The sequence below is a fragment of the Streptomyces sp. NPDC042259 genome (assembly GCF_055582085.1).
Genome location: NZ_JBVJDW010000003.1, coordinates 387,261 through 444,931 on the forward strand (window position 1 = coordinate 387,261; position 57,671 = coordinate 444,931).

Below are 57,671 nucleotides of genomic sequence, written 5' to 3' on the forward strand. Positions count from 1 at the left end.
CCGTCAAGGAACAGCTCCACGCGCTCCCCGACAACGGCGCCGGCTACGGCCTCCTGCGCTACCTCAACCCCGACACGGCAGGTGTCCTCGCCGCTCTCCCCACCCCGCAGATCGCCTTCAACTACCTCGGCCGGTTCGAACGCGGTGACGGCACCGCACGGTCCTCCGACTGGGGACTGGTCCCCGACGCGGACACCGGAAGCGGCCTCGACCCCAAGGGCCTCCTCGGTCACGCCCTGGAGTTGAACGCCCTGACCCTGGACGGCCCGCACGGGGCTTCCCTCGTGGCCAACTGGTCCTGGGCGCAGGGCCTGTTGAGCGAGGAGGACGTCCGGGACCTGGCGGAGACCTGGTTCCGCGCCCTGGAAGCGATCGTCGGTCACGTCGCGACGCCCGGCGCCGGCGGGCACACCCCCTCCGACTTCACGCTCGTGGAACTGTCGCAGGTGGAGGTGGACGAGCTTCAGGCACAGCAGCCGCGGTTGGCGGACGTGCTGCCGCTGGCCCCCCTCCAGCAGGGTCTGCTCTTCCACGCGCTGTACGACGAGGAGGGCTCGGACGTCTACAACGTCCAGATGTCGTTCGACTTCGAGGGCGACTTCGACACGGACGCGATGAAGCGCGCCGCGGCCACACTCCTGGAACGGCACGCCAATCTGCGGGCCGGGTTCCACTCCCGCGAGAACGGTGAGCCGGTACAGGTGATCCCCCGCGAGGTGGAACTGCCCTGGATCGACGCGGATCTGAGCGGTCTGCCCGAGACCGACCGGGAGGAGGCCCTCGCCCTGATGGTCGCCGAGGACCGCGTCCACCGCTTCGACCTCGCCGCGCCCCCGCTCGTCCGCTTCACCCTCGTCACCCTCGGCGAGAACCACCACCGCCTCCTGGTCACCAACCACCACATCCTGCTCGACGGCTGGTCGACACCGGTCCTCCTCGGCGAACTGTTCGCGCTCTACAGCACGAAGGGCGACGACTCGGGCCTGCCCCGGGTGACGCCCTACCGCGACTACCTCGCCTGGCTCACCGGGCAGGACCGCACGGAGGCCGAGGCCGCCTGGCTGCGCGAACTCGACGGTCTGGAGGAGCCGACGCTGCTGGCCGGCCCCACCGAGGGCCAGGACTCCGCCCTGCCGGAACGACTGGTCGTCGAACTGTCCCCGGACGAGACGACGAGACTGCTCGCGCAGACCCGCCGGCTCGGTGTCACCACGAACACCCTCGTGCAGAGCGCCTGGGCACTGCTGCTCGGGCATCTGACCGGCCGCGACGACGTGGTGTTCGGCGCCACCGTCTCGGGCCGCCCCGCCGACATCCCGGGCATCGAGTCCATGGTGGGCCTGTTCATCAACACCCTGCCCGTACGGGTCCGGCTCGACTCCGCCGAGACACTGGGCGGACTGGTGAACCGCATCCAGGAGCGCCAGACCGACCTGCTCCCGCACCACCACATCGGTTTGAACGACGTACAGCGGCTGACCGGCCACAGCGAACTCTTCGACACTCTCGTGGTGTTCGAGAACTACCCGATCGACGACAAGGCACTGGAGCAGGAGAGCCAAGGCCTGAACATCGTGTCCGGCAGCAGCCGGGACGCCACGCACTACCCGCTCAGCCTCATCGCGGCCCAGGTGGACATCGGCTTCGAACTGCGCCTGGACTACCGGCCCGACCTCTTCGATCGCGAGCAGGTGGCGGTCATCGGCGAGCGGCTCCGTCGACTCCTCGGCGCACTCGCCGAGAAGAGCGAACTTCCGGTGGGCCGCGCGGAGATCCTCTCCGGGGCCGATCGTGGGTTGGTGCTGGAGGAGTGGAACGCGACCGGCCGTGAGGTCGTCGCGGGCACCCTGCCGGAGGTGTTCGAGGCGCAGGTGGCCCGGACGCCGGACGCGACGGCGGTGGTGTTCGAGGACGCTTCGCTGACGTACGCGGAGCTGGACGTGCGGGCCAACCGGCTGGCGCATGAGCTGATCGCCCGTGGGGTTCGGGGCGGTGACTTTGTCGCGGTGGCCGCGCCCAGGTCGCTGGAGCTGATGGTCGCCCTGTACGCGGTGGTCAAGGCGGGTGCGGCGTATGTGCCGGTGGACCCGGACTACCCGGCCGAACGCATCGGATGGATCCTCCAGGACGCCCAGCCGGCGCTGCTGCTGACCACGACGGATGTGGTGGACCGGCTGCCGGACAGCGGTGTACCGGCCCTCCTGCTGGACACACCAGCGGGCGCGGCGACGGACCACCCCGACACCGCCCCCGGGCGTGTCCTGCCGGTCAACGCGGCGGCGTATGTCATCTTCACCTCCGGCTCCACCGGCCGCCCGAAGGGTGTCGTGGTCGGGCATGAGGGCATCCACAACCGCCTGGAGTGGATGCAGGACACCTACGGTCTGGATGCTTCGGACCGGGTGCTGCAGAAGACCCCGTCCGGGTTCGATGTGTCGGTGTGGGAGTTCTTCTGGGCCCACCGCACCGGCGCCACGCTGGTGCTGGCGCGTCCGGAGGGGCACAAGGACCCCGCCTACATGGCCCGCCTGATCCAGGACGAGAACATCACCACCGTCCACTTCGTGCCGTCCATGCTGCAAGCCTTCCTCACCGACCCCGGCGCCCGTGACTGCACCGGACTGCGCCGGGTGATCTGCTCCGGTGAAGCCCTGCCCGCCGACGCCGTCCAGCGCTTCCACCAGCTTCTGCCAGATGTGGAGCTGCACAACCTCTACGGCCCCACCGAGGCCTCCGTCGACGTCACCGCACACCCCTGCACACCCGATACGACCAGTACCTCGGTGCCGATCGGGCGGCCGGTGTGGAACACCCGCACCTACATCCTCGACGCAGCCCTGCGCCCCGCACCCATCGGCGTCCCCGGCGAGCTGTATCTCGCGGGTATTCAGCTCGCCCACGGCTACACCGGCCGCCCCGGCCTGACCGCCGAGCGTTTCACCGCCGACCCCTACAGCACCACCGGCGAGCGCATGTACCGCACCGGAGACATCGCCCGCTGGACCCCCGACGGCACCCTCGAATACCAAGGCCGCGCCGACGACCAGGTCAAACTCCGCGGCTTCCGCATCGAACTCGGTGAAATCGAGAAGGCACTGTCCTCACATCCGACGGTCGCCCAGGCCACCGTCATCGTCCGTGAGGACCAGCCCGGCAACAAGCGGATCGTCGCCTACAGCGTCCCCGCCGATGACACCGGCGTCGACACCGACGCCCTGCGCGCCCACGTCACCGATGTGCTCCCGGAGTACATGGTCCCGGCAGCGTTCGTCACCCTCACCGAACTGCCCCTGACCGCCAACGGCAAGCTGGACCGCAAGGCCCTGCCCGCCCCCGACTTCACTGCCCACACCACCCACCGCACCCCCCGCAACGCACGCGAAGAGGCCCTCTGCACCCTCTTCGCCGACGTCCTCGGCCTCGACACCGTCGGCATCGACGACAGCTTCTTCGAACTGGGCGGCGACAGCATCGTCTCCATCCAGCTCGTCAGCCGTGCCCGCGCCGCCGGGCTCGTCCTCACCCCCCGCGATGTCTTCCAGCACCGCACGGTCGAGGCACTCGCCCTCGTCGCACAGGCCACCGAGGACCACACGACCACCGTCGCCCACGACCCCGAGGCGGGCATCGGAGACCTGCCCGCGACGCCGATCATCCACTGGCTGGCCGAGACCGGCGGAAGCGTCGACGGCTTCAACCAGGCCATGGTCGTCCAGGCCCCGGCGACCGCCTCCCTGGACACCCTCACCACCGCACTCCAGACGCTCCTGGACCACCACGACGTCCTCCGGCTGCGCACCACCCGTGGCGAAGGCACCGACTGGGCCCTCACCATCCGGCCCAAGGGCACCGTCAAGGCAGCCGACATCCTGCGCCGCGTCGACACCGACGGCATCCACGGCGACGACCTGCGCACCCTGATGGCCCGCGAGACCCGGCCGGCGCAGCGGGCACTCGATCCCGACGAGGGTTCGGTGCTCCAGGCGGTCTGGTTCGACGCGGGCGAGGGCACCACGGGACGCCTGCTGCTGATGGCCCATCACCTGGTCATCGACGGTGTCTCCTGGCGCATCCTCATGCCGGACCTGGCGACGGCGTTCGAAGCCGCCAGGGCGGGCCGGGAGGCCGACTTCGGGCAGGCGGGGACGTCCTTCCGCGCCTGGGCGCAGGGGCTGGTGGAGGCTGCGTCCTCCGAGGCCCGCACCGCCGAGCTGGACGTCTGGACCTCGATGCTGGGGGCCGAGGACCCGCTGCTGGGCAACCGGCCCCTCGACCCCGAACGGGACACCGCCGACACGTCACACGGTCTGTCGCTCGAACTGCCCGCCCACCTCACCAACCCGCTCCTGACCACCGTTCCGGCCGCGTTCCACGCGGGTGTCAACGACATCCTGCTGACCGGCTTCGCCCTCGCCGTCGCCGACTGGCGCCGGCGCCGGCGGGCGGGTGGGTCCGGTGTGCTGGTCGACCTCGAAGGTCACGGGCGCGAGGAGCTGGTGCCGGGTGCCGACGTCTCCCGGACCCTCGGCTGGTTCACCAGCCTGTACCCCGTCAACCTCGACCCCGGTGTGGCCGACGACCAGTGGCCCGAGGTGTGGGCGGGCGGGCCCGTCATCGGTGACGCCATCAAGGCCGTCAAGGAACAACTGCGCGCCCTTCCCGACAACGGCGCCGGCTACGGCCTGCTGCGCTACCTCAACCCGGACACGGCGGCCACCCTGGCTGCCCTGCCCGCCCCGCAGATCTCCTTCAACTACCTCGGCCGGTTCGAGCGCGGTGAGCGGGAGAACCCCGGTACGGCCGCCGAGTGGGCGCCCGCGCCGGAGGCGGACAGCGGGGTGAGCGGCGGCAGTGACGACGGGATGCGGCTGCGGTACGCGTTCGTCCTCAGCGCCGCGGCCGTCGACGGTCCGGACGGCCCGAGCCTGGTGGCCGGCTGGACGTGGCCGCGGGAGCTGTTCGCAGAGGACGAGGTGCGGGATTTGGCGGACACCTGGTTCCGCGCCCTCGAAGCCGTCGTCGCCCATGCCGAGGGCCCGGGCGCCGGTGGCCACACCCCCTCCGACCTGTTCCTCGGAGGACTGTCGCAGGACGAGATCGACGAGTTCGAAGACGAACTCGGGCTCTGAGCGGAGATCACGAGATGAAGAAGGAAAACGCGATGAAGAAGCCAGGGCTCGAAGACGTCCTCCCCCTGTCGCCGATGCAGCAGGGAATGCTGTTCCACGCGATGTACGACGAGGACGGCGGTTCCGACGTCTACACCATTCAGCTCTCCTTCCGGATCGAGGGCGAGCTGGATGCCGAGGCGCTGCGGGGTGCCGCCGCGGGTGTGCTCCGCCGGCACTCGAACCTGCGGGCCGGGTTCCGTTCCCGTAAGAACGGCGAGCCGGTGCAGATCATCCCCCGCGAGGTGGCGCTGCCCTGGACCGATGTGGACCTGAGCGGTCTGCCCGAGGCCGAGCGGGAGGCGGAGCTGACCCGGCTGGTCGCCGAGGACCGTGTGCGGCGCTTCGACCTCGCCGCGCCCCCGCTCGTCCGCTTCACCCTCGTCGACCTCGGCGAGGGCGGCCACCAGTTCGTGGTGTCCAACCACCACATCCTGCTGGACGGCTGGTCCATGGCGCGGGTGCTGGGTGAGCTGTTCGAGCTGTACGGCACGAAGGGCGACGACTCGGGGCTGCCCCGGGTGACGCCCTACCGCGAGTACCTCGGCTGGCTGGGCCGGCAGGACCGGGCCGCCGCCGAGGCCGCGTGGCGGCAGTCGCTGGCGGGGCTGGAGGAGCCGACGCTCGTCTCCCCCGCCGACCGGCCCGCGTCCACCGAGCGCGGGGAACTCAAGGTGCGGCTGTCCGCCGCGCAGACGGCGGCGCTCGGCCGGTGGGCGCGGCGGGCGGGCGTGACCGTCAACACCGTCGTCCAGGCCGCTTGGGCCATGGTGCTGGGCCGGCTGACGGGCCGCGACGACGTGGTGTTCGGAGCCACGGTGTCGGGCCGCCCGGCGGAGATCCCGGGCATCGAGTCCATGGTGGGTCTGTTCATCAACACGCTGCCCGTGCGGGTCCGGCTCGATCCCGCCGAGACCCTGGGCGGGCTGGTGAACCGCGTCCAGGGCGAGCAGGCCGAGCTGATGTCGCATCAGCACATGGGGCTCAGTGATGTGCAGCGGCTGGCGGGGCACGGTGAACTCTTCGACACCATCGTGGTGTTCGAGAACTACCCGATCGACTCGCAGAGCCTCCAGCGGTCGGCGGGCAGCATCGGCATCGTGGCCAGCGACAACCACGACGACACGCACTACCCGCTCACGATCGCCGTCCTCGTCGGCGAGACGATGGAGCTCCAGTTGGCCTACCAGCCGGAGGTCCTCGCCCCCGCGCTGGTCGAGTCGCTGGCCGACGCCCTGGTGCTGCTGCTGACCACGGCCGAGCAGGACGCGGACCGGCCCGTCGGCGTGCGGCGGATGCTGCCCGCCGAGCAGGAGCGGGTGCTGCTGGCCCAGGGCACGGGGGCGGACCTCCCGCTGCCCGATGAGCAGTTGCTGCACGAGCTGCTGGAACTCCAGGCGGCCCGCATCCCGGACGAGGTCGCGTTGGTGTGCGGTGCGGAGCGGCTGACGTTCGCGCAGCTCAACGGCCGGGCCAACAGGCTGGCCCGGCTGCTGGTGGCGCAGGGCGCCGGGCCGGAGTCGATGGTCGCGCTGGATCTGCCGCGCTCCGCGGACCTGATCGTGGCTGCGTACGCGGTCCTGAAGTCGGGCGCCGCGTATCTGCCGCTGGATCCGGAGTACCCCGCCGAGCGGGTCGGCTACCTCTTCGAGGACGCCTCCCCGGTGAGTGTGATCACGCTGGAGGGCATAGCGGAGGGCTTGCCCGAGTCGGTCGCCGGCGTCCCCCGGGTCGTCCTCGACGCCCCCGGCACGGCCGATGCCCTGGCCGCCCTGCCCGACGGGAACCTGACGCGGGCCGACCGCCGGGGCCCGCTCACGCCGGACCACCTGGCCTACGTGATCTACACCTCGGGTTCGACGGGCAGGCCGAAGGGTGTCGCGGTCGCCCACCGCAGTGTGGTGGGGCTCTTCCACAGCGAGCAGGCGGACCTCTTCGCGCCCGGTGCGCGGGCGGTCGGCGGACGGCGCCTGAAGACGGCGCTGACCAGTGCGTTCACCTTCGATGCCGCGGTCGATTCGATGCTGTGGATGCTCGACGGCCATGAGCTGCACCTCATCGGTGACGAGGTGCGGCGCGACCCCGGGCAGGTGGTCGCCTACGTCCGCGAGCAGCGTCTGGACTCCTTCTTCTCCACCCCGGCCTTCATGGAACAGTTGCTGGCCGCCGGTCTGATGGATCCGTCCGCGCACCACCCGCACATGCTGCAGGTCGGCGCCGACACCACCAGCGACGCACTGTGGCAGAGCCTGCGCGCCCTGCCCGGTGTCATCGCGCACAACTACTACGGGCCCACCGAGTGCACGGTGGTGACGCTGCGCTGCCCGGTCGAGGACAGCCCCCGGCCGCTGATCGGAGGGCCGCTGCGGAACGCCAGGACGTACGTCCTGGACGGGCAGCTGCGGTTGCTGCCGCCGGGGGTGGCGGGCGAGCTGTACATCGCGGGCCCGGCGGTGACGCGCGGCTACCTGGGGCGCCCGGGGCTGTCGTCCGAGCGGTTCGTGGCCGACCCGTTCGGCGGCCCGGGCGAGCGGATGTACCGGTCGGGTGACGTGGTGCGCCGGACCGGTGACGGCCTCCTGGAGTACCTGGGGCGCGCGGACGACCAGGTGAAGATCCGTGGCTTCCGGATCGAGCTGGGCGAGATCGACGCGGTGCTGGCCGGTCACGGGTCGGTGGCGCAGAGCGCGGTCGTGGTCCGGGAGGACCGGCCGGGCACCAAGCGGCTGGTGGCCTACGTGGTACCGGCCGACGGCGGCACGGACGTGGCGGCGCTGCGGGAGCACGTCGCGGGTCTGGTGCCGGAGTACATGGTGCCGTCGGCGTTCGTCACCCTCGACGCGCTGCCGCTGACGGTGAACGGCAAGCTGGACCGCAAGGCCCTGCCCGCCCCGGACGTCGCGGGCCGCACGGGCGGTCGCGGCCCGCGCGACGCCCGCGAGGAGCTGCTGTGCGGCCTCTTCGCCGAGGTGCTCGGTCTCGACACCGTCGGCATCGACGACGGTTTCTTCGAGCTGGGCGGCGACAGCATCATCTCCATCCAGTTGGTCAGCCGGGCCCGCCGGGCCGGGCTGGTGCTCACCCCCCGTGATGTGTTCCAGCTGCGTACCGTCGAGGCACTGGCCGCCGCCGCCCAGGACGTCGAGGAGACCGGGCGCACGGCCCGGGCGGGTGCGGACGGCGCGCTCGGTGCCGTGCCGCTCACCCCGATCATCCACCGGCTGCGGGAGTCCGGTGGCCCGATGGACGGCTTCAACCAGGCCATGGTGATGCGGGTGCCCGGGGACTACGACCTCGGGACGCTGACCAAGGCGCTGCAGGCGGTGCTGGACCACCACGACGCGCTGCGGCTGCGGCTGTCCCGGCCGGCCGACGGCGGCTGGGCGCTGGAGGTCACCCCCCGGGGATCCGTCCGCGCGCGGGACATCGTGCACCGGGTCGACGCGGCCGCGGTCGCGCTGCCCGAGGCGGCGCGGGCGGCACAGGAGCGGCTGTCCCCGGACGACGGGGTGATGCTCCAGGCCGTGTGGCACGACGCGGGCCCGGACGCGCACGGGCGGCTGGTGCTCATGGCGCACCACCTCGTCGTGGACGGGGTGTCCTGGCGGATCCTGCTGCCCGATCTGGCGGCGGCCTACGAGGCCGTCGCGGCCGGCCGTGACGTGGACCTGGAGCCGGTGGGGACGTCGTTCCGGGGCTGGGCCGAGGGCCTGGTCGAGGCGGCGGCGTCCGAGGCCCGGACCGCCGAGCTGGACATCTGGACGTCGATGCTCCAGGGTACGGACCCGCAACTGGGGGCGCGCCCGGTGGATCCCGCCCGCGATGTGATGGCGACGTCCGGGGCCCTGTCCCTGTCGCTGCCCGCCGAGGTGACCGGGCCGCTGCTGGCCCGGGTGCCCGCGGTGTTCCACGCGGGTGTCAACGACGTCCTGCTGACCGGTTTCGCGCTGGCGGTGTCGGACTGGCGCCGGCGGCGCGGTCAGGACGCGCCCGGGGTGCTGGTCGATCTGGAGGGCCACGGTCGTGAGGAGCTGGTGCCCGGCGCGGACGTCTCCCGGACCGTCGGCTGGTTCACCAGCCTGTTCCCCATCAACCTCGACCCCCGGGTGGGGGCGGGGAAGTGGGAGGAGATCTGGGCGGGCGGACCCGCCGTCGGTGACGCCGTCAAGGCCGTCAAGGAGCAGCTGCGGGCCCTGCCCGACAACGGTGCCGGCTACGGGCTGCTGCGTTATCTGAACCCGGAGACGGCGGCCGTCCTCGCGGGCCTGCCCACCCCTCAGCTCGGTTTCAACTACCTCGGCCGGCTGGGCGGCTCCGCCACGGACGAGGGCGACGACTCCGACGCCGGTCTCGGCGGCGGTGCCGACGCCGACATGCCGGTGCACCACGCGCTCGAGGTCAACTCGATCGCCCGGGAGACCGCCGACGGCCCGGCGCTGACGGCGAACTGGTCGTGGCCGCGTGAGCTGTTCGGCGAGGACGAGGTGCGGGACCTGGCGGAGACCTGGTTCCGTGCCCTGCGGGCCATCGCCACGCACGCCGAACGGCCGGACGCGGGCGGTCACACGCCGTCCGACCTCGCCCTGGTGCGGCTCGCGCAGCGCGACATCGACGAACTGGAGGAGGGGCAGCGGCCGTTCGCGGACGTGCTGCCCCTGGCGCCGCTCCAGCGGGGCCTGCTCTTCCACGCGCTGTACGACCAGCAGGGCCACGACGTCTACACGGTCCAGTTCGCGATGAACATCGAGGGGGCGCTGAACGGCGCGGCCCTGCGGGCGGCCGCGGAGACGCTGCTGCGGCGGCACACCAACCTGCGGTCGGCGTTCCGTGTCATGGGCAACGGCGAGGCCGTGCAGGTGGTGCCGTCCGAGATCACCCTGCCGTGGACCGAGCTGGACCTGCGCGGGCTGCCCGAGGCGCGCCGGGAGGCGGAACTCGCCCGGTACCTGGACGAGGACCGCGGCCGCCGGTTCGATCTGACCGCTCCGCCGCTGATCCGGTTCGGCCTGGTCGCCCTGGAGCCGGACCGGCACCTGTTCGTGATCACCAACCATCACATCCTGCTGGACGGCTGGTCGATCCCGGTCCTGCTGGGCGAGCTGTTCGAGCTGTACAACCGCGAGGGCGACGACTCCGGTCTGCCGCGGGTGACGCCGTACCGGGACTATCTGGTGTGGCTGGCCGGGCAGGACCGTACGGCGGCCGAGGCCGCCTGGGCCGAGGCGCTCGACGGTCTCGAGGAGCCGACCCTGCTGGCGCCGCTGGACCCGGGGCGGAAGCCGGTGGTGCCGCGGCGGATCTCCAAGGAGCTGCCGGCCGCGCTGGCGACGGCCCTGCGGGAGCGGGCCCGTGAGCACAACGTCACGCTGAACACCCTGCTGGGGCTGGCCTGGTCGCTGACGCTCGGGCAGCTGACCGGGCGGGACGACGTGGTGTTCGGCACCACGGTCTCGGGCCGCCCGGCGGAGATCGAGGGCATCGAGTCGATGGTGGGGCTGTTCATCAACACCCTGCCCGTACGGGTCCGGCTGGATCCCGCCGAGACCATGGGCGGGCTGCTGACCCGGCTCCAGGACCGGCAGTCCGAGCTGATGCCGCACCAGCACCTGGGGCTCACGGACATCCGTGAGATCACCGGGCTGGGCGAGCTGTTCGACACCCTCGTGGTGTTCGAGAACTACCCGGTCGACACCGGGGCGCTGGAGCAGTCGGTCGGCGCGCTCGCCGTGACGAGCGGCGAGGGCCAGGACGCCACCCACTACCCGATCGGCATCACGGTGATCCCGTCGGGTGACCGGCTGCTGGTACGGGCCGACTACCGGCAGGACGTGTTCTCCGCGGAGAGCGCCGAGCTGATCGTCGAGAGCCTGCTGCGGGCCCTGGAGGCGACCACCGATCCCGAGCCGGTGCTCGGCTCGGTGGACGTCCTCGTGCCGGGCGCGCGGGAGCGGATCCCCGCCGGGTGGAACCCCGAGGGGTACGAGCCGTCCGCCCGGACCCTGCCGGAGTTGTTCGAGGCGCAGGCGGCCCGTACCCCCGACGCGGTCGCGGTGGTCCAGGACGACGAGGTGGTCCCGTACGCGCGGCTGAACGCCCGGGCGAACCGGCTGGCCCGGCACCTCCTCGCGCACGGGGCGGGCCCCGAGCGGTTGGTGGGACTGGCCCTGCCGCGTTCCGCGGACATGGTCACAGCCCTCCTCGCCGTGGTGAAGGCCGGAGCGGGCTACGTACCGGTCGACCCGGACTACCCGGCCGAACGCCTCACCCACATCCTCCACGACGCCCGCCCCGGCCTCCTGATCACCGACACCGCCAACGCCACCGCACTACGCCCCCTGCTGCCGCAGACCGCCCGACTGCTCGTCCTCGACGACCCCGCACTCGACACCCGGCTCACCGGCCTGTCCGACGCTGACGTGACCGATGACGAGCGCGGCGGTGTGGTGACACCCGACACCAGCGCGTACGTGATGTACACCTCCGGTTCCACGGGCAAGCCGAAGGGTGTCGCGGTCACGCACGGCGGTGTGGTGGCGCTGGCGGGCGACAGCGCGTTCGCCGAGGGACACGAACGGGTCCTGGTGCACTCCCCGCAGGCCTTCGACGCCTCCACCTACGAACTGTGGGCGCCGCTGCTGTCCGGCGGCCGCGCGGTGCTCGCCCCGGCAGGCGATCTGGACGCGGCACGGCTGCGGGAACTCGTCGGCCGGCACCGGATCACCGCGGTGTGGCTGACCGCCGCCCTCTTCCACCTCTTCGCGGAGGACGACCCGGGCTGCCTGAACGGGCTGCGCGAGGTGTGGACCGGTGGCGACGTCGTCCCGGCCGAGGCGGTGCGCCGGGTACGCGAGGCGTGCCCGGGGCTGACCGTCGTGGACGGCTACGGGCCGACGGAGACGACCACGTTCGCCACGTCGTACCGCGTCGAGCCCGGTGCGCCCGCCCCGAGGACCGTGCCGATCGGCCGGGCGCTGGACTCCCAGCGGGTGTGGCTGCTGGACGGCGCCCTGCGGCTGGTGCCGCCGGGTGTACCGGGTGAGCTGTACATCGCGGGCACCGGTCTGGCCCGAGGCTATCTGGGGCACCCCGGCGCGACCGCCGAGCGGTTCGTCGCCGACCCGTTCGGCGCCCCCGGAAGCCGGCTGTACCGCACCGGCGACCTGGCCCGCTGGACCACCGACGGGCAGATCGAGTTCATCGGCCGGGCCGACAGCCAGGTCAAGCTGCGCGGTTTCCGCATCGAGCCCGGCGAGATCGAAGCCGCGCTGGAAGGACACCCGGCTCTCGCCCGGGCCACCGTCACCGTCCGCGAGGACCAGCCGGGCGACAAGCGCCTGGTGGCCTATGTGGTCCCGGTGGACGGGGACGTGGACACCGGTGCGCTGCGCGAGCACCTGGCCGGGCTGCTGCCGGAGTACATGGTGCCCGCCGCGTTCGTCACCCTCGACACCCTGCCGCTGACGGCCAACGGCAAGCTGGACCGCAAGGCCCTGCCCGCCCCCGACTTCACGGGCCGGACCGGTGGCCGCGGCCCGCGCGACGCCCGCGAGGAGCTGCTCTGCGAACTGTTCGCGGACGTCCTGGGGCTGGAGCGGGTCGGTATCGACGACGGGTTCTTCGAACTCGGCGGGCACTCGCTGCTGGCGACCCGGCTGGTGAGCCGGGTCCGTTCCCGGCTCGGTGTGGAACTCGCCGTCCGTACCGTCTTCGAGGAGCCCACGGTCGCGGGGCTGGCGGGCCGGCTGGACTCCGCCGCCGGTTCGCGCCGGGCGCTGGGCGTGCGGGAGCGCCCCGCGCAGATCCCGCTCTCCCCCGCGCAGCGGCGCCTGTGGTTCCTCAACCGCTTCGAGGGGCCGAACGCGACGTACAACATCCCGTTGGCCGTGCGGCTGCTGGGCGAGGTCGACACGGCCGCGCTCGGGGCGGCGCTCGGTGACGTGGTGGCCCGGCACGAGAGTCTGCGCACGGTGTTCCCGGACACCGATGCCCGGCCCCGGCAGCTGGTGTTGCCCGCCGAGCGTGCGGTCGTGGAACTGGCGGTCACCGACGTGCCGGCCGACGGTCTGGACCGGGCGGTGAGCGAGGCGGCCCGGCAGGGCTTCGACCTGGCCCGGGACATCCCCGTACGGGCCCACCTGTTCCGGGTGTCCGCCGACGACCACGTGCTGCTGATCGTGGTGCACCACATCGCGGGCGACGGCTGGTCGCTGGCCCCGCTGTCCCGGGACCTGTCGGAGGCCTACCGGGCCCGCCGGAGCGGGACGGCCCCGGTGTGGGAGCCGCTGCCGGTGCAGTACGCCGACTACACGCTGTGGCAGCGTGAGGTGCTGGGCGACGAGAGCGACCCGGGCAGCGCCATGGCCGGGCAGTTGGAGTACTGGCGCACGGCACTCGCGGGGATCCCCGAGGAGCTGCCCCTGCCCAGGGACCGGCCGCGCCCGGCGGTGGCCGACTTCCGTGGCCGCACCGTGCCGCTGCGCATCGCGCCGCACGTCCACCGGCGGGTGGCGGACCTGGCCCGTGAGCGCGGCGCGAGTGTGTTCATGGTGATGCGGGCGGCGATCGCGGCACTGCTGGGCAAGCTCGGGGCCGGGGAGGACATCCCGATCGGCAGCGTCATCGCCGGACGCACCGACGAAGCACTCGACGACCTCGTCGGCTTCTTCGTCAACACCCTCGTCCTGCGCACCGACCTGACCGGCAACCCCACCTTCGCCGAACTCGTCGAACGCGTGAAGGAGACCGACCTCGCCGCCTACGCCAACCAGGACGTCCCCTTCGAACGGCTGGTGGAGGAACTCAACCCGGCCCGGTCCATGGCCCGGCATCCCCTCTTCCAGGTGATGCTGGCGTTCCAGAACAACGCGACCGGCCACACGGACCTGCCCGGTGCCCGGATGCTGCCGCACCCGGTGGGCCTGAACGTGGCGAAGTTCGACCTGTCCTTCGAGCTGGGTGAGCGGTTCGGCCCCGACGGTGCGCCGGCGGGCATCGAGGGCGGGGTGGAGTACGCCACCGAGCTGTTCGACGCCGCCACCGCCGAGGCCCTCGCGGCCCGGCTGGAGCGGCTGCTGGAGGCGGTGACGGTCGCCCCCGACCGTGCCGTCCGGGACGTCGACATCCTCGACGGGGAGGAGCGCGGCCGGATCCTGACGGAGTGGAACGACACCGGGCACGCGGCCCGGCCGGTCACCTTCACCCGGCTCTTCGAGGACCGGGTCGCGGCGAGCCCCGATGCCACCGCCGTGGAGTCCCCCGGACTGCGCCTGACCTACGGGCAGTTGAACGCGCGGGCCAACCGGCTGGCGCACGCCCTGATCGAACGCGGTGTGGGGCCGGAGGGCATCGTCGCCCTGGCCCTGCCCCGGTCGGTGGACATCGCGGTCGCCCAGCTGGCCGTCATGAAGGCGGGCGCCGCCTACCTGCCGGTCGACCCGGACTACCCGGCCGACCGCATCGGCTACATCCTCACCGACGCGGCCCCGGCCCTGGTCGTCACCGACACGGAGCACGCGGGCCGGCTGCCCGAGGACGGCCCGCCGCGGCTGCTGCTGGATCTGACGGACCTCACCCGTCAGTCCCCGCACGACCCGGGGATCAGCACGTCGACGGCGCGGCCCGCGTACGTCATCTACACCTCCGGCTCCACGGGCCGCCCCAAGGGCGTCGTCGTCACCCACCACGGTCTGGCGAGCTTCGCCGCCGCGGAGCTGGAGCGTTTCGAGGTGACGGCGGACAGCCGGGTGCTGCAGTACGCGTCGCCCAGCTTCGACGCGTCGGTGCTGGAGATCTGCATGACGTACGCGGCGGGCGCCACGCTGGTGGTGCCGCCGCCCGGGCCGCTGGCCGGTGACGTGCTGGCCACGGTGCTGCTCGAGAGCGAGGTGACCCACGCGCTGATCCCGCCCGCGGCGCTGGCGTCCGTTCCCGCCGGCGACTTCCCGGCCTTCACGTCCCTGGTGGTCGGCGGTGACGCGACCTCGGCCGAACTGGTCGACCGGTGGGCCCCGGGCCGGCGGATGGTCAACGCCTACGGTCCGACCGAGGCGACCGTGGCGGCGACGACCAGCGCCCCACTGGCGGCCGGAGGCGGCACGCCCCCGATCGGCCGCCCGCTGCCGGGCAGCCGGGTGTACGTGCTGGACGCGGGGCTGCGCCCGGTGCCCGCCGGGGTGGCCGGTGAGCTGTACATCGCCGGTGACGGCTTGGCCCGCGGTTATCTGCGCCGGCCGGGGCTGACGGCCGAGCGTTTCGTCGCCGGCCCGTTCGGCGGGCCGGGTGAGCGGATGTACCGCACCGGTGACCTCGCCCGCTGGACGTCCGACGGTCAGCTCGAATATCTGGGGCGCGCGGACAACCAGGTGAAGGTCCGTGGTTTCCGGATCGAACTCGGCGAGATCGAGAGTGCCCTCGCGGCCCACCCCGCCGTCGACCGGGTCGCGGTGGTGGTGCGGGAGGACCGGCCCGGCGAGCCCGCGCTCGTCGCGTACGTGGTGGCGGCACCGGGCGGGGAGGCGGGGCAGGCGGAGCTGCGCCGGCACGCGGCGGAGTCACTGCCGTCCTATATGGTGCCGGCCGCCTTCGTGCGGCTCGCCGAACTGCCCGTGACGACCCACGGCAAGCTGGACCGGGACGCGCTGCCCGCCCCGGACTTCGAGGAGTTGCTGGGCTCGCGCGGCCCGCGCACCCCGCAGGAGGAACTGCTGTGCGGCCTGTTCGCCGAGGTGCTCGGCCTGGAACGGGTCGGTATCGACGGCAACTTCTTCGAGCTGGGCGGCGACAGCATCGTCTCCCTCCAGCTGATCAGCCGGATCCGTTCGGTGCTGGGCGTCAAGGTCGGCAACCGCGCGGTCTTCGAATCGCCCACGGTCGCGGAGCTGGTCGAACGGCTCGGTACGGATTCCACCCGGGACGGCTTCGAGGTGCTGCTGCCGCTGCGGGCCGGCGGGGAGCGGCCGCCGTTGTTCATGGTGCACGCCACCGGCGGTCTGGCCTGGGGGTACAACGAGTTCCTCAAGCAGATCCGCGCCGAGTACCCCGTCTACGGGTTGCAGGCCCGGGGGTTCAAGCTCGGCGACAAGGTCGCGACGAGCGTGCCGGAGATGGCCGCCGACTACATCGAGCAGATGCGCACGGTGCGACCGCACGGCCCCTACCACCTCCTCGGCTGGTCGCTGGGGGCGCTGATCGTCCACGAGATCGCCACCCAGCTGCAGGACCAGGGGGAGGAGGTCGGCCTGGTGGTCAACCTCGACCAGGGGCCGTACGAGGAGTACTGGGACGACGACCGTCAGGAGTACACCGAGCAGCTCGTCTTCCGGACCCTGCTGCACGTGGCGGGGCTCGACGCCGCGGCCATCGGTGACGACGTCGTCCTGGAGCACGCGGAGGTCATGTCGATGATCGCCGGCCAGGACAGTGCGCTGGCGAACCTCGAACCGCACCACATCACGGCGTTCGCCGAGGTGATGGACAACAACTACCGGATCGTGCGCGACTACCGGCCCGGGGTCTTCGAGGGCGATCTGATGCTCGTCGTCTCGACCGCCCAGCGGGGGGACGAAGCCGTGCCGCACCTGGTCGATCTGTGGCGGCCGCGGGTGACGGGCGAGATCGTCACCCATCCGGTGACGGCGTCGCACAGCGAGCTGCTGTCGCCCGGCCCGGCGGCCGAGATCGGCCGGCTGGTCCACGAGCGGCTCAAGACACGGGGCTGACCTCGTCGAAGGCAGGTCCGCCCGGCTCCGGGCGGGCCTGCCTTCCGCCGTGACAGCTTGCTGCCTTCTCTCTTGTGGGCGTCTGCCCGCCCGCCGTGGAATGAGGCAGGAGTTCGCGGCCGGGCGCGACCGGGAGGGCAGCGGTCCGGCGGTCGGCGCGCGGAGCCGCCCCGCGCCCCGGGACGAGCCCGGACGGGCGGTTCCACGGACGCCCGAAACACCCGAACCAGTCACCCACTTGGGGAGTGAGTAAGCATGGAAACAGCGATCTCTGCGGAGGGGCTCCGCAAGAGGTACGCCGAGCACGAGGTACTGACCGGCGTCGATCTGTCGGTGTCGGCGGGCGAGGTGCTGGGCCTGCTCGGCCCGAACGGCGCGGGGAAGACCACCATCGTGCGCATCCTCGCCACGCTGCTGCCCTTCGACGGCGGGAAGGTCACGGTGGCGGGCTTCGACCTCTCCAAGGACCAGCGGGAGATCCGCCGCCGGATCGGCCTGACGGGCCAGTACGCGGCCGTCGACGCCGTCCTCACCGGCCGGGAGAACCTCCGGCTGATCGGGGTGCTCCTCGGGCTGGGCAAGCGCAAGGCCCACGCCCGCGCCGACGAGCTGCTGGAGCAGTTCGACCTCACCGACGCCGCGGACCGCGCCTCCAAGTCGTACTCGGGCGGCATGCGGCGCCGGCTCGACCTGGCCGCGAGCCTCGTCGCGACTCCCTCGGTCCTCTTCCTCGACGAGCCGACCACCGGCCTCGATGTGACGAGCCGCCAGTTGCTGTGGCGGATGGTCCGCCAGCAGGTCGACAGCGGCGTCAGCGTGCTGCTGACCACCCAGTACCTGGAGGAGGCCGACCAGCTCGCCGACCGCATCGTGGTGATCGACAAGGGCTCGCTGATCGCCGAGGGCACCCCCGAGGAACTCAAGCGCAAGGTCGGCGGCGAGCGGCTGGAGGTGTCCGTGGCGGCGGCATCCGATCTGCCGGCGCTGGTCGCCGCGGTCGGCGCCGCGTCGGCCGAGTCCCCGCAGGTGGACGAGAAGACCCGGCACGTGTCCATTCCGCTGGTCGGCGGCCTGGACACGATCTCCGAGGTCACCGCCGCCCTGCGGGCCGCGGGGGTGGAACCGGTGGACTTCGCCATCCGGCGCTCCTCCATGGACGACGTCTTCCTCGCCCTCACCGGCCAGAGCACCGAATCCGACACGGCCGGACCGGCCGATGCGAAGACCAGCGAGCGGCAGACGCCGCGAGGACAGGAAGCGGCATGACCGACCTCATCGTTCACTCCCGCGCGCTGATCGGCCGTCATGTACGGCATCTGACGCGCACACCCCAGCAGTTGATGAGCATCACCCTGATGCCGGTGGTCTTCGTCCTGGTCTTCGGCTATCTCTTCGGCAGCGCGATCGACGTGCCGGGTGGCCAGAAGTACCAGGAATACATCATGGCCGGCATCTTCATCCAGGTGGTGATGAGCAACCTGGGGCTGACCGCCATCGCCGTGGTGGGCGACCTGGACAACGGGCTGATGGACCGCTTCCGTTCACTGCCGATCTCCCGCTCGGCCGTGCTGATCGGCCGCACCACCAACGACCTCATCGTGATGTCGTGGAGCTTCGCGCTGATGTCCGGCATCGGCTACCTGATCGGCTGGCGGGTGCACAACGGCTTCTGGGAGATGCTGGGCGGCTTCGGTCTGCTGCTGCTGCTCGGGCTCGCCACCTCGTGGCTCGGCGCCCTGCTGGGCCTGGTGCTGCGCAGCGCCGAAGCGGTGAACGCCATCGGCGCGATCATCGTGATGCCGATGTCGTTCCTGTCCAACGCGTTCATCCCGCTGAACGGGCTGCCCGGCTGGATGCAGTCCATCGCCGAGTGGAACCCGGTGAGCGCCGTCGTCCTCGCCTGCCGGAAGCTCTTCGGCAACGTCCCGTCGGGGGCCACCACGGGCGATGCCTTCCCCATGCAGCACCCGGTTCCCATGGCCGTGATCCTCTCGCTGACGATGCTGGTCATCGTTGTCCCGCTGACGATCCGCGCCTTCGAAAAGGCCTCGTCCCGCAAGTGATCGCACGGGCACCAAAATTCCGGCCCCCTCCGTACCGACGAGGGGGCCGGACTTTCGGCTTTTCCCCGCACCACAGACCCACCCGAGGAGTTTCCCCATGCCTGAGCCGACCGAATTCCCCCCGCCCACCCGTCGGGCCGCCGCGGCCGGATACATCGCCTGCGCCTCCGCGACGCTGGGATTCATTCCCCTGCACATGATCTGGGCGTTCGGCTCGTCGCTCTGGACGAACGAGGAGAGGTTCCGGGAGTGGTACGCGGAGGGCGGCGCGGCCTATCTGCACACCCTCAACGGCATGGCCCTGCTGTCGGGGATCTTCGCACTCAGCCTGGTCCGCCCGTGGGGCACGGTCTTCCCGCGCTGGGTGCCGCTCCTGGCCGGGCGGCGCGTCCCGCGCTGGCCGGTGGTGGTGACCGCCGGAATCCTGTCGGTGTTCCTGTTCCTGTACACGCTCTGGGCGATCTACGCGACGTTCCACTCCGACACCTCAAAGGCCATCTTCAGCCCGTGGATCGTCGCCTACGGCATTCCGCAGTTCCTGCTCTGGAGCGTCGGCCTGATGGTGGCCGGCTGGTCCTACTACCGGCGTACCGCGCCGGCCCGGAACCGGTAATTGGCACCTTCCTGTCAACATACCGCTGACCACCATTCCGCTTGGATATCTCTGAGGATTGACCCGTCGGACCAAGCGGATTGCGTGGTTGACCCAATGCACAAGACTTTGCATACCGGTTCCGGAAACCGGCTGCCCTCCCTCACCGGCATCAGATTCCCGGCGCTCTTCATGGTGTTCCTGGCCCACCTCTCGATCGCCGTCCCCTTCGCCGATCCGGACGTGGACGAGAGGTACGCCCATTACTTAGGGGGAATCGGGAAGGTCGGGCTGTCCTTCTTCTTCGTCCTCAGCGGCTTCATCCTCGCCTGGTCGCCGCGCGCCGGCGCCTCGCCCGTGCTCTTCTGGCGCCGGCGGCTCGCCAAGCTGGTGCCCCTGCACTGGGTGACGTACGGGGTGGCCATGGTGGTGTTCGCCCACGAGGCGGTCACCGGCAAGGCGGCGGTCATGAACTTCCTCATGGTGCACGCCTGGTCGCCGGATCCCGATGTCTTCGGCAGCGTCAACGCCCCGAGCTGGTCACTGACCTGCCTGGTCTTCTTCTACCTGCTGTTCCCCGCGCTCTACCGGGGAGCGGCCCGCATCGCACCGCGGCACCTGTGGTGGAGCGCCGCCGCGGTCGTGGCACTGATCGTCGCCGTACCGGCCGTGGTGCGGGCGCAGGTTCCCGCCGACATCGCCATGGCCCCGCAGTCCCCCGCCTCGTCCGTGCGCGCGTTCTGGCTCGTCGACCTGTTTCCGGTGACCCGGCTGCTGGACTTCGTGCTGGGCATCCTGATGGCGCGCATCGTGCGGACCGGCCGGTGGATCGGGGTCGGCCCGCTGCCGCTCGCGGGACTGCTGGTGGCCGCCTACGCGGCGTCCATGGCGGTGCCCGCGGAGTACCGGCTCGTCGCCATGACGATCGTCCCGCTGGCGCTGTTCGTCTCCTCGCTGGCCGCCGCCGACGCCCGGGGACGGAAGACCGTTCTCGCGACCCGGCCCGTGCAGTGGCTGGGTGATCTCTCCTATGCCTTCATCCTCATCCACTGGCCGGTGATGATGTTCTTCTTCGACGCCTTCGGCAGGGAACGTCTCTACTCGGTTCCCTTCGCCCTCGGTGTGATCGCGCTCGACCTGGTGGTCAGTGTCGTCCTCGCCTGGCTGCTGACCATCGGCGTGGAGAAGCCGTTCGTGCGGTTGCTGGCCAGGCCGCGCACGGCCGCCGCCCCGGCCGCCGACGCCGGGAGCCGGCCCGTCCCCGCCGCCACCCCCGCCCCGGTGGAGGCGGGCCGGTAGAGCGCGGGCTTCCCGCGTAGGACGAAAGGGGGGCGGTGGCTGATCGCCACCGCCCCCCTTTCATGTCTTGATCAGAATCCCCACTCCTCCGACAGCAGGTCCAGGTCCTTCTGGCTGAGGTTCACCAACGGCAGGTCGGAGGGGGTGAACCCGCCGGCGTCGGGTGCCTCCGCGTGGGTGACGAGGGCGCCGAGGGCCCGGAACCAGTTCTCGGCGAGTTCCCGGACGTCGTCGTCGGTGAACAGTTCCCCGGGCCAGGACCACGTGGCCATGAGCCGCGGACCGTCGGCCTGGTCCCGGGTGACGGCGTTCAGCTCCAGCGCGTGACCGCACGGCATGTCCGCGTCGTGCCCGTCCCCGAGGTCCACGTCGGAGCGCACGGCCCAGTCCGCCACTTCACCGCCCTGGGCGCCGTCCGTCATGTCGATGCGGCCCAGGTAGTTGAAGCTCAGCTGCGGTGCCGGAAGGGCGGACAGCGCCTCTCCGGCGTCCTCGTGGAGGTATCGCAGCAGCCCGTAGCCGATGCCGTGGTCGGGTATCGCGCGCAGTTGCTCCTTGACTTCCTTCAGGGCCCGGCCGAGCGCGGGGCCGCCCGACCAGATCTCGGGCCAGTCGGCGTCGGCGATCCCCGGGTCCAGCCGGACCGGGTACATGCTGGTGAACCAGCCGACCGTGCGGGAGACGTCGAGGCCCTCCGCGATCTCCTCCCGGCCGTGTCCCTCCAGGTCGAGCAGGACGCAGTCACCGGCCGGCCGGCCCCGGCGCCAGTCGGCGACCGCGAGGGCGAAGCCCGTCAGCAGCACGTCGTTGATGCCGGCGTGGTAGATGGCGGGCAGCCGGGTCAGCAGGGGCTCGGTGAGTTCGACGGGCAGGGTGAGGGTGAGCCGGTGCGTCCGGGCGGCGGTGTCCCGCGCCGGGTCCAGCGCCCGTGCCCCCAGCGGGGGTTCCGGCGTCTGGAGCATGCTCGTCCACAGCGGGAGTTCCGCGAGCCGCCGGGGCTGTCGGGCCTCCTCGGTGAGGTGCTCCGCCCAGCGCCGGAAGGAGGTGCCCACGGTCCCCAGGTCCGCCGGGCGCCCCTCGGCCGCGGAGCGGTAGAACTCGGGGAGTTCCGGGACGAGGATGCGCCAGGAGATCCCGTCGACGACGAGGTGGTGCACCATCAGCAGCAGATGCCCCGCGGCGTCGGTGCCCCCGTCGAACCACACGGCCTGCACCATGACGCCGGCCTCGGGGTCCAGCCGCCGCCGGGCGGCGTCCGCCTCGGCGGTGATGTCGGTCTCCGCCGCGTCGACACGCCGGAAGACACGGTCCGCCCGGACGCTGCCGCGCGGCCCGACCGTGAGGTTCCACGCCTCGGTGTCGGTGCGGCCCAGCCGGGCGCGCAGCATGTCGTGCCGGTCCAGCAGGGAAGCGAGCGCCGCGGACAGGGCGTCCGCGCGGCAGCCGGCGGGGGTCCGCAGCAGCATGGACTGGTGGAAACCGTCGACCGGGCCGCCGAGTTCGCCCAGCCAGCGGGTGATGGGCGTGAGCGGCACGGGGCCGATGCCGGCGTCCGGGTCCTCCTCGGCGGTTCCGGCGACTTCCTCGGCCACCGCCGCGAGGGCGGCGGGGGTCTGGTGCTGGAAGACGTCGCGGGTCTTGAGCAGCAGGCCCGCCCGGTGGGCGCGGCTGACCAGCTGGATGGAGATGATGCTGTCGCCGCCGAGTTCGAAGAAGTTGTCGTCGATGCCGACCCGCTCCAGGCCCAGCAGCTCCGCGACGATCGCGCAGATCGTCTCCTCCCGGGCGTCGCGCGGGCCCCGGTCACCGGCCCGGCTCGCGAAGTCGGGGGCGGGCAGGGCCTTGCGGTCCAGCTTCCCGTTGGCCGTCAGCGGCAGGGCGTCGAGGGTGACGAACGCGGCGGGCACCATGTACTCCGGCAGCGTCACGCCGATGTGCTCGCGCAGCGCCTCCGGCTCGGCCGCCTCTCCGGCGGGGACGACGTACGCGACCAGACGCTTGGTGCCGCGTGCGTCCTCCCGGTCGACGACCGCGACCTGGGCGACCGACGCGTGGGCGCCGAGAACGTCCTCGATCTCCGGCAGCTCGATGCGGAAGCCACGGATCTTCACCTGCGAGTCGACGCGTCCGAGGAACTGGACCTGCCCGTCGGTGGTCCAGCGGGCCAGGTCGCCGGTGCGGTACAGCCGGCTTCCGGGGGCGCCGAACGGGTCGGCGACGAACCGCTCGGCGGTCGCGCCGGGCCGGCCGAGATAGCCGCGGGCGAGGCCCGTGCCCGCGATGTACAACTCGCCGGGCACCCCCGGCGGTACCGGGCCCAGGGAGGGGTCGAGGAGGTGGATCCGCATGGAGTCCAGCGCCCGGCCGATCGGCACGGACCTCGGGACGTCGGCTTCGGGGGTCATGGGGAAGCGGGTGGCGAACGTGGTGGTCTCCGTCGGCCCGTAGGCATCGACCACCGTCAGCCCGGGGCACGCCTCGCGCACCCGGCGCACCGCGTCCGCCGGGACGACGTCACCGCCGACCCACACCTCGCGCAGCCCGTTCAGACAGCCCGGGTCGTCCTCCGCGAAGAGCCGGAACAGCGCGGACGTGATGAACAGCGCGGTGACCCCGTGCCGGGGGATGACGTCCCTCAGCACGGCGGCGCTCAGATCACCTACGGGGGCGAGCACCGCCCGGCCGCCGGACAGCAGCGGCGCCCACAGTTCGTAGGTGGAGGCGTCGAAGGCCTGCGGGGAGTGCACCAGGACCCGTTCGTGTCCCTCGGCGAACGCGCTGTCGCCCGCCAGCGCCACCACACCGCCGTGCGTGACCGCGACACCCTTCGGCTTGCCCGTCGAGCCGGAGGTGTACATCACGTACGCGCTGGTGTCGGGTGTCACCACACCGCCGCGTTCGTCATCGGTCACGTCAGCGTCGGACAGGCCGGTGAGCCGGGTGTCGAGTGCGGGGTCGTCGAGGACGAGCAGTCGGGCGGCCTCCGGCAGCAGGGGGCGCAGTGCGGTGGCGTTGGCGGTGTCGGTGATCAGGAGGCCGGGACGGGCGTCGTGGAGGATGTGGGTGAGGCGTTCGGCCGGGTAGTCCGGGTCGACCGGTACGTAGCCCGCTCCGGCCTTCACCACGGCGAGGAGGGCTGTGACCATGTCCGTCGAACGCGGCAGGGCCAGTCCCACCAACCGCTCGGGGCCCGCCCCGTGCGCGAGGAGATGCCGGGCCAGCCGGTTCGCCCGGGCGTTCAGCCGCGCGTACGGGACCACCTCGTCGTCCTGGACCACCGCGACCGCGTCGGGGGTACGGGCCGCCTGCGCCTCGAACAACTCCGGCAGGGTCCGGGCGGACGGGGTGTAGTCCGTCGGATTCCACTCGGTCAGGACGCGCTCCCGCTCGCCCGGCGCCAGGAGGTCGAGCCGAGCCGGCACCAGATCCGGTTCGGCGGCCACCGACGTCAGTAGCCGCTCCAGCCGCCCGGCCAGCTGCTCGACCGTGGCACGGTCGAAGAGATCGGTGGCGAATTCGAGGCCGCCCTCGATGCCCGCGGGTGAACCGTCGGCGGAGAAGACCTCACCGAGCTGGAAGGACAGGTCGAACTTCGCCGTGTCGATGTCCACCGGCAGCGGAGCCGCCGACACATCACCCAACCGCATCGTGGGAGCCGGGGTGTTCTGCATCGACAGCATGATCTGGAAGAGGGGGTGCCGGGCCAGCGAGCGGACGGGGTTGAGGTCGTCGACCAACCGCTCGAACGGCACGTCCTGGTGGGCGTACGCGGCCAGGTCCGTGTCCCGCACGCGCTCGAGAAGTTCACGGAACGTGGGGCTGCCGGAGAGGTCGGTGCGCAGGACGAGGGTGTTGACGAAGAAGCCGACGAGGTCGTCGAGTGCTTCGTCGGTACGTCCCGCGATGGCACTGCCGATCGGCACGTCCTCCACACCGCTGAGCTTGCCCAGCAGTGCCGCGATCGCGGCCCGCATCACCATGAAGACGGTGGCACCCGACTCGCGGGCCACATCCGTCAGGCTCCGATGCAGCTCGGGGCCGAAACGGAGTGGCACGGTCCCACCGTGGTAGCTCATCCGGGCGGGCCGCGGACGGTCGACCGGGAGCGGCAGCTCCTCCGGCAGGTCGGCGAGGGCCGCACGCCAGAAGGCGAGCTGGGCGGCGATGGGGCTGTCCGGGTCGTTCTCGTCACCGAGTACGTCGCGCTGCCAGAGGGTGTAGTCGGCGTACTGGACCGGCAGCGGCTGCCAGTCCGGGGCCGAACCGGTGGTGCGCGCGGCGTACGCGGTGGACAGGTCCCGGGACAGCGGTGCGTTGGACCAGCCGTCGCCGGCGATGTGATGGACGACGAGCAGCAGGACGGAGTCGGTGGGGCTCATCACGAACAACTGGGCGCGCAGCGGCGGTTCGACCGACAGGTCGTAGTCGACCGAAGCGGCGCGCGAGAGCGCCGTGCCGAGGTCACTCGCGTCGACAGCGACGACGGCCAGCTCGGGGACCGCCTCCTCGGGGCGGAGGATCAGCTGCCGCGGCTGGCCGTCGGTGTCGGGGAAGACGGTCCGCAGGCTCTCGTGCCGGGCCACGACATCGGCCAGGGCCGCACGCAGCGCTTCCTTGTCCACCACACCGGACAGCCGGAGCGAGAGACCGGTGTTGTAGTTGCCACCGGAATCCTCCATGCGGTTGATGAACCACAGCCGCTGCTGCGCGGGCGACAGCGGGATATGCTCCGGCCGCTCCCTGGCGGTCAGCGCCGGGCGGGCGCCGGACGCACCGGTGAGCCGCGAGGCCAGCGCCGAGACGGTGGGGGCCTCGAAGACGGTACGGACATCGACCTCGACACCGAGTTCGGTGCGGATGCGGCTGATGAGGCGGGTGGCGAGGAGGGAGTGTCCGCCGAGGTCGAAGAAGCTGTCGTCGATGCCGAGGGTGTCGATGCCGAGGACGTCGGCGAAGAGGGTGCAGAGGGTTTCCTCGCGTGCGTCGCGGGGGGCGCGGCTGCCTGTCTGTGCGGTGAAGTCGGGGGCGGGCAGGGCCTTGCGGTCGAGCTTGCCGTTGGCGGTCAGGGGCAGTTCGGTGAGGGTGACGAACGCTGCCGGGACCATGTACTCGGGCAGGACGCCCGCGACATGGGCGCGCAGGGCATCGGTGTCGGGGCTGTCACCGGCCGGGACCACATAGGCGATCAGGCGTTCGTCGCGGACGATGACGGTGGCCTGGGCGACCGTCGGGTGTGCGGACAGCGTGGCCTGGATTTCGCCGAGTTCGATGCGGAAGCCGCGGAGTTTGATCTGGTCGTCGGCGCGGCCTTGGTATTCGAGGGTGCCGTCGGGGGTCCAGCGGGCGATGTCGCCGGTGCGGTACATGCGTGCGCCGGTGGTGCTGTAGGGGTCGGCGGTGAAGCGCTCGGCGGTCAGGCCGGGGCGGCCGGTGTAGCCGTGGGCGAGCTGAATACCCGCGAGGTACAGCTCTCCTGGGACGCCGATGGGTGCGGGGCGCAGGGCTGCGTCGAGGATGTAGGTGCGGGTGTTCCACACCGGCCGCCCGATCGGCACCGAAGCACTGGTCGTATCGGGTGTGCAGGGGTGTGCGGTGACGTCGACGGAGGCTTCGGTGGGGCCGTAGAGGTTGTGCAGCTCCACATCTGGCAGAAGCTGATGGAAGCGCTGGACGGCGTCGGCGGGCAGGGCTTCACCGGAGCAGATCACCCGGCGCAGTCCGGTGCAGTCACGGGCGCCGGGGTCGGTGAGGAAGGCTTGCAGCATGGACGGCACGAAGTGGACGGTGGTGATGTTCTCGTCCTGGATCAGGCGTGCCATGTAGGCGGGGTCCTTGTGCCCCTCGGGGCGGGCGAGGACGAGGGTGGCGCCGGTGCGGTGGGCCCAGAAGAACTCCCACACCGACACATCGAACCCGGACGGGGTCTTCTGCAGCACCCGGTCCGAAGCATCCAGACCGTAGGTGTCCTGCATCCACTCCAGACGGTTGTGGATGCCCTCATGCCCCACCACGACGCCCTTGGGGCGGCCGGTGGAGCCGGAGGTGAAGATGACATACGCCGCCGCGTTGACCGGCAGGACACGCCCGGGGGCGGTGTCGGGGTGGTCCGTCGCCGCGCCCGCTGGTGTGTCCAGCAGGAGGGCCGGTACACCGCTGTCCGGCAGCCGGTCCACCACATCCGTCGTGGTCAGCAGCAGCGCCGGCTGGGCATCCTCAAGGATCCATCCGATGCGCTCGGCCGGGTAGTCCGGGTCCACCGGCACATACGCCGCACCCGCCTTGACCACCGCGTACAGGGCGACCATCAGCTCCAGCGACCTGGGCGCGGCCACCGCGACAAAGTCACCGCCCCGAACCCCACGGGCGATCAGCTCGTGCGCCAGCCGGTTGGCGCGCACGTCCAGCTCCGCGTATGTCAGCGAAGCGTCCTCGAAGACCACCGCTGTCGCGTCCGGCGTCCGGGCCACCTGCGCCTGGAACACCTCCGGCAGGGTGCCCGCGACGACCTCACGGCCGGTCGCGTTCCACTCCTCCAGCACCAACCCACGGTCAACGGCGGACTGCACCTGCACCGCACCGATCCGCACACCGGGATCAGCCGCGACCGCCTCCAGCAACCACACCAACCCCTCGGCCAGCCGCCACGCCGAACCCTCATCGAACAGATCCCGCGCGAACTCCAACCGACCCCCGATACCGGCGGCCGAACCGTCCGGGGTGTTCTCCTCGACCAGCCGGAAGAACAGGTCGAACCTGGCGCTCCCGGTGTCCATCAGCTCGGAGTCCGTGTCCAGCCCGGCCAGTTCCAGCCGTGGCGCGTCGCCGTTCTGCACGTCGAGAGCCGTCTGGAACAGGGGGTGGCGGGCCAGCGAACGCGTCGGGTTGAGGGCCTCCACGAGGCGCTCGAAGGCCAGGTCCTGGTGCGCGTAGGCCGCGAGGTCGGTCTCCCGGACCCGGCCCAGCAGCTCCCGGAACGTCGGATCGCCCGAGGTGTCCGTACGCAGCACCAGCGTATTGACGAAGAACCCGACCAGATCGTCCAGCGCCGCGTCCGTACGCCCCGCGATCAGTGAACCGATCGGGACGTCCGTACCCGCCCCGAAGCGGGTGAGCAGCGCCGCCACGCCCGCTTGCACGAGCATGAACATGCTGGTGCCGTTCTCGGCGGCCAGTGCTCTGAGCCGTCCGTGTGTGTCCGGGGTGATCCGGAACGCGACGCGTCCCCCCTCGTACGTCGCCTTCGCCGGCCGCTGCCGGTCCGTGGGCAGGGGGATCTCCTCGGGCAGTCCGGCGAGCTTTTCGCTCCAGTAGCGCAGTTGACCGGCGAGTTCGCTGGCCGCGTCGTCGGCGTCGCCCAGTACGTCGCGCTGCCAGAGCACGTAGTCGGCGTACTGCACCGGCAGCGGCTGCCACTGTGGTGTGCCGCCCGCCAGGCGGGCGGCGTAGGCGGTGGACAGGTCGCGGGTGAAGGGGGTGACCGACCAGCCGTCGCACGCGATGTGGTGGACGACCAGTTGCAGGACGTGCTCGTCGTCGGCGAGGGTCAGCAGCCGGGCGCGGACGGGGATCTCCGTGCTCAGGTCGAAGCCGTGCCGGGCCGTTTCGGCGAGGGCGGCGGCCAGGGTGGCCGGGGTGGCCTGTGCCACGGGCAGGGCCACGGTCGCGGTGTCCGGTGCGAGGACCAGCTGCCGTGCCTCGCCGCCGAGTTCGGGGTAGACGGTGCGCAGGCTCTCGTGGCGGGCCACCACGTCGTTGAGTGCCGCTCGCAGTGCCGCGACGTCCGGCCGGCCGTGCAGGCGGATGGTCACGGCCTCGTTGTAGACGGCGTCCTGGCGGCCCAGTTTGTTGAGGAACCACAGCCGGTTCTGGGCGGCCGACAGCGGTACGACCTCGGGGCGTTCGACGGCCGTGAGGGGCCGCCGGGCGCCTCGGGTGCCGCCGAGGTGCCCGGCGAGACCGGCCACCGTGGGGGTCTCGAAGACACACCGGAGGGGGACTTCGGCATGGAACAGGGCCCGCACCCGGCTGACGATCTTGGTGATCTGGAGGGAGCGTCCGCCGAGCAGGAAGAAGTTGTCGTCGACCCCGACGTCGTCGACGCCGAGCACCTCGGCGGCGATGCGGCAGAGGGCCTCCTCCTGCGGGGTGCGCGGGCGGTCCGTGGCCGTCGCTTCGGCGGCGGGGGCCGTACCGGGTGTGCCGTCGCCGTCGGAGGCCGCGGCGAGGGCCCGACGGTGGGTCCGCAGGGCCGCTTCGGGGGCGACGAGGTCGGCGACGCGCCGGTCCGGGTCCGCAGCGGCGAGCTGCCGGAGGAAGTCCAGGAAGCCGTCCTGGTAGGTGGTGAGTTCGTCCTCGTCGTACAGCTCGGTGTTGGCGTCGCAGTCGATCTGCAGCCCGGGCTCGGTGGTGCGGTCGTAGATGAGGAACGACAGGTCGTCGACCGGGCCGGTGGCCAGGGTGCGCGGGCGGGAGCGGTGCTCGCCGAAGGACAGCTTGTGGTCGAAGAGCATGAGGTTGACGTGCGGGCCGGTCAGCCGGCGCTCGTCGGCGAGCATGCCGAGGTCCTGGCGGATGTCCTCGTAGGGGTAGCGCTGGTGGCGGGTGGCCCCGCGCAGTTCGCCCGAGACCTGGGCCAGCAGTTCGGCGACGGTGGTGCCGGGGGTGAAGGTGATCCGCAGCGGCAGGACGTTGGAGACCATGGTCGGCACGCTGAGGGCCGTACGGCCCAGCCGGTTGGACACCGGGAGCCCGAGGATCACCTCGTCCTGGCCGGTCAGCCGCTGGAGGTAGGCCGCGACCGCGCCGAACAGCACCGGGGGCCAGGAGACGCCGGCCGCGCGGCCGAGGTCGCGCAGAGCGTCGGTGTCCTGCTGGGGCAGGTGCGCGGTGCGGTGGACGAGGTTCTCCACGGTGCCGGGGCGGCGTCCGGACAGCCCGGCCGGTTCGGGGGCGCCGGCCATGTGCTCCGACCAGTACGCCCGGTCCTTCGCCCGGCGCTCGGAGGTCCGGTACGCGGTGTGTTCGGCGATCAGGTCGGCCAGTGGCGCGAACGGGCTGTCGCCGGGGGCCCGGCCCTCGGCGAGGGCCGAGTAGATCTCCGGTACGCGCTGGGCGATGACGACGACGGTGTATCCGTCGGCCAGCAGGTGGTGGTAGCGGTAGAACCAGAAGTACCGTTCGTCGGCGACCTTGAGCAGCGCGAAGCGGAACAGCGGGTCGCGCAGCGGGTCCACCGGGCGGTACAGCTCCGCCGCCATCCAGGCGCGTGCCGCGGCGCGGGGGTCGCGCTCGGCGGTGAAGTCCAGCCGGTCCGGTGACCAGGCGAAGTCCGCCGCGGGCGTGACCCGTTGGACGGGTTCGCCGTCGACGAGTGCGAACCGCACGCGCAGGGTGTCGGTCTCCTCGACGACGCGGCGCAGGGCCCGCTCCAGCAGGTCCACGTCCACGGGGCCGTCGATGTCGAGGTACTCACCGAGGTGGAAGATCGTGTTCTGTGGGTTCAGCTGCTGCGCGTACCAGATGCCGGCCTGGGCGGCGGTCAGCGGCAGCGGGACGTCCTGGTGCTCGGACACGACTAATTACCTCCACTGGAGTCGAAGCCGCCCTGGGGGCGGAAGAACGGCCCGTCCGGCGATCGAGGACGAAACGGCGGGTGGGCCGTCGGCCGGGACCGGCCGGACAGGCCCTTGGCGTCGGAAGGGGGTCAGCCCTGGCCGCCGACGAACGAAATGAACTGCGCCGCCACGGAGTTGCGGTAGAAGTCCTGGGTGGCGACGCGGGGCAGGCCGCGGTCGCGCATCTCCCGCAGGAGCCGGATCACCAGCAGGGAGTTGCCGCCGAGTTCGAAGAAGTTGTCGCCGGGCCCGACGTCGGTGCCGAGCACCCGGCTCCACAGGGCGAGGATGTCGGCGGCGAGCGGGTCCACGGAGGCGGGGGCCTGCGAGTCGTCGGCGGGCCCGGTGGCGGGGGCGGGGGTCTCCCGGGGGCCGGGCTCGGGGAGGGCGGCGGTGTCGACCTTGCCGTTGATGGTCAGCGGGATGGCCGCGACCGGGGTGAGGGTCGCGGGCATCATGTAGTCCGGCAGCACACCGCTCGCGTGGCCGAGCAGATCGGCGGGCGCGGCCCCGGTGCCGCTCAGCGCGACGTACGCGTCGATGCGGGCCGTGGCGCTGTCGCCCGGTGTCTCCTGGCGGAGCACGACCGCCGCGCCGGTGACCTCCGGGTGGGCGAGCAGGACGTTGCGGATCTCGTCGAGTTCGATGCGGTGGCCGCGGACCTTGACCTGGTTGTCCAGGCGGCCGAGGTGGTCGAGACGGCCGTCGGGGCGCAGTCGGCCGCGGTCGCCGCTGCGGTAGACACGGCCGCCTCCGTAGGGGTCCTCAAGGAACCGCTCGGACGTCAACTCGGGCTGATGCAGGTAGCCTTGGGCCACGCCCGCGCCGCCGACGTAGATCTCGCCGGGGGCCCCGGGCGGCAGCACCCGGCCCCGGGGGTCGCGCACCGACACCGACCAGCCGGGCATGGCACGGCCCACGGACCTGCCCTTGGCGGCGACGTCGGCGGGGGTGACGGTCTGCTCGGTGACGTGCACGGTGGTCTCGGTGATGCCGAACATGTTGGACAGCCGGACGCGGGTGTGGGAGTGCCGGGCGAACCAGGGGGTCAGCATGCCGACGTCCAGCGGCTCGCCGCCGAAGACGACCAGACGCAGGGCGAGGGGGGACCGTAGACGGCCGTCGGCCTCGATGAGCTGCGCGAACGCGGACGGGGTCTGGTTGAGGACGGTGACTTCGCGCTCGACGAGCAGCTCGTAGAAGAGTTCGGTGTCGCGGGTCACCCAGTAGGGCACCACGACGAGCCGGCCGCCGGTCAGCAGGCAGCCCCAGATCTCCCAGACGGAGAAGTCGAAGGCGCTGGAGTGGAAAAACGTCCACACGTCGGTGTCACCGAGGGCGAAGTCGTCTTGGGTGGCCGCGATCAGCGCGGCGACGTTGCGGTGCGGGACCGCGACGCCCTTGGGCCGGCCGGTGGATCCCGAGGTGTAGATGACGTAGGCGGCGGCCGCACCGTTCTCGGCGAGCGGCGGCAGTTCGTCACTGGTGCGGGCCGCCAGGGCGATCAGGTCGGCGGGGGCGGCCACACGGACGTCGTCGATCGCGGGGAAGGTGTCGGCGGAGCCGATGACGATCCGGGTGCCCGCGTTACCGACGGTGTAGCGCAGCCGCTCCTCGGGGTAGCGGATGTCCATGGGCACGTACACGCAGCCCGCCTTGAGCACACCGAGCAGCGTCACGATGAGTTCGGCGGTGCGGTCCAGGGCCACGCCGATGAGGTCGCCGGGGGTGGCGCCGAGTACCCGCAGGCCCCGGGCGAGGAGGTCGGCGCGCTCGTCGAGCTGCGCGTAGCTGAGGGTGGTGTCGCCGTCGACGACGGCGACGGCATCCGGCTGCCGGCGGGCGGTGTCCTCGAAGAGGCCGTGGATGGTGCCGTGCGTGGTGCCCGGACCGACGGCGGGCGTCGCCCCCGATGCGACGATCTCCAAGGCGTCGGTCCGGCTCATCAGGTCGATGTCGGCGAGGGTGCGGTCCCGGTCGGCGGTCAACTGATCGGCGACGTGGGCGACGTGGGCCGCGAAGCCACGGGCGATCTCGGGGTCGACGTCGCCCTCGTCGTAGGCGAGGACACCGTCCGTGGTGCCGTCGGCGGAGCGCCGCCAGTGCAGGACGAGGGGCAGCGCGGGGGCGAGGAACGGCCGGTGGTCGGCGCCCGGGCGCAGCTCGCCGAAGACCACGCCCACGGCCGGTACGGGGCCGGCCGCGGTGGTTTCGGTGCCGTCGGTGGCGGCCCACCGGGCCACGTACGCGCCGGCCGTGAGGGTCTCGTCGGGGGTGACGGAGCGGACGAGGGGGCCGGCGGCGTCGCTCGCCGCGTCGAAGACGGCGACCGCGGTGTCCTCCCCCGCCGAATAGCGGGCCAGGACGAGGCCCACGGCCGCGAGCAGCGTCGCCTCACAGGGGTGCGGTTCCGTGAGTTCCACCGCCACGGTGCCGGCCAGGCCCGCGCGGGACGGGTCGCCGAGGCCCCACTCCGCGGTGGGGCGCGCACCGGCGGGGCCGGCCGGCGCATCGCCGGACGGGACCCGTGGCTCGGAGCCGGTCCCCTCCAGCAGGAACGCGGCCAGTGCGCGCAGTTCCCGCTCGTTCAGCGCCGTCCGCCGGGCGACCAGCACCAGGTCGGCCGGTCCGTCGGTGTAGCGCAGCAGCACCGCGCGGACCGGGGGGCCGGAGGGGGCCAGGGGGCGTTTGGCCTCGGCTTCCCTGCGGGCCCGGGCGAGGGGGGTGCCGGAGGCGGCGGGCACGGGCTCGTGCCAGAGGTGGACGCCTGCCACGGTCGCCGGTGCGACCGGGCCGCGGGCCCGGACGGTCAGGCTGTGGCAGGACCTTGCCTGGGCGGCCGGCAGTCGGCCCGGGCCGACGGGGACGGCCACGCGGTAACGGACGGCTGTCGCCATGTGCGCAACTCCTGCGGAACGAGGTGATTCGGGGCGGGAAATCGACGGGCGCGAAGGGGCTCAGCGGGCGGTGAAGCCGCCGTCGACGGTGATCGTGCTGCCGGTCACCTGGCGCGAGTCGTCCCCGGCCAGCCAGAGCGCGGCGCCCGCGATGTCTTCGGGTTCGATGAGCCGGTTCATCGGCTGGGCCTGGACGAAGATCTGCTCGTGTTCCTCGACGGCGACGTCGAGGGAGCGGGCGATCTCGGCGAGCATGCGGCCCTCGACGAGCGGGTCGTCGCGGACCGAGCCGGGGCACAGGGCGTTGACGCGCACCCGGTGCGGCGCGTAGTCCAGTGCCGCCGCCTTGGTCAGCCCGATCAGGCCGTGCTTGGCCGCCACGTATCCGGCGAAGTGGCGGTAGCCGACGAGGCCCGCGGTGGAGGCGACATTGATGACGCTGCCTTCGTTGCGGGCGACCATGTGGGCGCTGACCGCCTTCGTCATGCGCCACGCGCCGGACAGATCGGTGTCGATCATCAGATCCCACTCGTCCTCGGTGATCTCGTGGACCGCCTTGCCCGAGGGGGCCGCGATGCCCGCGCCGTTGACCAGTACCTGCACCGAGCCGAACCGGTCGAGGGCCTGTCCGACCGCCGTCTCGCACTCCGCGGACCGGCGTACGTCGGCGGTCACCGTGAGCACGGCGGCCCCGTGGGCGCGGCAGAGGTCGGCGGTGTGCTCCAACTGGCCGTCGGAGCCGAGGGGGTAGGGCACCCCGTCGAGGTCCTGCCCGATGTCCAGCAGGACGAGGTCGGCGCCCTCCGCGGCGAAGCGGGTGGCGCAGGCCCGGCCGAGGCCGCGGGCCGCGCCCGTGATGACGGCGGTCTTGCCTTGCAGCTGCATGGTGCGGCCTTCCTCAGCCAAGGGTCCGGGTGACGGCCGCCAGCAGCGGCGCCGGGTCGTCGGCCAGGTACATGTGGCTGCCGGGGATCTCCACCAGCTCGAAGTCCGCGGCGGTCGCCGCCCGCCACTCATCGGCCTGCTCGCGGGTGACCAGCTCGTCGTCGGTACCGCGCAGCGAGGTGACGGGGATGTGCAGCGGGTCCTTGGAGACGGGCTTGTAGTCCTCGTGCATCTCGACGTCGGCGCGCAGCAGCGGCAGCAGCAGCTCCCGCATGTCGGGGTCCTCCAGCGCCTCGTGCTTGTAACCGGCGAACGACTCGACCTGGGCGAGGAAGCCGGCGTCGTCCAGTCCGGTGGCCCGGTCGCTGCGCCCGCTCCAGGGGCCGGGGGATCCGCTGACGAAGAGGTGGCAGGGGCGGCCGGTGCCGGCCCCGTCGAGGTTGCGGGCGATCTCGTAGGCGAGCACGGCGCCAAGGCTGTGGCCGAACAGGGCGATGCGGCCGTAGCGTCCGCTGATCTCGGCGACCTGCTCGGCGAGCCGTTCACCGGCCACCACGGCGTCCCGGAACGGTTCGTCGATGAAGAGTTCCTCGCGGCCGGGCAGTTGCAGCGGGACGACGGCCGGGCCGCCGGCCGGCAGGTCCTTCGGGTCTTTCCACGCCCGGTAGAAACCCGCGCCGCCGCCCGCGAAGGGCAGGCAGATCAATGCGCAATCCGCCAGGACCCCGGCGTCGTCGGCAAAGGGACCGGTAAAGGTATGGGTCGCCATCGTCAATGTCTTCCTTTTCCGGCGAAAGTACGAAGGAGGCTTCGAGCAGGCCTGGGCCCGACCCGTGCCATCCTGCGGTCGGCCGGTATTCCCGGCAATCGGGCCTGCAACAAGCTGCCATCGGCGGCTCGGGGCGGCACCGGAGGCCATGGCAGCTTGTTGCAGGGGAACTTGAGGGCATTGCCGGGCGCCGGTCATGGTGAGGAAGACGATGCCCCCGGGCGCCGGTACGGACTTCGGTCCGCCGTGGAATGCCTTCGGGAAATACCTGCGGGGCCCGAGCGGATTCGCGGGCCGCCGGCCGGGGCCGGCCGGTGTACCGACCGCGCGTCTCGCCGGGAAACCGGCCGTACGAATTCCTGACAAGGAGCATCATGACCGCGCACGACGTCGAGTACATAGAGCTCTACGCAAGCGACCAGAAGACCACCGTCGACTATTTCGTCTCGTCGTTCGGGTTCGCCGAGGCGGCCCGTGCCACGGCCGACGGGAAGGACTCGGTACTGCTGCGGCAGGACGGCGTCCAGTTGGTGATCACGTCGGGGCCGGCGACGGAGGACTTCCTCGCCGCGCACGGCGACGGCATCGCGGACATCGCGTTCGCCTGCGAGGACGCCGGTGCCGTCCGGGCCGGGGCGCTCGCGGCCGGGGGCCGGCCGCTCGGCGCCGGCGCCACGGGCGCGCCGGTGGTCTCCGGTTTCGGCGCGGTCCGGCACACCCTGGTCCAGCGCCCGGCGGGCACGACGCCGGGGCTGCCCGGTGACCGGCCGTGGGTCGCGGGCGCGACTCCCCCGGCCGACGGCCCGGCGGTCCCGGCGCTCCGCGCGCTCGACCACATCGCGGTGTGCCTCGACGCCGGTACGCTCCACGACATCGTCGGCTACTACCTCGACGGCTTCGGATTCGACCAGTTCTACAGCGAGTACGTCTCCGTCGGCGAGCAGGCGATGGATTCCATCGTGGTGCGCAGTCCGTCCGGTGGCATCACCTTCACCATCATCGAGCCGGACGTCACGAAGAAGCCGGGGCAGATCGATGAATTCCTGAAGCGCAACGGCGGCGGCGGTGCACAGCACCTCGCTTTCCTCGTGGACGAGATCGTGCCCGCGGTCGTGGAATTCCAGGACCGGGGTGTGGAGTTCCTGCAGACGCCCGACACCTATTACGACGTGCTCGCGGACCGCATTCCGCATCTGGCGGCGCAGATCGCGGACCTGCGCAAGACGAACGTGCTCGCCGACCGGGACGAGTGGGGCCATTTGCTGCAGCTGTTCACCCGCTCCCCCTTCGAGCGGCGGACCCTGTTCTTCGAGCTGATCCAGCGGCAGGGCGCGCAGGGCTTCGGCAGCTCCAACATCCGCGCGCTGTACGAGGCCGTGGAGCGGGCGCGGGCGGTCGCCTCGTGACCGTCGTCGATCCCGCGGTCGCGGCCGGGGCGGCGCTGACCCTCGACGCGTACGCGCGCCTGGCCCGCACCGGCCTGGACCCCGCCCACTGGGACTTCATCGAGGGCGGAGCGGGTGCGGAGCGGACCCTCGCCGCGAACCTGCGGGCGTTCGACCGGGTGCGGCTGCGTCCCCGGGTGCTGTCGGGGGTGGCCGAAGCGGACACCTCCTGCGAGATCCTCGGCCGCCGCTGGGCGGCGCCGGTGGGCGTCGCCCCCATGGCGTACCACACGCTCGTGCACCCCGACGGCGAGCCGGCGACCGTGCGGGCGGCGGGCGCGGCCGGGCTGCCGGTCGTCGTGAGCAGCTTCGCCGGGCGGGCCTTCGAGGAGCTGGCGGCCGTCGCGACCGCGCCGCTGTGGCTCCAGGTGTACTGCTTCCGCGACCGGGACACGACGCGCCGGCTCATCGAGCGCGCCCAGGACGCGGGCTTCGAGGCCCTGGTCCTGACCGTCGACACCCCCCGGCTGGGCCGGCGGCTGCGCGATCTGCGCAACGGCTTCCGGCTGCCAGAGGGCGTGTTGCCCGCCAACCTCCCCTCCCACGGGGTGGATTACTCCTCCCCGGCCGACCACGGGCGCACCGAGCTGGATCCCGCCCTGGACTGGTCCGTCGTGTCGTGGCTGCGGGAGGTCAGCACGCTGCCCGTCCTCCTCAAGGGCGTCATGACGGCCGAGGACGCGGCCCGTGCGGTGGCCGTGGGCGTGGACGGCATCGTCGTCTCCAATCACGGCGGGCGCCAACTGGACGGCGGGGCCGGGACGCTGGACGTCCTCCCCCGCGTCGCCGCGGCGGTCGCGGGCCGTTGCCCGGTGCTCGTCGACGGCGGCATCCGGCGGGGCACGGACGTCCTGGCGGCACTGGCCCTGGGCGCCGACGCGGTCCTGCTGGGCCGGCCGGTGCTGCACGGCCTGGCTGTCGACGGCGAGGAGGGCGTCGCGCGGGTCCTCGGCATCGTCGTCGACGAACTGGCCGACGCGATGGTGTTCACCGGGACCCCCTCGACCGGTGCGGCGGGCCCCTCGCTGCTGGAGCCGGGGGACGCGGCCCCGCCCGCCCGCCCGGAGCCCCCGGCACCCTCCCGGGTCGCGGCGGCACCCTCGTCCGGCCTGCGGAAGGAGGAGCTGCACCGCAGCGTCGCCGATCCGGTGCTCGACACCATGAACTTCCTCAACGAGATCACCGGGCGGTTCCCCGAGGCGGTGTCCTTCGCCCCCGGCCGCCCCTACGAGGAGTTCTTCGACACCGAGGACGTCTTCACGCACATCCGCCGCTACCTCGACCACCAGGCCGAGCAAGGTGTCTCCCCCGAGGCCGTCCGCACCTCCGTGTACCAGTACGGCCCCACCGCCGGGCTGATCCGGGAACTGATCGCCGACTCGCTCCGCAAGGACGAGGGCATCGACGTGGCACCCGAGTCGATCGTGGTCACGGTCGGCTGCCAGGAGGCCATGCTGCTCACCCTGCGTGCCCTGTTCGCCGGACCGGAGGACGTACTGCTGGTCGCGAGCCCCTGCTACGTGGGGATCACCGGGGCGGCCCGGCTGCTGGACATCCCGCTGACGGAGGTCGAGGAGCGCGACGGCGGCATCTCCTGCGCCGATCTCGAGGCGGCCGTCCGGGCCGAGCTGGCCCGGGGCAGACGGCCGCGTGCCTTCTACCTGGTGCCCGACCACTCGAACCCCTCGGGTAACACCCTTTCGCTGCGGGCCCGGGGCGAGCTGCTGGAGCTGGCGGCCCGCCACGATCTGCTGATCCTGGAGGACAGCCCGTACCGGCTGGTCAGCGCCGGGGAGCAGGTGCCGACGCTGAAGTCGATGGACCGTGCGCGGCGGGTCGTGCACCTCGGCTCGTACTCCAAGACGGTCTTTCCCGGCGCCCGGGTCGGCTTCGTCGTCGCGGACCAGCGGGTGGAGGACGCCTCGGGGACGGTCACGCTGCTCGCGGACGAACTCGCCAAGATCAAGAGCATGGTGACGGTGAACACCCCGCCGCTGAGCCAGGCGGCCGTCGCGGGGATGCTGCTGGCGTCGGACGGCCGCGTCTCCAAGCTCAACGCCGCCCCGGCCGCGCACTACGGGGACGTCCTGCGGGTGACACTGGAGCAGCTCGCCCGCCGCTTCCCCGAGGCGGGCCGGGCCACGTCCGGGGTGAGCTGGAACGAGCCGAGCGGTGGCTTCTTCCTCACCGTCCGGGTGCCGTTCCCCGCCGACAACGCGGCTCTGCTGCGCTCGGCCCGGGAGCACGGCGTCATCTGGACGCCCATGTCGTACTTCCATCCGGACGGCGGCGGGGAGCACACGATCCGGCTCTCCTTCAGCTACCTCTCGCCCGCCGGCATCGAGGAGGGCGTCGCCCGGCTGGCGCGCTTCGTCGAGGCGGAGACGCGGCGGTGGCGGGGGGAGGACGCGCGATGAGGACCGCCACGGTCATCGGGACCGGGCTGATCGGTACGTCCGTCGCGCTCGCGCTGACCCGGCGCGGGGTGACCGTGTACCTGGACGACGCGGACACCACCGCCGCCAGGACCGCGGAGGCCATGGGCGCCGGTTCGCTGCGGGTGCCGGACGAGCCGGTGGACCTCGCGGTGCTGGCCGTCCCGCCGGCGCACATCGGCACGGTGCTGGTGCGCGCCCAGCGGGCGCGGACCGCCCGGGCCTATACCGACGTCGCCAGTGTGAAGGCCCGGCCGCACCAAGAGATCCGGGCCGCCGGGGCCGATCCGGCCGGATACATCGGCGGCCACCCGCTGGCCGGTGGTGAGCGCTCCGGTCCGCTGGCGGCCCGCGCCGACCTGTTCGAGGGCCGGCTGTGGGTGCTGACCCCCTCCGAGCACACCGGCCGTGACGTCCTGAACCGGGCGCTGGAACTCGTCTCGCTGTGCGGCGGGGTGCCGGTGGTCATGGACACCGGTGCGCACGACCGCGCGGTCGCCCTCACCTCCCACGCACCGCATCTGGTCGCCGCCCTCATGGCGGCCCGGCTGGAGCACGCGGCGGAGGACGGCGTCCGGGTCTCCGGGCAGGGGCTGCGGGACGTCACCCGGATCGCCGCGGGCGATCCCGCCCTGTGGCGGGACATCCTCGACGCCAACGCCGACGCGGTCGCCGACGTCCTCGACGCCTACGCCGCCGACCTCGTCGGGGCCGTCCGCGCGCTGCGCGCGCTGGGCGGCCCCGACGGAGAGGCGCGCGACCGGGCCGGGGCCGCGCTGGAGGAGTTGCTGCTGCGCGGCAACCGCGGCCGGGCGCGCGTGGCGGCCAAGCCGGGCGCCCCGGCGGCGGACTTCGCCCCCGTCCCGGTGGTCGTCCCCGACGAACCCGGCGCGCTGGCCCGGCTGTTCGCGGCCGTCGGCGAGACCGGGGTCAACATCGAGGACGTCCGTATCGAGCACGCGCCGGAACAGCCGCGCGGGTTCGTCGAACTCCTGGTGGACCGCAACGCGGCCCCCGGCCTCGGCCGGCTGCTGAGTGTGGGCGGCTGGCACGTGACGGCCGACGACACCCTGACCGTCAATCTTCGCTGAGCGAACCGAAGGAAAGCTATGTCTTCAACACTTCCCGGCAGTGCGCCGGAAAGGCACCGTGTGGTGCTCACCGGATTCGGCGTGGTGTCCAGCATCGGCATCGGTGCCGCCGAATTCACCGAGAGCCTCAAGGCGGGCCGCAGCGGTGCGAAGCCCATCTCGATATTCGACGTCGAGGGCTTCGCGCACAGCAACGGCTGTGAGGTCTCCTCGTTCGATCCCGAGCAGTGGGTGCACAACACCCCCATTTCCTCTCTCGGCCGCGCGAGCCGCTTCGCGGTCGGCGCGGCCCGGATGGCCCTGCGGGACGCCGGCCTGGAGCCCGAGCGGCTCGCCGGCCGGCGCGGGCTGATCTCGCTGGGCACCACCGACGGCGAGTCCTACGAGCTCGACCGGCTGGTGGCCGTCGAACTCGCCGAGGGCCCCGAGCGGATGGACCCCGAGGTCGTCCGCCGGGTGTCCCCGGTGCGGCTGTCGACGGCCATCGCCCAGGAACTCGGCCTGACGAACGTGGAGGCGCAGACCATCGCGACGGCCTGCTCGGCGGGTAACTACGCGATCGGGTACGGCTTCGACGCGGTGAGTTCCGGCGAGGCGGAGTTCGCGCTGTGCGGCGGCGCCGACGCGATGTGCCGCAAGACGTTCACCGGCTTCTACCGGCTGGGCACCATCGCGCCCGAGTGCTGCCAGCCCTTCGACGTCAACCGCAAGGGCATCCTCACCGGCGAGGGCGCGGGCGTGCTGGTCCTGGAGCGCCTGGACTCGGCGCTGGCGCGCGGCGCCACGATCTACGCCGAGGTGCTCGGCTACGGGCTCAACTGCGACGCGTACCACCAGGTCGCCCCGAACGGTGCCAGCGTCGCGAACTGCATGGACATCGCGCTGAAGAACGCGGGGGTGAAGCCGGAGGAGGTCGATCTGATCTCCGCGCACGGCACCGGCACCAAGGCCAACGACATCACCGAGGCCCGCGCCATCCGTGACGTCTTCGGCAGCGCCCCGCCGCGCACGATCTCGCTGAAGTCGATGCTCGGCCACACGATGGGTGCCGCGAGCGCGCTCGGTGCGATCGCCAGCGGCCTCGCCATCGCCCACGGCTTCATCCCGCCCACGATCAACCACACCGAGACCGACCCCGAGTGCGAGATCGACTGCGTACCGAACCAGGCGGTCGAGGCGGACCTGCGGGTCGTGCAGAACAACGGCCTGGCGTTCGGCGGCAACAACGCGATCGTCATCCTCGGCAAATACGAGGAAAGCCAGGAGCACCGGGAGAGCCGGGAGAGCGCGGCATGAGTTTTCCGATCACCGGCATCGGCGCGGTGGCGAGCATCGGGAACACCCCCGATGAGATCTTCGCCGGACTGTGCGCGGGCCGCAGCGGGCTCGCCCCGCTGCGCGGCTTCGACCGGGAGAAGTTCAAGGCACAGCGGCTCTTCGAGATCGACGACCGGTCCGGGGAGGGCGACGAGCCCGGCCGGGCGACCCGCTTCCTCGTCGAGGCCGTGCGGCAGGCCGCCTCGGACGCCGGGCTCGGCGAGGACCTGAGCGGGGTGCCGATCCTGGTCGGCACGGGTCTGCGGGAGCTGCGGTCGCTGGAGCTGTGGTGGCGTGACGGCGTTCCCTTCGACGCCGCGGACCTGGACTTCGGTCCGGCGCTGCGGGAGCGGTTCGGGGCGCTGGACACCCATACCTTCGCCAATGCCTGCTCGGCGTCGCTGTACGCGCTGGCCCTGGGCTGGGACCTGCTGGAGCAGGGCGAGGCCGAGACGGTCATCGTGGCCGGCTGTGACGCGGTGACCGAGTCGATGTTCGGCCAGGCCGACCGGGTGCAGTTCGACCCGCCGCCCGCCGTGCGCCCGTTCGACGTCGCGCGGCAGGGCACCATCCTCGGCGAGGGGGCGGCCGCGGTCGTGCTGCGCCGGGAGACGGCCCCCGGCCGTCCGGTGCGCGGCTGGCTGCGGTCGGTGGCCGTCAACTGCGACGCCCGGCACCCCACGGCACCGGACCGGGAGGGCATCACGGCCTCCGTCCGGCAGGCCCACGCGGCGGCCGGGACCGCACCGGAGGACATCGACCTGGTGCTGCTGCACGGCACCGGGACCCCCGTCAACGACCTCATGGAGGCCCAGGTGACCGCCGAGGTCTTCGCCGGCGCGCGGCCGGCCCTGACCGGCATCAAGTCACAGACCGGCCACACCTCCGGCTCGGCCGGGCTGATGAGCCTGCTCGTGGCCCTGTCCGCCATCACCTCCGGGCGGATACCACCGATCGCCGGACTGTCGGATCCGCTGCCGGAGGCCGCGGGGCTGCGGCTGGTCACCGGCACCCCGCTGGCCGAGCCGGTGGGCGTCGCCCAGGTCAACGGCTTCGGGTTCGGCGGCGTCAACGCCGTGGCGATCGTGGCGGGTGCGGCATGAGCGTCGCGATCACCGGTGCGGGGCTGCTGCTGCCCGGACTCACCGACCCCCGGGGCCTGCTCGGGCCCGCCGCGCCCGGCGACCGGGTCGACCCCGCCGCCCTGATCGGCAAGAAGGGGCTGCGCTACAAGGACCGGGCCACCCAGCTCGGGCTGTGCCTCGCCTCGGCCGCGCTGGCCGACGCGGGACTGCTGACGGCGGACGGGCTCACCGTGCCCGGTGACCGGGTCGGCGTCGTCGTCAGCACCAATCTCGGCAACGCCGACACGGTCTGCCGGGCGGTCGCGACCATCGCGAAGGAGGGCACCGCCGGGCTCAGCCCGATGGACACCCCCAACGCCTCCAGCAACATCACCGCCTCGGAGACCGCGATCCGCTTCGATCTGCGCGGCCCGAACCTGACGGTGTGCAACGGCGTCACCTCCGGTCTGGACGCGGTGCGCTGGGCGGCGCTGACGGTCCGGTCCGGCCGCGCCGACCACATGCTCGTCCTGGGAGTGGAGCCCGACAACGAGGTGACGCGGGCGCTCGTGGGCGGACCCGTCGTGGACGGCGGCGCGGCCGTGGTCCTCGGCCGTGCCGGGGACGGCGACCGGGCCAAGGTCACGCTCGGCCCGGCGGTCCGGGCCGCCTCCCCGGCCGCCTGCGCGGACGAACTGACCCGCATGGCACCCGGCGGCGCCGGGTGGTTCACCGACGACCCGGCGCTCGTGCCGGCCGGCGCGCAGTACTTCGGCCCGCACGGCTGGGGCGAGTGCTCCGGCGCGCTGGGCGTCCTGCAGTGCGCCGCGGCCGTCGGCTGGGCCGCCAGTGGGCGGACCGAGCCGGTGTACGCGCTGCTCGGCGGGGCCGGTACGGCCTCCGCCGGGCTCGCCCTCACCCCCTGCGGGCCCACCTCATGAGACAGGTCGTGCTGCTGCACGGGCTCGGCAACAACGGCGCCATCTGGTCGCGCACCCGGGAGCACCTTCCTTCCGACGTGCGGGTGCACACCCCCGATCTGCCCTGGCGCAGCGACGGGATCGACACCTGGCGCTTCGAGACCGACTCGGCGGGCCGGCTCGCCGAGATCCTGGCCGCCGTGCCCGGCGGGCCGGACCTGGTGGTCGCCCACTCGTTCACCGCGCTGCCCCTGCTGGAGCTGCTCGCCCGCCGGGCACTGGCGGGCGAGCGGCCGGGGACGGCGGGGGTGGTCCTGGTGACGCCGTTCTACCGGCGGGACCCGGACGACTTCCACTGGAACATGATCGCGCCACTGCTGGACAGCTTCCCCGAGACGATGTCGGAGGCCATCCGGCTGCAGTCCGGTGACCGGCCCGTCCCGGCGGACCTGCGGGCCGACATGGCCCGCAGGCTCTGCGAATGGATCGGCCCCTACGGGTGGCTGCGGTTCTTCGACGCCTATCTCAACTCACCCCGGCTGCGCCTGGACGCGATCACCGTGCCCGCTCTGGTGATCGGCGCGGAGCGGGACGTCACGGCGCCCGTCGCCGAGGCCCGGCACCTCGCCGCGGACCTGCCGGCGGGCGAGGCGCTGATCCTGCCCGAGGGCGGCCACTTCCCGATGCTGGACCGGCCGCGTGCCTTCGCCGAGGCGGTGACCGCGTTCCTCGACCGCGTACCGGCCCGGCTCGCCCCGGCCCGCTGAACACGAACCGAAGAAAAGCGAACCGACATGACCGAATTGAAGGAGTCAGCGATGAGCCCGGTGCTCGATCCCGCTGTGGCGGCGCTGCTGGACCAGAAGACCACGACCCGGCTGCGCCCCGTTTTCGAGGGCAACAACATCAGCTTCGCGATCGGCTTCAAGCACATCAACTACGTGGCGGAGGCGGCGGTACTGAGCCACTTCCGTGCGGCGGGGCTGTCCGTCGGCTCGATGTACAAGCGCTTCGGCCTGGGCTTCGAGGTCGTGGAGCTGCGCTCCCGGCTCGGTGCGCTGCTGGACGTCGACGACGAGGTGGAGGCGGAGGTCACCCCGGCGACGAAGGACGGCGCCACCGAGTTCACCTTCAAGGTCGCGCAGTTCGTCGAGCGGGACGGGGAGCGCCTGAAGTGCGCCACGTCCACGGTGCGGGTGGCGCTGCGGATCGACGACCACATCGCCGCCTCACAGGCGTACCCGGCGGGCCTGGAGCGGTTCGCCGTGCGCACCCTGGGTTCCGGGGACCGGCTGGAGCTGGCCGCGACGCCGAGCCCGTACGGCAGCCTCGTCGAGGGCCGTGGGACCGTCGACGGCGACCCGGTGCTCGACGAGCTGATCGGTGAGGACAACGCGTTCGGCTGGCGCTGGCGGATGCCCTACTTCTACTGCCACTTCAACGACCGGGTGCAGATGTCGGGCTTCCTGCGGGTGATGGAGGAGGTCGAGGACCTCTTCCTCGCCTCCCGCGGCCTGGCGATCAAGGAGGTGCTGGACACCCGGAACTGGATCCCGGTCGTCACCCAGTCGGAGCTGCGGCTGCTCGACGAGACGCTGATGGAGGAGGAGCTGTACACCGTCTACACCATCGAGAACGTCTTCAAGAGCCTTCTCTACACCGCGCGGATGGACTGCTACGTCATCCGTGACGGCGCGCTGGTGCGGACCGTGACCGGCACCATCACCCACGGCTATCTCACCGAGCACGCCCCCAACGAGTGGTCGATGGCGACGTTCGACGAGGCGACGGTCTCCGCGCTGAGCACCCCGAAGCGGGTGGCCGCATGAGCACCGCGACCGTGTCCCGGCCGGTGATCTCGGCGTGGTCGGCAGTGTCCCCCTTCGGCATCGGCGCCGAGGCCCTGGTCGAGGGGTTGCGGGCCGGGCGGGCGACGTCCGCGCCGGTGGACACCGCGCGCTGGCGGGTACCGGAGGGCGACGCCCACCTGGTGCCGGGCTTCGAGGTCCGCGAGGTGCTGGGAAAGAAGGGCACCCGTTCCATGGACCGGGTGACCGGGCTCGCGGTGACCACCGTGGGTGCCCTGCTGGAGCAGCCGGGGGCCGACCGGGACCGGGAGACCGGGGACCGGGCCGCGCTGGTGCTGGGCACCACCACGGGCAGCGTCGCCAGCATGATGGACTTCACCCGCAGCTCCCTGGTGGGGGCGCGGCCGTTCGACGTCGACCCGGCGCAGATGCCCAACGCGGTGATGAACTGCGCGGCGGGCCAGTGTGCGATCTGGTACGGCATGCGCGGGCCCAACACCACCCTGGCGGGCGGCCGGACGGCCAGCCTGTCGGCGGTGAACTACGCGACGCGGCTGCTGTCCTCCGGGCGGGCGGATTCGGTGCTGTGCGGCGCGGCGGAGGAGTTCTCCTCGGCCCGCTACTGGCTGGAGCGGCACAGCCGGGAGCCCGGTGCGGGCGGTCCGGCGCTCGGTGAGGGCTGCGCAATGCTGCTCATCCAGCCCGCCGGCACCGCCAGCCCGGAGCGTCCCGCGCTCGCCGAGATCCTGGCGGTCGAGTCGCGGGTGGCGTTCGGCGAGGACGTGCGGGTGACGCTGGAGGCCTGTGTACGGTCCGCGCTCGCCGCGTCCGGCGGCGCGGCGGAGGAGGTGTGGGCGGCCAGTCACAGCGAGGCCCCCGGCGTGGCCGGGCTGGTCGAGCGCGAGGTACTGGCCTCGGTCGTGGGCGCGCGGGCGCTGGAGCGGGTGCCGGACGTCGGCACGCTGGGCGATGTCTCGGCCGCCTCCGGCGCGTTCCAGATCGCGATGCTGCTGGCCACCGCCGACGGTGACGCCGAGGCGGCCGGCCGGCTCGCGGTGGCGACCTCGGTGGACCGGGACGGCTCGCTGTCCTGTGCGGTGCTGCGGCTGGCGGCGTCATGACCGCCACCCTGGCACGGGAGCCCGGCATCAGCCCGGTGGCCGGGCACGTAACCGTGGTCTCCCCGCGGGGGGAGGACGGGAGCGCGGCGACCCGGTTCACCGTCTCCCCCGACGAGCCGGTGTTCGCCGGGCACTACCCGGACTTCCCGATCTTCCCGGGGGTGTGCGTGGTGGACTGCGCGCACCGCGGCGCGCTGGCCACGGCGCCGGAGCCGGTCGAGCTGGCGGCTGTGGAGTCGGCCCGGTTCACGGGGCCGGCGTTCCCCGGCGACGTGCTGGACTTCGCGCTGAAGTGGCGTCGCAAGGACGGCGACTGGCGGATGTCGGCGACCGCCGCCACCGCGCGCGGCGCCGCCGCGTCCGTCCGGCTCAGGTACCGGGCGGCGGGCAGTGCCCCGCAGCCGCCGGACGCCGGCCACGACACCGTGGCCGGGCGTCCGCGCGGGGAGGCGGAACCGCCCGAGGTGGCGAGCCTGCTGCCGCACCGGTACCCGATGCTGCTGGTCGACCGGATCACGGCACTCGACCCGGGCGAGCGGATCACCGTCGTCAAGTCCGTCACACACAACGAGCCCTGGTACGCGGGGCTCACCCCCGGCCGGGACCTCGCCTACCCGGCGTCCCTGCTGATCGAGTCCTGGGGGCAGGCCGCCGGGCTGCTCGCCTCGGCGGCAACGCCCGGTGCCCGGAGCCAGGTGATGCTGTTCGGGTCGGTGTCGCAGGCGGTCTTCCACCGCCCCGTCCTCCCCGGTGACGTCATCGAGCACCGCATCACGCTGTCCCGGTCGCTCGGCGACTCGGTGATCTTCGAGGGCGAGAGCCACAGCGGCGCGGGCCCGGTGATGTCCGTCGGGCAGATGGTGATGGCCTTCCGCCCCGGCGATCATCTGCGGCCCGCCTGACCCCCCGGTGACGAGCGAACTCCCGGCCCTGAAGGAAGACATGACGCAACAGCCGAAACTCTCCAAGTACTGGATGCTCACCGACGACTTCACCCAGAACCCCTACCCGGTTCTGGAGCGGGTCCGCGAGGAGCAGCCGGTCTCCAAGCTCCATATGCCGGGAGGCGGACACGCCTGGGTGGTGACCCGGCACGAGGACGCCAAGGCGGCCCTCTCCGATCTACGGCTCAGCCGTGACATCCACACGCACTACCAGCTGATCTCCAAGCTGACCGGGACCACCCTCACGCCTCCCCCGGAACACGCCAACCATCTGGCGAACCTCGAACCGCCGCGGCACACACCGCTGCGCAGGGCCATCAGCGCGGCATTCACCCCCCGCCGGGCGGACGCCCTCCGGCCGGGCATCGAGGCCGTGGCGGACGAGCTGCTGGACCGGCTGGCCGCGAAGGGGGGCGCCGATCTGATCGCCGACTACGCCGATCCGCTGCCGGTGATCGTCATCGCCACGCTGATGGGCGTGCCGGCCACGGCCTGGCCCGACTTCCTGCGCTGGTCGACGGAGCTGCGGGCGACCGACCCGACCGACCCCGCGGCGGACCGCACGGTCAAGGAGCTGTCGGCCTACATGGCGGCGCTCATCGCGGAGAAGGAGCGTGAGCCCGGCGACGATCTGATCTCCGCGCTCATCCACGCCGATCCCGACCGCCGGCTGAGCAACACGGAGATCCTCTCCACCAGCTTCGCGCTGATGACGGGCGGCAACGACACCACCGCCAGCCTCATCGGCGGTGTGCTGAAGACCCTCCTCACCCACCCGGAGGAGCGCGCCGAACTGCTGGCCGCACCCGGCCGGTGGACGGCGGAGATGGACGAGCTGATCCGTTACGTCAGCCCCATCTCCAACACGCTCCAGCGGGTCACGCTGGAGCCGGTGGAGATCGGCGGGGTCACCATCCCCGCCGACGAGATCGTCATCATTTCCGCGATGTCGACCAACCGTGACCGGTGCCCGTTCCCCGAGCGGCCCGACGAGCTGGACCTGAAGCGCCCCAAGCCCGCCCACCTCAGCTTCGGCCACGGCATCCACTACTGCTCGGGCGCGCACCTGGCCAAGCTGATGACGGAGGTGGCGGCGCGCCGCTTCTTCGCCAGGTTCCCCGGCGCCCGGCCGGCGGCCGACCCGGACGGGCTCCGCTACGTACAGAGCATGGTGGTGCGTCCCCTGGAGTCCCTGCCCGTGGTGTGGTGAGCGCGGGCACCGCGGACGCGCGAGGCGATGCCGCCCCCGGCCGGGGGCGGCATCGCCGGACGCTTCAGCGCTGGGCCCGGAAGATGACGAAGAGGATCCGCAGACACAACACACCGCTGAAGACCATCAGGTGGTACCCGATGACCTCGAAGAGCCGGATCGAGGCGGTGACCATCGGCCCGCCGTGGGCGTGCAGCAGGATCACCGACATCAGCCCGGTGGTGGCCGCGAGGATGGTGAGCAGGATCTCGTGGACGAGGGCGCGGATGTAGCGGCGGTCCCGGCTGTCGGCGAACACCCGCACGTTCACCCCGAGCCGGCCCTCCTCCAGGGCGCTGGTGACCCGGTCCATCCGGCGCGGCAGCCGCCGCAGCGCGGACAGCGCGGAGTACAGCTCGCTCTCCAGCGGGGCACCGACCGAGGCGAAGCCGCCCATGCTTCCCGCGCGTTTGTCGGCCGCCGCCCAGGAGCGTGACTCCGCCACGATGTCGAAACCGGGCGACAGCCGGGTCAGTGTCCCCTCCAGGGTCGCCAGCGCGCGGAACACCGCGGCGACCTCGGGCGGGATGCCCAGCCCGTGCAGGGAGACCAGCTGGAAGAGGTCGACGAACACCTTCACGTCCGGCGCGGAGCCCGGGGTGAAATGACGTGCCATGAACCGGCCCAGCGAGCGCTCCAGCTCCTGCTCGTCGATCTCCTCCGGCCTGGCCACCAGATCCAGCAGCGCGTCCCGCAGGGCGGCGGAGTCGGCGTGGTGCACCGCCATGAGGAAACGCCGCAGCGCCGCCCGTATCTGCCCGTCGAGCCGGCCGACCGAGCCGAAGTCGACGAGGCCGACCCGGCCGTCGTCGAGGAGCAGGATGTTGCCCGGGTGCGGGTCGGCGTGGAACGTGCCGTCGACCAGGACCTGGGTGAGCAGGCTGCCGAGCAGCGAGCGCGCGAGTTCGGACCGTTCCTCCGGCGAACCGCCCAGCCGCCCGTCGTCCGCGCTGATGGGCTTGCCCGGCAACCGCTCCAGCACGAGGACGAGTTCGCCGCTGAGGTCCTCGCAGGTGTCGGGGATGGCCACGGCCGCGCCCGCCGCGCGCTGCGCCCACGCGGCCCGGACGGTCGCCAGGTTGCGTGCCTCCACCCGGAAGTCGAGTTCCTCGCGCACCGAGCCGGCGAAGCCTTCGGCCAGGTCGATGATGCCGAGGGTGCGGGCCCAGCGGGCGCGCCGGTCCAGCACCCGGGCCATCCGGCAGATGATGTCCAGGTCCCGTTCGACGTTCGCCCGGACGCCGGGGCGCTGGACCTTGACCACGACCGCGCCGCCGGAGTGCAGCCGGGCGAGGTGGACCTGCGCGATCGAGGCCGCGGCGAGCGGCTCGTGGTCGAAGTCGGCGAAGACGTCCTCGGGGGGCTTGCCGAAGGACTCCCGAAGTTGCTGGGCGATGCGGTCCGGGCGCTCCGGCGGCACCTGGTACTGCAGCCGGCTCAGCTCCTGGATGAACTCCGCCGGCAGCAGGTCGTGCCGGGTCGACAGCACCTGTCCCAACTTGACGAAGGTCGGCCCGCCCTCCTCCAGCGCCTGGCGCAGCGGCCGGGCGAGCCGGGCGATGCCCGGTTCGCGCCCCGCGCGGCCGCGGCCGCGCAGATAGGGCCGCAGCCCGTGCCGCAGCGCGATGCCGCTGATCTGCGAGTAGCGGCGGGCCCGCACGGCGCGGGAGCGCACCGCGCGCAGCCACCCGGTGGTCGAACCGCTGGGGACGACCATCTCCGAGACCGCCAGGAACCCCATGGCCAGCAGCAGGGCGCAGCCCATCTGTACGCCCATCAGCAGTCCGCGCCGGTCCGGGGTGCGGATGACGGTGCTGAAGAGCAGGATCCCGCCGAGGGCCACGCCCCCGGTCAGCAGGGTGCGCACGCCGCCCACCCGTACCCCCAGGAGCCGTCGCGCGATCACCGGGTAGACCACCAGGAACAGCGTGAAACTGGCCGCCGCGGCGACGGCGATCGCTATCGTCATGCATATTCCTTAAAGAACGCGGATCGTCTCGGAATCTGGATCTCTCGAAATTCTTCTAACAGGCCGTTCTCATCGGGAACAAGGCGTCTCGCAACAAGCTGCCAGCACAAAGCGGGGCCCGGCGTCGTCGGGGGTTTCGACGCGGGGCCCCGCAGCTTGGGGTGGACGGTCAGCCCATGGCCTCGATGAGGCTCTTCGGGCGCATGTCGGTCCAGTTCCGCTCGACGTACTCCAGGCAGGCGGCGCGCTTGTCCTGGCCGAAGACGCTCGTCCAGCCGGCCGGGATCTCCGCGAAGGCGGGCCACAGGGAGTGCTGGTTCTCGTCGTTGACGAGAACGACGTAGTCGGCGTTCTCGTCCTCGAAGGGGTTGCTCATGATGCTGTTCCTTCCGTGCGGGTCGTAGCGGTGGTCGCTCCGACGGCCCGGGCGTCCCGTACCGTCTGGGCGAAGGCGGGGAGCCGGTCGATTCCCCAGAACTTGTCGCGGCGGTGGATGAAGAAGGGCACGCCGAACACCCCGTCCCGCTCCATCTCGCGGAGGATATCGAGGCCGCGCGAGCGCAGTTCCTCGTCGTCCACCGCGTTCGCCACCCGGTCCGGGTTCAGGCCCAGTTCCTCGGCGACGCCGGCGATGACCTTCCGGTCCGCGATGTCGAGGCCGCGCTCCCAGCGGGCCGCGCTGACCGCGCCGATGTAGTCACGGCCGCGGCCCTCGTCCTGCGCCACCAGATAACCGAGGTGGGACACGGCCCAGTTGGGGTTCTTGTCGATGGGCCAGGCGACGGACAGTCCCCGTTCGGCACTCAGCCGCTTGACGTCCTGGAGGATGTAGAAGTGCTTCTCCTTGGACATGGGGACGTACGGGAGCCGGACGCCCTCCTCGGCGAGCAGCCGGTTGCTGACCTCGTCCGGCTCCCAGTACGGGCGCCATTCGATGGCGTCCGCGACATCCGGGTACCGTTCGGTGAGGTCACGGAACGCGAGCCACGAGTACGGGCTGCGCAGTGAGAAATACCAGCGCGGTGGCTTGATGGCCAACGAATGCCTCCTGGAAATACCGGGGCCCGGCGCAGCCGGTGTGTCCGGGCGTGACTAGATGGTGATGCCGCCGTCGATCTGCAGGACCGAACCGGTGACATAGCCGGCCCGGTCGGAGGCGAGATACCCCACGAGGTCGGCGACCTCCTCGGCGCTGCCCAGCCGCCCGAGCGGCACCTGCTCCAGGGCCTTTTCCTTGACGGCGCCGGTGAGCACGGAGGTCATGTCCGTGTCGATGAAGCCCGGGGCCACCACATTGACGCGGATGCCGTAGCGGCCCACTTCCTTGGCGAGGGCCCGGGAGAATCCGATGATCCCCGCCTTGGACGCGGAGTAGTTCGTCTGGGTGCCGTTGCCGTACACCCCGGCCACGGAGGAGAGATTGACGATCGCTCCCGACTTCCGTTTCATCATCGAGAACACCACGGCGCGGCAGAGGTGGTAGACGCCGTCGAGATTGACGTCGAGCACCTGGTGCCACTGGTCATCGGTCATCATCACCAGCGGGTTGTCGCGGGTGATGCCCGCCGCCGTCACCGCCACGTCGACGGGTCCGAGCAGCTCCTCGGTCTCGGCGACCAGGGCCTTGACCGCCTCGGCGTCGGTCACATCGGCCTTGCGGGCCAGGACGCGGACACCGATCTCGGTGACCTGCTTCTCCAGCTCGCGGGCGGCCTCGTCATTGGACTGGTAGCAGAAGGCGACATCGAAGCCGTCCCGCGCCAGTCGCAGCACCGTCGCCCGCCCGATGCCACGCGAACCGCCCGTGACAAGGGCGACCCGGGTGTCCTTGCTCGTCATTGCTCTCCCTCAACCTTTGCGTCGGCCGCACCGGCCTGTGCTGCCCGTGGCGGCGGTGATGCCCTGGCGAGAATCAGCAGGGCATCGACCGACCCCCGCTACCAGCCGGCGGACTCCGCGACGACCTCGTGGACACCCTTGAGATGGACCATGCGGGACAGCTCCGACTGGTCGATGACGATGCCGAACTCCTTCTCCAGCGCGGCCAGGATCTCGATGGCCCGCAGCGAGTCCGCGCCGTGGTCCTCCTTGAAGAGGCTGGTCTCGGTGACCTCGTCCTCCTCGAGTTCGAGAATGTCGCAGATGATTTCGCTGATCTTGGCCAGGCGCTCTTCGTACGTACCGCTCACGACGGATTCAGCCCTTTCGGTTTGCCGACTTATTTCAGCCACAATGACGAAACTCGGTCGGACACATTTCTAGGAGGCGTGGCCGACCACCGGCAAGGCGGCTTTCAGCAAGCTGCCACTCGTCACCGTCCGGGCCGTGGCGGGGCCCGGTGGCGGGGCGTTGACCGGCTGCGCTGTCAACAAGCGGACACCGTTCGCGCACGTCGCCGCCGCGCCCCGCGCCCGATGGGAACCTGATGCCTATTCGTGGGGCGGAGCGCGTGCTTCCGTGCCGGTCTCCCCTCGAGCACCTACCGCTGGCCGGAGTCGGAAGTCCGGGCAGTGGCGAAGCCTTTTCCTTTAAGGAGCCCCATGTTCGGACGAGTCGGACGGTTCTGTGTCAACCGCCCGTGGCTGACCATCGTGGCTTGGATTGTCGCGGCGATAGCGCTCAGCGCGCTCGCGCCTTCACTCAAGCCCACCGATGACCAAGCCGACTTCCTGCCTTCGCACTATCAATCGGTGCAGGCGGCGAAGCTGCAGGAAAAGGCCTTCCCGCAGCGGGAGCAGCCGGCCGCCATCATCGTATTCCAGCGGTCCGACGGCGGAAAGCTGACGGCTTCCGACAAGGAGGCCGTGGGCAAGGTCGCGAAGAACCTGCGGGACCGGAAGTACGACAAGATCAAGCAGGTGCTGTCGGACCCGGCCGCAGTGTCCGCGGACGGCACGATCGCCCTGGCGAACGTCCTCGCCGACACCAAGAACGTCTACGACGACGACGTGGTCGACGCGGTCAAGCGGATGCGCGCGGACGCCAAGGCCCCGCTGGGCGGCACCGCGCTGAAGATGGGCATCACCGGTTCGGCGGCCACGGCCCTGGACACCCGGGAGTCCTCCGGCAACACCGACGGCATGATCATGATGGCCACGCTGGGCCTCATCATCGTGCTGCTGGGAATCATCTTCCGCAGCCCCCTCATCGCGTTCCTGCCGGTGCTCACCATCCTCGTGGTCTTCACCGTGGCCAACGGGCTGATCGCGACAGCCAGCGAGCTGGGCGGGCTCAAGGCGGACCAGAGCGTCTCGGCGCTGCTGATCGTCGTCCTCTTCGGCGTCGGCACCGACTACATCCTGTTCCTGCTGTTCCGCTACCGGGAAGCGCTGCGGGCCGGTGAGCAGCCCAAGAACGCACTGGTGAACGCCGTGAGTTCGGTGGGCGAGACCATCGCCTCCGCGGCCGGCGCGGTCATCGTGGCCTTCCTGGCGCTGCTGCTGTCGACCATGGGCAGCATGCGGTCCCTCGGCCCGTCCCTGGCGATCGCGGTCGCGGTGACCCTGGTGGCCGCCCTCACCCTCGTCCCCGCCGTCTTCTCGCTGCTGGGCACCAAGGCCTTCTGGCCGTCCAAGGCGTGGCAGAAGCAGCCGCGGAACACGACGGCCAACCGCATCGGTTCGCTGGTCAGCCGGCGTCCGGCGGCCGTGGCCGCGGTGTCGGCGGGCGTCCTCGCGGTGCTCGCGGTCGGCGTCTTCGGCTTCAAGGCCGAGTTCGACTCGGAGAGTTCACTGCCCAAGGACCTGGAGTCGGTCCAGGCCATGGAGGTCCTCCAAAAGGGCTTCGCCGCCGGCGGCGCCGATCCGACGCTGGTGTACCTGGAGGCGAAGGACGGCGGAAAGCTGGAACGAGGCGAACTCAAGGCGTTCCACGACGCGCTCACCGGCGTACCGGGAGTGGGCCAGGTCTCCCCGGCCGTGCCCAGCCCCAAGGGCGACGTCGCGCAGTTCAGCGTGGTGCTGAAGTACCGGCCCGCCGAGGACAAGGCGATCTCCCTGGTCTCGGGCCCGCTGCGCGACGCGGCCGACAAGGCGGCGCCGGAGGGCAGCAAGGCCCTGGTGGGCGGCACGACGGCCGTTCTGGCCGACATCGAGACGGCGGTCAACCACGACTACAAGGTGGTCTTCCCGGTGGCGGGCATCGCCATCATGATCATCCTCGGTCTGCTGCTGCGAAGCGTCGTGGCCCCGCTGTATCTGATGGTGTCGGTGGGCCTGGGCTTCGCGGCGACGCTGGGCTCCACGGTGTGGCTGTTCCAGGGGGCGCAGGGTGAGAAGGGGCTGTTGTTCATGCTCCCGGTCATCGTGTACCTCTTCGTGGTGGCGATCGGTACCGACTACAACATCCTGATGGTGGCCCGGCTGCGCGAGGAGGTCCGCAAGGGCACCGCGCCCCGGGAGGCCGTCCGGCTCGCCGTCGCCCAGTCCGTGCCGACCATCAGCGCGGCGGCGGTCATCCTCGCCGGTACGTTCGGCGTGCTGATGCTCGCCGACAACAGCATGCTCCAGCAGATGGGCTTCGCGGTGTCGTTCGGCATCCTGCTGACCGCGTTCATCATGGCGCTGCTGCTGGTGCCGACCCTGACGACGTTGCTGGGCGAGAAGGCGTGGTGGCCCGGGCACCAGGCGCCGGACGCCGTGGCGCCGGTGGGCACCCCCCGGGAGTCCGGGGACCGGGAGGTCTCCGGATCCGCTGCCAGGTGACGCTCCGACTCGGCGGGCGGCCGGCACCACCAGGTTCCTGGTGGTGCCGGCCGCCGGCCGTTTCCTCCGCTGCCCCGGCAGCACAGAGCCCCGACGGCGTGGACGCCGTCGGGGCTCGTGCGGTCGTGCGGTCAGGGACGCGGCGCCTCCAGGCGCCCGCGGATGTCGGTGATGAGTTCCGTGCGCCGGTCGGTCAGATAGAAGTGGCCGCCGGGCAGGACCACCATGTCGAATCCGCCGGGGGCGATGCGGGACCAGTCGCGGACGGCGCCGGGGGCCACGTCGGGGTCGCTGTCGCCGACGTAGGCGACGACGGGGCACGGCAGCGGGACGCCGGGCCGGGCCGGGTAGTCCGCGACGATCCGGAAGTCCGTCCGGACGGCCGGGAGCACGAGGTCCCGCAGGTCGGGGTCCTCCAGCAGGGCGGCGTCGGTCCCCCCGAGCCGGCGGACCTCCGCGACGAGACCGTCGTCGTCGAGGTCTTTCGTGCGGGGCGTGAGCAGGTGCGGCGGCTTGCGGCCGGACACCAGCAGGACGGCGGGCGCCACCCCGTACCGCTCGCGCAGCCGCAGCGTCACCTCGTATCCGAGGGAGGCGCCCATGCTGTGGCCGAAGACGGCCAACGGTGTGCCGGTGTACGGCGCCAGCTCCTCGGCGAGCGCGTCGGCCATCCCTTCCATGGTGGTGACGAACGGATCGGCGATCCGTTCCTGGCGCCCCGGGTAGCGGGCGACCATCACCTCCACGTCGTCCCCGAAGGCATGTCCCCAGGAATGGAAGAAGCTGGCCGAGCCCCCGGCGTGCGGGAGGCAGAGCAGGCGCAGCCGGGGCGGCGCGGTGGTGGGGAACCGGCGCAGCCAGCTGCTTCGGAGGTCTACTGCCATGGTGCGGGGAATCTCCTCACTCGGGTGGGCTCAGCCCAGCGCTTCGGGGCTGTTCACGGACACCACGGGGGTGTCCGGGGAGATCCGGCGGACCAGCCCGGCCAGGGTCTTGCCCGGGCCCAGCTCGATCAGGCGGCGGCAGCCCAGGCGGTCGACGAGGGTCCGCACGCTCTCCTCCCACAGCACGGGAGAGGTCAGCTGCCGGGCGCCGAGCGCGGGCCAGTCACCGGTGCCGGCGTACGGCTCCGCGTCGACGTTGGCGACCACGGGCAGGTGGGCGGGGGCGAAGAGGGTGTTCTTCAGGGCCCGGGAGAGGACGTCCGCGGCGGGCTCCATGAGCGGGCTGTGGAAGGCGCCGCCGACCTGCAGCCGGATCATCTTGGCGCCGATGGAGGGCGCCGCCTCGGCGGCGCGTTCGACGCCCTCGACGGTGCCGGAGATCACCGTCTGGCCCGGTGCGTTGATGTTGGCCACCCACACTTCGGCGCCCGACTCCCGCAGGACGTCCACGAGTTGCCGTACGTCTTCCAGGGGCGCGCCGACGAGGACGCCCATGGTGCCCTCGCGCCGGCGTGCGGCCTCCCGCATGGCGCGGCCGCGTGCGGCGACCAGCGCGGCGGCCTCACGGACGGTGAGGACCCCGGCGGCGGTCAGCGCGGTGTACTCGCCGAGGCTGTGGCCCGCGCAGGCCACGACGGTGCCGTCCAGCGCGCCGCGGCGCACCGCCTCGGCGTGGGCCATCGCCGAGACGGTGAAGACGGCGAGTTGGGCGAGATCGGTTCTGCGCAGTTCCGCGTCGGGGGTGCGCAGCAGGATTTCGGGCAGGTCCTCACCGGTTGCCTCGGACACCTCGGCGGTGACGCACCAGGAGGCGGTCTCCCGCCAGGGTTCACCCATCCCTTGGCGCTGAGTTCCCTGTCCGGGAAATACCAGGGCGATCGGCATCGGATTCATCGAATCACCTTACGAACAGAGGTCATGGACGGCGTGGAGCCCGGAAGCCGCATTTGCGGCTCCGGGCCCACGCACGACGGCACACGAAGGGGGCGGGGCCGTCGGACGGGAAGGCATTCCCTGTGGGGTGAAATGCCTTCCGCGCCTCCCATGGAACGGTGCGTACGGTGACCGCGGCAACGGGCCGTTCAGGAAGCTGCCACGTACGCGGCCGAGGCGGGCCGGCCGGGGCCGGGGCCCGGGGGGCCGGTCGTCCAGGACGGCGGCAGCAGCCGCAGCTCCGCCGCCCGTACGCCCGCCTGGAACCGGGAGCGGGCGCCCAGCAGCGTCATGATCTCGGCGACGTAGCGCCGGTAGGTGCGGACGGAGACGGTCAGTTCCCTGGCGGCGACCTCGTCGGTGACGCCGGCGCGCAGCGCGCCGAGGATCTGCCGGGCGAGGTCGGCCCGTGACTGGTCGCCGAAGAAGACGCGTTCGTTCACCGGCACCGCTCCCCGCCACACGCCCTCGACCAGGGTGTGCAGGGCGTGGAGTATCTCCGGTGCCTGGACGACCGAGGCCCGGCGGCCGTGGGCGGACTCGGCGACCACCAGGCCGCGGGAGCCGTCGACGATCAGGGCCTGGATCGGAGGCAGTCCGGCCACCCTGATCGACACGGGCCGGTCGCGGCCGGCCTGTTCGCGGACGAAGTACTCGTCCAGCAGGGCGGGGGTGCTCAGCAGCCGCACCCGGACGGCGTCGGAGGCGTCGGAAAGCAGGTCCC

At 72.0% G+C, this 57,671-nt stretch carries 30 protein-coding genes (2 of these 30 cut by a window edge); 18 read left to right on the top strand and 12 right to left on the bottom strand.

Annotation, left to right across the window (positions count from 1 at the left end):
* The 6 genes from ACZ6MA_RS10705 to ACZ6MA_RS10730 form a co-directional block, all read left to right on the top strand.
* On the top strand, positions 1-5,129 hold the 3' end of the coding sequence (locus ACZ6MA_RS10705) for an amino acid adenylation domain-containing protein (RefSeq protein ID WP_469432741.1). Its footprint begins 10,525 nt before the window's first position; only the last 5,129 of its 15,654 coding nucleotides appear in the window; its start codon lies beyond the left edge, outside the window; it ends in the stop codon at positions 5,127-5,129.
* 32 nt (positions 5,130-5,161) lie between these two features.
* Positions 5,162-16,885, top strand: coding sequence for an amino acid adenylation domain-containing protein (locus ACZ6MA_RS10710; RefSeq protein ID WP_469432743.1), 11,724 nt, complete (start codon positions 5,162-5,164; stop codon positions 16,883-16,885).
* 255 nt (positions 16,886-17,140) lie between these two features.
* Entirely contained in the window at positions 17,141-18,151 is a 1,011-nt protein-coding gene (locus ACZ6MA_RS10715; protein WP_469432745.1) for an ATP-binding cassette domain-containing protein, read from the top strand.
* Entirely contained in the window at positions 18,148-18,948 is an 801-nt protein-coding gene (locus ACZ6MA_RS10720) for an ABC transporter permease (RefSeq protein ID WP_469432746.1), read from the top strand. Before ACZ6MA_RS10715 ends, ACZ6MA_RS10720 begins: the two co-directional genes overlap by 4 nt.
* A gap of 97 nt (positions 18,949-19,045) precedes the next feature.
* A complete protein-coding gene (locus ACZ6MA_RS10725) occupies positions 19,046-19,561 on the top strand; it encodes a hypothetical protein (RefSeq protein ID WP_469432747.1) in 516 nt (171 codons plus the stop codon).
* A 96-nt stretch (positions 19,562-19,657) separates the two neighbouring features.
* Positions 19,658-20,839, top strand: coding sequence for an acyltransferase family protein (locus tag ACZ6MA_RS10730; protein ID WP_469432749.1), 1,182 nt, complete (start codon positions 19,658-19,660; stop codon positions 20,837-20,839).
* 71 nt (positions 20,840-20,910) lie between these two features.
* On the opposite strand, the gene ACZ6MA_RS10735 is transcribed toward ACZ6MA_RS10730, so the two are convergent.
* The 4 genes from ACZ6MA_RS10735 to ACZ6MA_RS10750 form a co-directional block, all read right to left on the bottom strand.
* Positions 20,911-30,411, bottom strand: a complete 9,501-nt coding sequence (locus ACZ6MA_RS10735) for an amino acid adenylation domain-containing protein (RefSeq protein ID WP_469432751.1) — start codon at positions 30,409-30,411, stop codon at positions 20,911-20,913.
* A gap of 131 nt (positions 30,412-30,542) precedes the next feature.
* Positions 30,543-33,350: an amino acid adenylation domain-containing protein gene (locus ACZ6MA_RS10740; protein WP_469432753.1), complete on the bottom strand. Its 2,808-nt coding sequence runs from the start codon at positions 33,348-33,350 to the stop codon at positions 30,543-30,545.
* A 60-nt stretch (positions 33,351-33,410) separates the two neighbouring features.
* Positions 33,411-34,235 carry an SDR family oxidoreductase gene (locus ACZ6MA_RS10745; protein ID WP_469432755.1) on the bottom strand — a complete coding sequence of 275 codons (825 nt, stop codon included), beginning with the start codon at positions 34,233-34,235 and terminating at the stop codon, positions 33,411-33,413.
* Between the two features lie 13 nt (positions 34,236-34,248).
* The gene (locus ACZ6MA_RS10750; RefSeq protein ID WP_469432756.1) at positions 34,249-35,004 is read right to left on the bottom strand and encodes a thioesterase II family protein; all 756 of its coding nucleotides are present in this window, start codon (positions 35,002-35,004) and stop codon (positions 34,249-34,251) included.
* A gap of 374 nt (positions 35,005-35,378) precedes the next feature.
* Here ACZ6MA_RS10750 and hppD point away from each other — a divergent pair, with 374 nt between their 5' ends.
* From hppD to ACZ6MA_RS10805, 11 genes are read left to right on the top strand one after another with little or no spacing between them, the layout of a single operon-like run.
* Positions 35,379-36,410, top strand: coding sequence for a 4-hydroxyphenylpyruvate dioxygenase (gene hppD / locus ACZ6MA_RS10755; protein ID WP_469432757.1), 1,032 nt, complete (start codon positions 35,379-35,381; stop codon positions 36,408-36,410).
* Positions 36,407-38,866 (top strand): aminotransferase class I/II-fold pyridoxal phosphate-dependent enzyme, encoded by a 2,460-nt coding sequence (locus tag ACZ6MA_RS10760; protein WP_469432759.1) that lies wholly within the window; start codon positions 36,407-36,409, stop codon positions 38,864-38,866. Before hppD ends, ACZ6MA_RS10760 begins: the two co-directional genes overlap by 4 nt.
* Positions 38,863-39,975 (top strand): prephenate dehydrogenase, encoded by a 1,113-nt coding sequence (locus ACZ6MA_RS10765; protein ID WP_469432761.1) that lies wholly within the window; start codon positions 38,863-38,865, stop codon positions 39,973-39,975. Before ACZ6MA_RS10760 ends, ACZ6MA_RS10765 begins: the two co-directional genes overlap by 4 nt.
* A gap of 18 nt (positions 39,976-39,993) precedes the next feature.
* On the top strand, positions 39,994-41,271 hold the full coding sequence (locus tag ACZ6MA_RS10770) for a beta-ketoacyl-[acyl-carrier-protein] synthase family protein (RefSeq protein WP_469432763.1): 1,278 nt from the start codon (positions 39,994-39,996) through the stop codon (positions 41,269-41,271).
* A complete protein-coding gene (locus ACZ6MA_RS10775) occupies positions 41,268-42,395 on the top strand; it encodes a beta-ketoacyl synthase N-terminal-like domain-containing protein (protein ID WP_469432764.1) in 1,128 nt (375 codons plus the stop codon). The genes ACZ6MA_RS10770 and ACZ6MA_RS10775 overlap by 4 nt, the downstream gene beginning before the upstream one ends.
* Positions 42,392-43,297, top strand: a complete 906-nt coding sequence (locus tag ACZ6MA_RS10780; protein ID WP_469432765.1) for a beta-ketoacyl synthase N-terminal-like domain-containing protein — start codon at positions 42,392-42,394, stop codon at positions 43,295-43,297. The genes ACZ6MA_RS10775 and ACZ6MA_RS10780 overlap by 4 nt, the downstream gene beginning before the upstream one ends.
* Entirely contained in the window at positions 43,294-44,043 is a 750-nt protein-coding gene (locus tag ACZ6MA_RS10785; protein WP_469432767.1) for an alpha/beta fold hydrolase, read from the top strand. The genes ACZ6MA_RS10780 and ACZ6MA_RS10785 overlap by 4 nt, the downstream gene beginning before the upstream one ends.
* A gap of 51 nt (positions 44,044-44,094) precedes the next feature.
* The gene (locus ACZ6MA_RS10790) at positions 44,095-45,105 is read left to right on the top strand and encodes a hypothetical protein (RefSeq protein WP_469432768.1); all 1,011 of its coding nucleotides are present in this window, start codon (positions 44,095-44,097) and stop codon (positions 45,103-45,105) included.
* Positions 45,102-46,205 (top strand): beta-ketoacyl synthase N-terminal-like domain-containing protein, encoded by a 1,104-nt coding sequence (locus ACZ6MA_RS10795; protein ID WP_469432769.1) that lies wholly within the window; start codon positions 45,102-45,104, stop codon positions 46,203-46,205. Before ACZ6MA_RS10790 ends, ACZ6MA_RS10795 begins: the two co-directional genes overlap by 4 nt.
* Positions 46,202-47,107, top strand: coding sequence for a 3-hydroxyacyl-ACP dehydratase FabZ family protein (locus tag ACZ6MA_RS10800; RefSeq protein WP_469432770.1), 906 nt, complete (start codon positions 46,202-46,204; stop codon positions 47,105-47,107). The genes ACZ6MA_RS10795 and ACZ6MA_RS10800 overlap by 4 nt, the downstream gene beginning before the upstream one ends.
* Positions 47,108-47,147: 40 nt before the next feature.
* Positions 47,148-48,359: a cytochrome P450 family protein gene (locus ACZ6MA_RS10805; protein ID WP_469432772.1), complete on the top strand. Its 1,212-nt coding sequence runs from the start codon at positions 47,148-47,150 to the stop codon at positions 48,357-48,359.
* A 64-nt stretch (positions 48,360-48,423) separates the two neighbouring features.
* On the opposite strand, the gene ACZ6MA_RS10810 is transcribed toward ACZ6MA_RS10805, so the two are convergent.
* The 5 genes from ACZ6MA_RS10810 to ACZ6MA_RS10830 all read right to left on the bottom strand — a co-directional run bounded on the left by ACZ6MA_RS10810 (position 48,424) and on the right by ACZ6MA_RS10830 (position 52,556).
* Positions 48,424-50,367: an ABC1 kinase family protein gene (locus tag ACZ6MA_RS10810; RefSeq protein WP_469432774.1), complete on the bottom strand. Its 1,944-nt coding sequence runs from the start codon at positions 50,365-50,367 to the stop codon at positions 48,424-48,426.
* A gap of 169 nt (positions 50,368-50,536) precedes the next feature.
* Positions 50,537-50,743, bottom strand: a complete 207-nt coding sequence (locus ACZ6MA_RS10815; RefSeq protein ID WP_469432775.1) for an MbtH family protein — start codon at positions 50,741-50,743, stop codon at positions 50,537-50,539.
* Positions 50,740-51,405 (bottom strand): DsbA family protein, encoded by a 666-nt coding sequence (locus tag ACZ6MA_RS10820; RefSeq protein WP_469432777.1) that lies wholly within the window; start codon positions 51,403-51,405, stop codon positions 50,740-50,742. The genes ACZ6MA_RS10815 and ACZ6MA_RS10820 overlap by 4 nt, the downstream gene beginning before the upstream one ends.
* A gap of 54 nt (positions 51,406-51,459) precedes the next feature.
* Positions 51,460-52,206, bottom strand: coding sequence for a 3-oxoacyl-[acyl-carrier-protein] reductase (gene fabG / locus ACZ6MA_RS10825; protein WP_469432779.1), 747 nt, complete (start codon positions 52,204-52,206; stop codon positions 51,460-51,462).
* Positions 52,207-52,304: 98 nt separating this feature from the next.
* Complete coding sequence (locus ACZ6MA_RS10830; protein ID WP_469432780.1) at positions 52,305-52,556, bottom strand: acyl carrier protein; 252 nt, start codon at positions 52,554-52,556, stop codon at positions 52,305-52,307.
* A 351-nt stretch (positions 52,557-52,907) separates the two neighbouring features.
* Between ACZ6MA_RS10830 and ACZ6MA_RS10835 the strand changes: the two genes are divergently transcribed.
* Entirely contained in the window at positions 52,908-55,070 is a 2,163-nt protein-coding gene (locus tag ACZ6MA_RS10835; protein ID WP_469432782.1) for an MMPL family transporter, read from the top strand.
* A gap of 131 nt (positions 55,071-55,201) precedes the next feature.
* On the opposite strand, the gene ACZ6MA_RS10840 is transcribed toward ACZ6MA_RS10835, so the two are convergent.
* From ACZ6MA_RS10840 to ACZ6MA_RS10850, 3 genes are all read right to left on the bottom strand, one after another.
* Entirely contained in the window at positions 55,202-55,954 is a 753-nt protein-coding gene (locus tag ACZ6MA_RS10840; RefSeq protein ID WP_469432784.1) for a thioesterase II family protein, read from the bottom strand.
* Positions 55,955-55,984: 30 nt separating this feature from the next.
* Complete coding sequence (locus ACZ6MA_RS10845; protein WP_469432786.1) at positions 55,985-56,908, bottom strand: ACP S-malonyltransferase; 924 nt, start codon at positions 56,906-56,908, stop codon at positions 55,985-55,987.
* A gap of 188 nt (positions 56,909-57,096) precedes the next feature.
* On the bottom strand, positions 57,097-57,671 hold the 3' portion of the coding sequence (locus ACZ6MA_RS10850) for a LuxR family transcriptional regulator (protein ID WP_469432787.1). It continues 247 nt past the right edge of the window; the window shows 575 of its 822 coding nt (coding positions 248-822); the start codon falls outside the window, past its right edge — the gene reads right to left on this strand; it ends in the stop codon at positions 57,097-57,099.

What these genes read in the sequence shown, in the direction of transcription:
- ACZ6MA_RS10815 (WP_469432775.1), bottom strand. Translation starts at nt 50,743, where the DNA reads ATGAGCAACCCCTTCGAGGACGAGAACGCCGACTACGTCGTTCTCGTC.
- fabG (WP_469432779.1), bottom strand. Translation starts at nt 52,206, where the DNA reads ATGACGAGCAAGGACACCCGGGTCGCCCTTGTCACGGGCGGTTCGCGT.
- ACZ6MA_RS10745 (WP_469432755.1), bottom strand. Translation starts at nt 34,235, where the DNA reads ATGCAGCTGCAAGGCAAGACCGCCGTCATCACGGGCGCGGCCCGCGGC.
- ACZ6MA_RS10740 (WP_469432753.1), bottom strand. Translation starts at nt 33,350, where the DNA reads ATGGCGACAGCCGTCCGTTACCGCGTGGCCGTCCCCGTCGGCCCGGGC.
- ACZ6MA_RS10810 (WP_469432774.1), bottom strand. Translation starts at nt 50,367, where the DNA reads ATGACGATAGCGATCGCCGTCGCCGCGGCGGCCAGTTTCACGCTGTTC.
- ACZ6MA_RS10730 (WP_469432749.1), top strand. Translation starts at nt 19,658, where the DNA reads ATGCACAAGACTTTGCATACCGGTTCCGGAAACCGGCTGCCCTCCCTC.
- ACZ6MA_RS10710 (WP_469432743.1), top strand. Translation starts at nt 5,162, where the DNA reads ATGAAGAAGCCAGGGCTCGAAGACGTCCTCCCCCTGTCGCCGATGCAG.
- ACZ6MA_RS10800 (WP_469432770.1), top strand. Translation starts at nt 46,202, where the DNA reads ATGACCGCCACCCTGGCACGGGAGCCCGGCATCAGCCCGGTGGCCGGG.
- ACZ6MA_RS10775 (WP_469432764.1), top strand. Translation starts at nt 41,268, where the DNA reads ATGAGTTTTCCGATCACCGGCATCGGCGCGGTGGCGAGCATCGGGAAC.
- ACZ6MA_RS10790 (WP_469432768.1), top strand. Translation starts at nt 44,095, where the DNA reads ATGAGCCCGGTGCTCGATCCCGCTGTGGCGGCGCTGCTGGACCAGAAG.
- ACZ6MA_RS10715 (WP_469432745.1), top strand. Translation starts at nt 17,141, where the DNA reads ATGGAAACAGCGATCTCTGCGGAGGGGCTCCGCAAGAGGTACGCCGAG.
- ACZ6MA_RS10720 (WP_469432746.1), top strand. Translation starts at nt 18,148, where the DNA reads ATGACCGACCTCATCGTTCACTCCCGCGCGCTGATCGGCCGTCATGTA.
- ACZ6MA_RS10750 (WP_469432756.1), bottom strand. Translation starts at nt 35,004, where the DNA reads ATGGCGACCCATACCTTTACCGGTCCCTTTGCCGACGACGCCGGGGTC.
- ACZ6MA_RS10725 (WP_469432747.1), top strand. Translation starts at nt 19,046, where the DNA reads ATGCCTGAGCCGACCGAATTCCCCCCGCCCACCCGTCGGGCCGCCGCG.
- ACZ6MA_RS10805 (WP_469432772.1), top strand. Translation starts at nt 47,148, where the DNA reads ATGACGCAACAGCCGAAACTCTCCAAGTACTGGATGCTCACCGACGAC.
- ACZ6MA_RS10835 (WP_469432782.1), top strand. Translation starts at nt 52,908, where the DNA reads ATGTTCGGACGAGTCGGACGGTTCTGTGTCAACCGCCCGTGGCTGACC.
- ACZ6MA_RS10845 (WP_469432786.1), bottom strand. Translation starts at nt 56,908, where the DNA reads ATGAATCCGATGCCGATCGCCCTGGTATTTCCCGGACAGGGAACTCAG.
- ACZ6MA_RS10795 (WP_469432769.1), top strand. Translation starts at nt 45,102, where the DNA reads ATGAGCACCGCGACCGTGTCCCGGCCGGTGATCTCGGCGTGGTCGGCA.
- hppD (WP_469432757.1), top strand. Translation starts at nt 35,379, where the DNA reads ATGACCGCGCACGACGTCGAGTACATAGAGCTCTACGCAAGCGACCAG.
- ACZ6MA_RS10785 (WP_469432767.1), top strand. Translation starts at nt 43,294, where the DNA reads ATGAGACAGGTCGTGCTGCTGCACGGGCTCGGCAACAACGGCGCCATC.
- ACZ6MA_RS10770 (WP_469432763.1), top strand. Translation starts at nt 39,994, where the DNA reads ATGTCTTCAACACTTCCCGGCAGTGCGCCGGAAAGGCACCGTGTGGTG.
- ACZ6MA_RS10840 (WP_469432784.1), bottom strand. Translation starts at nt 55,954, where the DNA reads ATGGCAGTAGACCTCCGAAGCAGCTGGCTGCGCCGGTTCCCCACCACC.
- ACZ6MA_RS10765 (WP_469432761.1), top strand. Translation starts at nt 38,863, where the DNA reads ATGAGGACCGCCACGGTCATCGGGACCGGGCTGATCGGTACGTCCGTC.
- ACZ6MA_RS10780 (WP_469432765.1), top strand. Translation starts at nt 42,392, where the DNA reads ATGAGCGTCGCGATCACCGGTGCGGGGCTGCTGCTGCCCGGACTCACC.